This is a genomic window from Aminobacter sp. NyZ550 (assembly GCF_025628925.2).
Lineage (GTDB): Bacteria > Pseudomonadota > Alphaproteobacteria > Rhizobiales > Rhizobiaceae > Aminobacter > Aminobacter ciceronei.
On the sequence record NZ_CP114191.1, the window covers coordinates 57,672 to 113,889 of the forward strand.

A 56,218-nucleotide genomic window follows, 5' to 3' on the forward strand; every position below is an offset into this window, starting at 1 on the left:
GACCGAAGGCGACCGCAATCGCCGTCCACCAGATGAGCGACGGAATGCCGAGCAGCGATCCGGAACCGAAGAAGCCGGTGAAGGCCTCATTAGTGACGGGAATGCTGCGCAGGTCTGTCATCGATCGCGACACACCGGCAAACAGTCCCAGCGTCGCAAGCGTGACAAGGAAGGACGGCAGCCTGACATAGGCGACGAGCACACCATTGACGAGGCCGATCAACAGGCCGCACCCGAGCCCCGCCAAGACGCCGGGGACTAGGCCGTAACCCTGCATGGTGACCGCGGCAGCAAGCGCTGCCACGGCAACCGTCGAGCCGATGGAGAGGTCGATCTCTCCCGCCGACATGACGAAGACGAGGCCGATGGCCATGATCGTCACCGGCGCGGTCTGCAGCACGATGTTCGAGAGGTTGCGGACGGTCAGGAACCCGCTGTCCTTCAGCACGATGGCGAAGAACAGGAAGATCGCCAGGAAGCCGACGTAGACGACATATTGCTGCAGGTTGACGCGGCCGGCCAGCCCCGCCGCGCGGACCGCGGCACCCTGATTGGTACTGGACATGATTTATCTCCGTGAATGAGAGCCGACCGGACGTGGCTTATTTCAGGGCATCGGCAATGGATTGCGGGACGTCCTTGTTCAGCGACGTCTTCCAGCCCTCCTTCACCGTGTCCTTGGTGACGGCTAGGGAATCGACGACGAGAAAGGGCGCAGCCTCCTTGCCGAGCATCGCGCCGGCCGCCGAGCGGGCTGCGGTTACGCCGATATTGTAGGCCTCGTCGGCGATCAGCGCCGCGACGCTGCCGCCCTTGACCATGTCGAGCGCCGCCGGCTCATTGAGGTCGAGGGTGACGATCCTGGTGTGGCTGTTGCCCGCCGAGCGCAGCGCGGACAGTACGCTCAGGGCCGGCTCGGCCCAGGTGACGTAGATGCCGTCGAGGTCGGGGTGCTGCGTCACCATCGCCTGGGCGATCTCCTCGCTGCGGGCGGGATCGGCCATGCCCTGCTCGGCGACGATCTTCATGTCAGGATAGTCCTGCTCGATGGTCTTCTTGAAGGCCTGGTCGCGCTGGTTGGTCACGTAGAAATCGGCGTCATGGAAGATGTAGCCGACCTTGCCCTTCTTGCCCAAGGCGTCGGCCATCGCGACGGCGGCCTTGCTGCCCATCTGGAACAGGTCGTCGGAAACGATCGTCACATAGTCCTTGCCATGTTCGTAGCCGGCCGGCGAATTGTCGACGAAGGCGAGCTTGACCCCGGCGGCGCGGGCTGGATCGTAGACGGCGGCGGCGCTGGCCGGATCGACCGGAAGCGACACGATGATCGATGGCTTCTTGGCCAGCACCGTCTCGACATCGGCCTTCTGGCGCGCGCCGTCAAAGCCGGCATCGGTCTGCGCAACGACCTCGATGCCGAGGCGCTTGAATTCGTCCTGGGCACCGGCATTCACCGCATTGGTGTATTCGCTCATCTCGTGCCAGACGAGGGCAGCGGTAAACCTGCCATCCTTGATGTTCTGTTCTTCCTCGGCTGTCAGTGTGACGGTGCTTGCGGCCGTCGGCCCTTCGCCATGCGGTCCTGTCGTCGCGCCGTCTGCCGCGTAGGCGTGAGCGCCCAGAAGGCCGGTCATCAAGGCCAGTGTCGTTGCAATGCGCATGGTTTCCTCCCGTGAAACTGCGATACTCGGGTTACGGGACTGCGGCGGCCTGGCGCCGCCGCAGTCAGTCGGTCACTTCGCTGCGTCGAGCACCGATTGCGGCGCGTCGCGGTTCAGCGAGTCTTTCCAGCCTTGGGACACATTGTCCTTGGTGACCGTCAGCGCCGGGGCAACGACGAAGGCCGGCGTCTCCTGACCGAGCAGCGACTTCATGCCGGCAGCCGCCATGGCGCGGCCGAGTTCATAGGCCTTGTCGGCGACCAGCGCCGTCACATTGCCGCCCTTGACCATGTCGAGGGCGACCGGCTCGGCGAGATCGAGCGTGACGATCTTCGTCTTGGTGTTACCCGCGCCGCGCAGCGCCGCCAACACGCCGTCCGCCGGCTCGGCCCAGGTGACGTAGATACCGTCGAGATCCGGATTTTTCAGCAGCATCGCATTGGCCAGCTCCTCGGCGCGCGCCGGATCGGAAATGCCCTGGTCCGCGACGATCTTGATGTCAGGATAGTCCTTCTCGATGGTCGACTTGAATGCCTGGTCACGCTGGTTGGTGACGTAGTAGGTGGCGTCGTGGAAGATGTAGCCGACCGTACCCTTGCCGCCGATGGACTTGGCCAACGCATCGGCCGCCTGCTTGCCCATCTGATAGAGATCGTCGGTGACGATCGCGGCATAGTCTGCGCCATGCTTGTAGTCTTTCGGCACGTTCGACAGGAACACCAGCTTGGCGCCATCGGTGACGGCCTGGCGGAACGCTTCGGCCGACGTCACCGGATCGAGCGGCAATGCCAGGATGACGTTCGGCTTGGCGGCAAGTGCTGTCTCGATGTCGCTGCGCTGGCGCGCGGCGTCGAACTGGGCATCCGTCGTCACGGCAATGTCGATGCCGGCGCGCTTGAACTCATCGGTCGCGCCCTGGCCGACCGCATTGGTGAAGTCGGACGAGGTGTGCCAGAGCAGTGCTGCCTTGTAGCCCTTGTCCTTCAGCGCCGCGATGTCAGCGTCACTGAGCGTGACTTCGGAACTCGGCGTTGCTGCCTCACCGGCCGGGCCGACGGTCTGGGCAATGGCAGTTCCGGCGCTCATGATAAGACCGGCGGTCAAGGCTCCGGTCAGCCATTTTGTCATCTGCATGGTCTCACTCCCTTTGGTTCGGATGGTTCAGTCAACTGTTCCGCAAAAACGCGCCATGAAGGCCGCAAAGCCGATGACGCCCGCGAGAAATTCTTCGATCTCGACGTGTTCGTTGTAGGTGTGGCAATTCCGGATATCGCCGGGCGCGCAATAGACCGCGGGGATACCGAGCCGGTTCACGAAGAAGGGCGATTCCGACCAGAACGGCGCCCCTTGAATGGTGCCGCGCCCGGACAGCGCGCTACCGATCGCCTGCGACAGCATCGCGACCTCAGGGGAGCCCGCATCAATCTCGGCTGCCGTACCGCCGAGTGCATGGTCTCGGCCGGCAGGGTAGGAAAAGTCCACCGCGATATCCGGGTCGTCGATGGCGCCACGCACGGCGGCTTCGATCTCTGCGGCTGCCTGGTCGAGCGACTCGCCCGGCAGAAGCTTGCGGATCAGCGACAATTCGCATTTTTCCGGGACGGCGATGTAACCGCCACCGCTGAGCCCGGTGATCAGCAGGAAGGAACGGCCGACAAGCGCGTGCTCGGCGCGAGCGGAAATTACCTCGGAGTGTTTCCACAGTGCGCTCATCGCCGCGTGGCTGGCGCGCAGCGCATCCTTGCCGAGTTCCGGCACACCGAAATAGGCCGAGCGCCCAGTGATGGTAATGTCGGTGATGAAGAAGCCGATCTGCGCCGGGTAAACGGCAAGCTGCGTCGGCTCGACATAGATGACGAAATCAGGCCGCTCGACCTCGCCGGCCTCCATGCGTGCCACGTAGTCCTTGATGCCGGCCGAGACGCCGGTGCCCGGCTGGCCGCTCTCCTCGTCGCCGATAAAGGCGAAAGAAACGTCACCGGCAAGCTGGATCCCTGCCGCATCGAGAAGCGCCATGGCAGCAAGCGACGAAGTGATGCCGGCCTTGAGGTCGCCTGCCCCACGGCCCCAGATCGCGCCGTCGACGATGGCCGCGCCAAAGGGATCCTCACGCTCGGTACCGGCCCAGTTTTCGCGCCAGCCATCGACATGGACGACGTCGGTATGGCCGATGAAGAGCAGGCGTTTGCCGCCGCCGGCACCTTTGCGCTCACCCCAGACATTCGGCCGCCCGGGCAGGAAATCTGCCGTCGTCACGTCGGAGAGACCGAGCTTGCGCATCGCGTCGGCTAGATAGGCGACGACATTGGCCTCGTTGCCGGTGATGCTGTCGCGATGGATCGCGCCGCGGAACAGGTCGATGGCTGCATCGCCATCGAGTGCCGCGCGAAGACGGCCGAAAAGGTCGCTTTCTACCGTCATTCTGCGGCCTCCTGGGGGGATTCCGCGCCGGTAGGCGGAAGGGAAAGGCCGGCATTCGGCGTTGCGACGCCGAAGAGCGTGTTGTGCAGCTGGCTGAGGCCAACCGCCGTCGCCCCGACAAGTGCCGCCCGCGCCCCAAGTTCGCCGGAGACGACGTCGACCGGGTAGGGAAAGCACTGCGGCAGGAAGTGGCGTGCGCGCTCCAGGATTTCTGGTCGAAGGCCGATGGAGCCGCCGAGGATCACGAGTTGCGGGTTGGCGATGGCGCAGATAGCGGCAATGCCGCAGGCGACCTGACGCGATGTTTCGTCGATGGCGGCAACGGCCGCTGCGTCTCCGGCTGCGGCGCGTTCAAATATGACGGGAACGCTGATGTTCTCGCCGGTGGCAGCTTCGTAGCGCTCGATGATACCGTGCGTGGCGACCGCGCGTTCATAGGCACCGACCCGAAGCGACTCCGGATCGAATGGATTGGCGCCAATCGGCAGGAAGCCCATTTCGCCGGCCGCGTTGGCCGCGCCGCGCACGAGATTGCCTCCAAGGATGAGCCCGCTGCCGATACCCGTGCCGAGCGCCACATAGGCAAGATTGTCGATACCCTGCCCCTGGCCTTGCCAACTTTCGCCGAGTGCCGCGAGGTTGACGTCGTTTTCAAGAACGACGTCGAAGCCAAGCGCTTGCCTGAAGGCCTCCAGCACATCCATGGTGTCGAAATCGCGGATATTCGGCGCAAGCAGCACCCGGCCGGTGCGGTTGTCGGGCGCACCGGGAACGCCCACGACTGCAAGCCGCAGTTTGTCACGCGCCACCTTGGCCCTTTCAGCGGCCGAAAGCGCCATACCGGCGATCTGCGTGACGAGCGGCCTGCCTCCGCGCAGATCAGTCGGAGCTGTATCTTCGATGACGATCTGTCCGGCAAGATCGGTCACCGCCACACGAACCTTGGTGCCACCCAGGTCGACGGCGACGATGAAAGCGGCATCGACGACCAGCTCATAGGTAACTGCCGTACGCCCGACATGACCACTCGTGCGCCCGGTCTCGCGCACCCAACCGCCATCCTCCAGGTCCCGGACGATTTCGGATATCGTTTGCTTCGAGAGCCCCGTCAGCTTGGCGATGGAGGCGCGCGAAATCGGCCCACCCTGAACGATCGCTTCCATGACGGAGCGCTGCGAGAATTGCCGGGAGATACGAGGTGCATCGGTCATATCGGCTCTATTAGTTCGTTCTGTCACCGAACTAAATATCAATATACGTGCTTCGTCAAGATGATTTCAAACTGTGTCGCCAGGCGAAGGCTTGCCTCCTCCTTCGGCGCCAGTCCGCAGTGTGGCGCGAGCGCAGACCGACCTGGCTGCAGCTCCGCCAACACGGGTCTTCCAGTACGACCGGCCCGAAAGGCTCTTCAGGATGGGCGATGATGTCGCGTTCGAGATCGGCGATCTCAGTGTCCGATTACGCCGTCCGCATCGGGTAACAACGACGAGCGGATGGAAGAGTTGTCGAAATCGTTGACGGCGTTGGCGCAGTAGTCGTCAGATGCGTGCCAGCACGGTGCACGCCCATGCTACGGCGCTCAGGCTGAAGGCGACGAAACCGGCTGCTGGCGCGCTGCGTCCGGCCGACGCCGGGCGCGATCCCGATGGCGGCGTTCGATGCGGCGAGCAGGAGGTTGCCGCGCACGATGTCGTCGGCGTCCGGCTCGGTCGGGAAGACCGAACTGTCGATCACCTGAGGCCCTCGATGCCCCTCACCTTCAGCTGGCCGTCGACGACGGCCATCGCATCCTCGCCCATGCGGCACGAGCCGCAAGGGTGGTAGGTGCTTTCCATCGTCTCGCGCACCCAGGCGTAGATATCGCCATTGTCGCGCACATGTTGGGGCCACGGCGCACCTATGTGACCGAGACTCCGATTTGCGGCGTCGATTTCGCCTGGGCTGCGGCGACCCCGCACATGGAAGGCACGCTGCTGCTGTTGCTTTCCGGCGCCTACATCGGCTTTCTCCCCGACCATTATGCCGAGGAGTCGGTGGCAAAGGCGATCTGCAGCTCCTGCTGCCCGAGCGCATGACCTTCGAGGATCCGTTTTACATCGCCTACCCCCGCTCGCGCCTCACGCGCGGCAGAGACCCTGGCCCAGGCGATCATCGGCCGCATTCGATGATCGCTTTACAACATCATCGAGCACCTGCGGCCTCTGGCGATGGTCCAAGTAGGCGGCGCCGCTCGACCGAGACAGCGCCTTGAATGCCAATTCGCGGGTGAGGACTCCGGCGGGCACCCCACCGTCCATGACCACGACGGCATCTTCGCCCGCCAGGAACGGAAAGCTCTGGCGAAGGGTCGCCGCAGCGTCGATGGATGCAACCCTCTTCGCATTTTCCGGCTCGCTCGAGGTAACAACACGCATATCCGTGCCATGCGCAACGATCACCGCCGGATGTTGGCGCAACAGCACGGCGGCCTGGTCACCCGTGGCTTCCGCCTGCGTCAGGACGGGAACCTTGGCAAAGGCGTCGTTGGCACAGAGCGCACGCGACAGGTCGACCTTGCGGACGAAACGCTCGACATAGTCGTCCGCCGGGCGGAACAGGATCTCTTCGCCGGTGCCGACCTGGCGCAACTCGCCATCCTTCAGAATGGCGATGCGATCACCGAGATGCAGGGCTTCGTCGAGATCATGGGTGATGAAGATGATGGTCTTCTTCAGCCGTGCCTGGATCTGCTTCAGCTGTTCCTGCATGTCGCTTTTGATCAGCGGGTCGAGCGCGCTGAAGGCTTCGTCCATCAACAGCACGTCTGCCTGCGTCGCAAGCGCCCGGGCGAGGCCGACCCGTTGCTGCATGCCGCCAGAGAGCTGGCGGGGAAAGCGGTGCTCGAACCCCTTGAGGCCGACGAGTTCGAGCTGCTCCATGCCGCGTGTCAGCGCCTCGCGCCGGTCCACGCCCTGCAGGATCGGCCCGCAGATCGTGTTCTCCAGCACCGTCTGATGCGGCAGCAGACCGAAGCGCTGGAACACCATGGAAATGCCGCTGCGGCGAAACGCCAACAATTCCCTGGCGTTCATGTCCATGATGTTGCGGCCGTCGACCAGGATGCGGCCGGCTGTCGGCTCGATCAGCCGGTTGAAATGACGGATCAGCGTCGACTTCCCGGAGCCCGAAAGCCCCATGATGACAAAGGTCTCGCCGCGGCGGATCGAGAAATCGATCCCCCTGAGGCCAACGATGCAGCCGGTCTTCTTCAGGACCTCGGCCTTCCCGGCGCCAGCGTGGAGTGCAGCCATTGCATCGTCCGGCCGGCTGCCGAAGATCTTGTAGACCTCATCGACCTGAATTTTCACGTCCGAAACGGTCACGATCCTACTCCCCGTGCTCGAGGTGTTTCTGGGCACGCCTGCCGTAGGACTGTGCGATGCGGTCGAAAATCACGGCGAGGAAGACGATGGCGATGCCGGCGACAAGGCCACGGCTTACCTCCAGCCGCTGGATCCCCTGCAACACCTGGTAGCCGAGCCCGCCGGCGCCGATCATCGATGCGATGACCACCATCGACAGCGCCATCATCGTCGTCTGGTTGATGCCGGCCATGATGGTCGGCAGGGCGAGCGGGATCTGGACCCTCACCAGCTTCTGGCTTGGTGTCGCACCAAAGGCGACAATCGCCTCGACCACCTCGCCGTCGACCTGGCGGATGCCGAGATCGGTCAACCTGATGACAGGTGGAATGGCGAAGAAGACGGTGGCGAGGACGGCCGGGATCTTGCCCGGCCCGAACAGCATGACGAAGGGGATCAGATAAACGAAGATCGGCAGCGTTTGCATGATGTTGAGCAACGGCAAGGCAATCGAGCGCAGCCTGTCGGACCGCGCCATGACGATGCCAAGCGGAATGCCAACCACAACGGCGACAACGGTCGCGGCGAGCATCAGCGCTACAGTCGCCATGGCGTCGTTCCACAGGCCGACAGCGCCGATGAAGAACAGCATGACGATCGCGCTGCCCGTCATTCGCAGGTTACGCGAGGCCGAGTAGGTCAAAAGGGCGATGCCGGCGATCGTGACATACCAGGGCAGCCATTGCAGGAAGGCCTCCATGGCACCGAGCAGCTTGAGCAGCGGTGCAAGCAACCGCTCGAGCGTGTCGCCGTAATTGGCAACGACCCAGCTGAAACCGTCATCGATCGCGAAGCGGAGCCCGCGCGTGTCCAGAAGCTCGGGAAAATTGTCTGCCACGGCATGACCCTTTCAAGGTTGGCAACCCGCGGCTCTCGCGGAGGCGGCCAGTTGCCGACGTTCCGCGGACAAGCGCCATGGGCATCGTATGCGAAGGGGCGGCCGCGCCCGGGGGAAGATACGCGGCCGCCAGGCTGCGATCAGAGCGCAGCCTTCACCTTCTCGGCGACATCGGCCGGGACCCATTTCGTCCAGATCGTTTCGTAGTTCTTGAAGAAATAGGCGGCGACTTCCTCGGGCGAAGCCTTGTTGTCGTCGCCCCAGGCCAGCACGTCGCTGATCTCGACGTTGGGCACCTGCATCTTCGACAGGAACTCGGCCACGGCAGGCGCCTTGTCCTTGAGGCTGGTGGTGGCCGCGACCGCAACTTCACCGACCGCCCAGCCCGTCAGTTCCGGCTTTTCGCATTTGGCATCGGTGAGGCAGGTGAATTTTGCCTGGTCGTAGGCCGGCATCTCGAGAACCTTGAGCTTGTACTTGCCGATCACTTCGGTCGGGCCCCAGTACCAGCCGATGAACGGCTTCTTGCGCGAGACCTGCCTGGCGATCATCGCCTTGAGGTTCGCACCCGAGCCGGTCGGATAGACCTCGTAGGTCGCTTCCAGGTCGAGCGCCTTGACCAGATTGTTGGTGATGATCTCGCAACCCCAGCCGGGCGGACAGGCATAGAAGCGGCCTTTGCCCGGGCTCGACGCGTCCTCGAACACCTGCCAGTTGTTCTTGAGATCGCTGACGGAGCGGATTTCCGGATGAGCCTCGGCGATGTAGTCAGGAATCCACCAGCCTTCCTGGCCGCCGCTGGCGAAGATGTCTCCCGCCTTGTAGACGGTTCCCTTGGCCAACATCTGGTCCCATGTCGACTTGACGGTGGAGACCCAGAGCTCGGGTGCGATGTCAGGCTCTCCCTTGGCCAGCATGGAAGATGCGGTCGGCACGGTATCGCCGGGCACGATCTGGACGTTGCAGCCATAGCCTTCGGCCAGGATCTCCTTGGTGACATAGGCGAGCGTACCGGCAGACAGCCAGGTCATTTCGGCGATCGTGATCGGGTCCTTCGTCCCGCATTCCGTGGCCTCGGCAGCATTGCTGCCGAGCACCATGCAGGCAAGGCAAACTCCCGCAAGAATGGATTTCTTGAGCTTCATCGCAGTTCCCTTTGTTGTCGTTGTGATGGCCTCGAGGGATACGATGTCGAAAGCAGTCACTTTTATCAAACCGAAATAACTGATCCGGATTTCAGAAAAACTTTAGCGGCAGAGTGTTTCGATCCGATCCACGAGGCCGGCATCGACCCGCACGCCCTCCCGTTCATTGCGGCGCCGCGCAGCTTGGCGGCCGCTACCCGGGAGGCGGACATCGCCCTGATTGGCGATGGCTGCCACGAGACTTGCGACCTGATGTGAAAAGCCCGTCGAAAACGCCCTGGGGTCAAAAGCGATGAAACACTGTCCGGTTCTCGGCGGCCCGCCCGCCGTTCCGGAAAACGGACTGGCATCCTTGCTGAGAACGGCACCGGCAAGACAGGACGCCAGGATTTCGACGAGAAGTCCGACACCAAAACCCTTGTGGCCGCCGGCCGGCAGCATCGAGCCCTTCAGAGCGGCAGCCGGATCGAGCGTGTCAGCGCCATGTTCGTCGATGGCCCACCCGGGTTCGATCGGCCGGCCCTCCCGCGAGCGCAGAAGAATCTCCGATTTCGCCACCACACTCGCCGACTGGTCGAGCACCAGCGCGGCACCGCCTGCGCCATCCGGAGCGCCAAGCGCAAACGGATTGGTGCCGATCACCGGCAGGCGCCCGCCCGGCGGCGCTATCGACGCCGGTGCATGGGTGGTGCACAACCCGAGCAGTCCCGCCTCGGCGATACGCTCGGCATGGTGGCCAACTACGCCGCAATTGTAGGAATTGAACACCGTCATTGCAGCGACGCCGTTGCGCCGTGCGGCGGCAATGAAACGATCCCACCCGGCGTCGATGGCGGGATGGGCGAAACCGGTCGCCGCATCAACGACCACGGCGCCTGGGCGCGGCTGCGACACGGCAGGCCGTGCCTTTCCGTCGACCTTGCCGCAGCGGACATGATCGGCATAGATCGGCACATAGAGCAGGCCGTGGCTGCGGATGCCGTCGCGCTCCGCCAGCATCGTCGATCGGGCAACGGCCGCCGCATTGTCCTCGCTGGCTCCCGCTGCGGTCAGCGCACGCAGGCACAGCTGCTCGACCGCGGCGAGCGTCATTGTCCGCTCCGTCATGAAATCCCTCAATCGTTGTCGGTGGTGCCCGCGCCAGCGCCCTGGGCCCGCGACAGTTCCGAGGCCGGCACATAGGTCCTCGCCGCAAGGCCGAGCGCTGCCGCGTAGGCCGCAGCGTCCGTCGCAGCCGGTCGCGGCGATCGACGCGGCATAGGCATCCCGCCGTCGGGTGGGGAATGCAGCCGCAGGCTCAACGCCGACGCGGCCAGTTCCGCAGGATTCGCCGCCAGCGCCAGCGGCTCCACACCGCCATCATAACGCAGGGTGAGGTTCATCGCCGTATTGGCAGCCACCGCTCCGGCGAGGCCGATCAGCATCAAGCTGCAGCTTCGTCCCTCGAACGCAATCTCGGCAGTTTCACCACAGCAGAGGGCATCGATGGCCGACTGGTCGCCGAGAACCTCCGCTTGGCGGCCAAGCGCGTCGATCACGACCCCGACAGCGTCGATGCCGCGCGCCGAGAGCCAGACGGCTGCCTGGCCGACATCCTCCGCCACGCCATGAGGCAATCCGGCGCCGCAGGCTGCCTTGCGGGCGAGCGTCTGCACTTCGTTGTAGGAGAGCAGGATCGTCGTCATCTGAGCACCGGAAGCCAGCAATCGTCGGTTTCGCCGGCAGCGATTTCGTCCCGCGTCGGCGCCCCCTGAAAAAGTGTGATGCGTGTCCAGCGATCCGAACGCGGGTCGAATTTCGATGCGCCGAAAAAGGCAAGCTTGCAGCGCAGCATGTTGATCGGCAGGCAGCGGTCCGAGAGCAGGTTGTCGCGGATTTCCGAATAGGGTGCGGTCGCCGCCATCTGTATGCGGCGTACCGCATGGCGATGCTGAGGGAAGCGGGCAAGGAACGCGGCGACGGTTTGTGTTTCCGCCTCGTCCTCAAGGTCGGCGGCAAGGCGCTGCACCTGCCGGGCGATGTCGAGCGGAAGCTCGAGATCGGCGCCAGCTTCGGCGGCACGGCGGCCAAGCCGGGGCTCCAGCTTCTCCTCCGAAACATACCAGAACTGGGCGGTTTCCGCCGGCCTGTCGAACGCGATCGTCAGTGCCCAGCCATAGTGATCACGCAGCAGCCTGCGAAGCGCCGCAAGCCTCATGCCTGGCTGCAGCGCCGCTTCCTGTGCAGCTGCCATGCCGTCGGCGAGATCGTCGTTTTCTGCTCCCGCCAATTCGATGACGAGCGCTGCAAGCAATTCCTGGAAGTCCACCGACATGAATTGCGAACGCTCGAGCAGTGACGCCACCGGCGACGACATGACCCGCAGCCTTGCGGGGTCGATCCAGGCCTGGGCCTCGGCCCACTCGCCGCGCAGGCCCAGGATGCGCGCCATCAAGGCATCGTCTTCGACCGACCATTGATCGAGATGCCTGCCCGCCTGCCGCCAGAGGTCGCCGAGCCGATCCAGCGCGGCAGCATCCAGGTATCGTTTCGCCCGCACCCGCGCCAGCGCGCTCTCGCGCGCAAATACCCAGTTGTTCAGCAGCTGCGGATGATTGGCCAGGAACGGCGCCATGCCGAGACCGGTGGAGTTGCCGACTCCGATGTGGCGGCGCAGCTCCGGCGCAAGCGGCACGAAGGTTTCCGGCGAGCGGCGCCTTGCAACGTGCTCGACGAGATCGTGGGAGAATTCGCGGATCAGCCAGACCGTCAGCATCTCGGCCTGGAAGGGACCGGTGAGCCCCTCGCGTTCCGCCAGCACGCAACGGTCGGCGATGCCGAACTTGCCGTTGCCGTAGACGGCGGTGGTGCGCAGAAGATAGCCGACTTCCCCAAGCCGGTCGCGTTCCGGCTGTCGCCCACGCGCCAGGCTGTCGACGACATGCTCGAAGAAACGCACGGACTTGTTGGCGCGGCTCAGCACCAGGTCGCGCGGTCCAAAACGCCCCGCCTCCTGGCGCGGCGCATTTTCCCGCAGCCGTTCGATCTCGGCCTTGTCGGGAATGCCGTCATAAAGCACGAAGCTGGTGTCCCAGGCCTCGGCGATGACGCGGTCGGAGCGCTGCTCGTCGGGAAGCGGACAGGAAAAGGCAACAAGGCTGTAGTCGTGCCCACCCAGCCTGAACGTGTAGACCGCATCGCCGAACCCGTTGTCGTCCATGCTCCAGTCCGGGCGGCGCACCGTCGCACCGCTTGAAACAAGACGCCGGATCAGCGTGCGCAGGAAGCTGAGCCGTGTCGGAAAGGAAGCTCCCATCCGCCGCAGGCGCATGACGACGTCGGGCGAGCGCATGGCTAGCTGCGGCGCGGTCGCAGTGGCTGTTGCCCTGTTGGCCATCACATCGGTCCAAACGATTGGGTGTAGAACCGAAGCCAGTTGCCACCCATGATGTCGCTGACTTCCTCATTGGAGAAGCCTACCTTGCACAGCCCGTCACGGAGATTGCCAAGGTCGGCATTGCTGGTGAACCAGCTCGGCTGCCGCGGAAAGCCGGCCGCCGAAGCCGAGCCTTCACCATAGTCCGTGACCTTCGACCAACGGCCATTGCGCATCCAGGCGACCACCGAGTCCGGTTGGTCCTGGCAGAGATCGCTGCCGATGCCGAGATGCGCGACGCCGTAACGCGAAGCGGTCTCCGCGACCATGGCGCAGAAGCTCTGGAGCGTACAGTTCGAGCCGCCCTTCATGTGGTGGGGGTAGAGCGACAGGCCGAGCATGCCACCCGATCGCGTCAGCGCCTTCAGCACCGTATCGGACTTGTTGCGTAAGGCCGGATGCCACCAATGCGGATTGGCATGGGTGATGGCGATCGGCCTCGCCGAGAGCTCGATAGCCTCAAGCGTCGAGCGCTCGGCGGAATGGCTCATGTCGACGACCATGCCGACACGATTCATCTCGGCGATCGCCTGGCGCCCGAAGCGGGTGATGCCGGGGTCTTCGCCCTCGTAGCAGCCGGTGGCAAGCAGTGACTGGTTGTTGTAACTCAGCTGCATGAAGCGCACGCCAAGCGCATGGCAGACCTCGATCAGGCCGATGTCGTCTTCGATCGGCGACGGGTTCTGCAGGCCGAAGAAGATGGCCGTGCGCCCCTCCCGCATCGCCCTTTCGATGTCGCTGCCGGCGCGACCTGGAAAGATGAGATCAGAATGGCGCTCGAAATGGCGGTTCCAGGCAATGATGTTCGCCACCGTCTCGCGGAAATTCTCATGATAGGCGATGGTGGCATGTACCCCATGCACGCCGCCGGCGCGCATCTGGGCGAAGACGTCCGCACTCCAGTTGGCATATTGCAGGCAGTCAACGACAGGGCTGGCGATCTTCGCGTCCATGACCTTACTCCGGCTCCCCTGCTCGAATATACGCTGTCTTGACCTGGGTGTAGAACTCGGCCGCCGAACGGCCCTGCTCGCGCGAGCCGAAGCTCGAGCCCTTCCGGCCGCCAAACGGCACATGATAGTCGGTTCCCGCCGTCGGCAGGTTGACGGTGACACAGCCCGTCTCAGCATGTCGCCGGAAATGGCTGGCACGAGCGAGCGAGCGGGTAAAGATGCCGGCAACCAACCCGAAACGCGTGTCGTTGACGGCGGCGAGCCCTTCGTCATAGCAGCCGACCTTCTGCACGGCAGCGATGGGCGCAAACATTTCCTCGCGATTGAAGTCCATCGCATTGGTCGTCCCGGTCAAAAGCGCCGGCGCCATGTAGAAGCCGTCATGGGCAAGTTGCAGCCGCTCGCCACCGACCGCCACTTCGGCGCCAGCGATCCGGGCACGATCCATCCAGGCAAGGTTCGCCGCAAGCTGGCGCGCGCTGACGACGGGACCGACCTGCGTGCCATCCGCCAGGGCGTGACCGACCTTCAAGCCACCGACGGCAGCGGCCAATTTCTCGACGAAGGCATCGTGGATGTTCTCATGTATGACGAAGCGCGAGGAGGCGGTGCATTTCTGGCCTGTGCCCGAGTAACCGCCGCCAACGGCGGCCGCCACAGCCAGGTCGATGTCGGCATCATCCATCACCAGCAGCGCGTTCTTGGAGCCGAGCTCGAGCTGGAACTTCGTCAGTCTCGCGGCTGCAGCCACGGCCACCTGGCAGCCAACCTCGTAGGAGCCGGTGAAGGTGATGGCATCTACGCCTGGGTGGCCGGCAAGCCCGTTGCCGACAACCGCGCCTGGCCCCATCAGCAACTGGAACGTCCCATCCGGCAGGCCGGCGCGATGGATGATCTCTGCAAGAGCCCAGGCCGAGGCCGGTGTCTCGTTGGCGGGCTTCCAGATGACGGCATTGCCATAGGCAAGCGCCGGCGCGATCTTCCAGCTGGCGGTGGCGGTCGGAAAGTTCCAGGGCGAGACGACGGCCACCAGTCCCATCGGTTCGCGGCGCATGTCGATCTCGATGCCGGGACGCACCGATTCCGCGTTTTCGCCAAGCTGCCGCAGCACCTCGGCCGCGTAATAGGTGAAGAACTGGCCGGCGCGGAACACCTCGCCGCGACCTTCCGCCAGCGGCTTGCCCTCCTCGCGCGACAGCAGCCCACCCAGTTCGGCTGACCGCTCCATAAGTTCATTGCCGATCCTGTTGAGGATGGCCTGACGCTGTTCGAGCCCGGTCGCCCGCCAGGCCGGCATCGCCGCCCGGCCAGCTGCGACCGCCTCGTCGACATCGCTCGCATCGGCCTGGGCATATAGACCGATCAGGTCGGTGACATCGGACGGGCTGCGATTTTCGTGGAAGCGATCGCCCTGCCGCCACCGGCCGCCGATCAGATTGGCGTAGCGTTCTGCCATGTCGATCTCCATTGCTCGCCTGAAAATCCGCCACCGCCCCACTTCAATCAAGCAGATATTTCTGTTATCAATTTCAGAAGAATTGAAGTTGGTGTGATGATCAAACTGGAAGCATTGCGGGTCTTCGTCACGGTTGCCGAGAGCGGCAACATCAAGGACGCAGCCGATACGGTTGGCCGCACGGCCTCAGCCGTTTCGATGACCCTCAAGCAGTTGGAAGACGAGATCGGCGGACCGCTGTTCCAGACCGATCGCAAGAACAGCCTGACGGCGCTTGGCAATCTGATGCTCGATCTCGGCCGCGAGCAGATCCGCAGCTTCGACAAGTCGATCGGCATCATGCGGGCTTTCGCGCATAGCCGCATCGGCAGCCTGTCGATTGCCTCGGTACCCTCGGTCGCCACCAACGTGTTGCCGCCCATCCTGCAGCGGTTCCTGGAAACCCGACCACAGGTCGAGGTCGAACTGTTTGACATCGACAGTGCCCAGGTACGGCGCATGGTGGAAAGCGGCGTCGCCGACATAGGCATTGCCGGCGAGAGCCGTGCCGGCGGCGGCGTCGAATTCACGCCGTTGTTCAGCGACCGGTTCAAGCTGCTCTGCAAGGACGATCACGAACTCTGCCAGCTCGAACGTCCTGTCGAATGGAGCGATCTGCACGGCGCGACGCTGATCCGCAACGGCGCATCCGACAGGATCGATGCAGAGGCGTACAAGCAGCTCTCCGCACGGTCGCTGATGACCGTCTACAACGTCACCTCGCTGGTTGCTTTGGTGAAGGCCGGGCTCGGCCTGACCATCCTGCCGTCATTGACCATGCATGGCGCCCATGATGGCGTGGCGGTGCTCGAACTGGCCGATGCGGCGGCAAGCAGGCAAGTCGGACTGGTCGAACGGCGAGACGTCTCGCCCTCACCCGTGGCCGCTGCTTTCCGTGCCTTCGCCCTGAAAGAAATCCCGGCACTGGTTGCAAGTCGCCTCGAAGACTAGGTGATCGCCCTGACCGTTATGCCTCGCCGATCGGCTGTCGCTCTGTCATCGAGAGCGATCAAGCCTGCCAGCGCCACCGGGTCGATGAAGACGACCTCGGCTCCTGCCTTGCCTGTTGGCTATGCTGCGAAAGGCAGCCCTCATCAGCTCGGCCTGGCCATCGCCCAGGCGGTGACCAGATACCCGATCGTTGCGGCAGTGCCGGTGAGAGCGACGCCCCAGGCCATGTCGACGACGCTGACCGTCACCGACCAGTTCTTCAGCGTGGCCAGGTTTGTCATGTCGTAGGTGCCGTAGGCGACGAGGCCGAGAAGAGCGCCATTGATCAGCGCTGTCGTCCAGCTCGCGCCGTTCAGCGCCGGCATTGTCGCGAAGTGCACGATGCCTGCGACATAGACGAGGTAGAACAGGCCGGCGACGCCGAAATGGGGCTGGTCGAGAAGCAGGGCGCCGATGCGGCTGCGGTAGAAGTTCGTCGAGATGGTCGACAGCCACAGGAAATCGAGGCCGAAGAAGACGACGGCAGTGGCGACGTAGGCAGTGGCGTAGCTGGCAATCATAGGCTGCTTTCGAACAACGGACCGGTCAAATCCCAAGCAGAGGCTGGATCGCCCGCATGATCCAGCTGCGGAACTGCAGCGGCGCGTCGGTCACCGCAAGGCAGATACAGTCGGCTTCAGGCGTGGCTACCGGTTGGTGCGTCAGGCTGGCGTCGGCGTCCTCGAGGTCGCCACGCGCAAACAGACCCGTGCCATCGTGAAAGCTGCCGGCCAGCACCAGCGTCAGCTCGCGGCCGCCATGGCTGTGCTCCGGCACCGGCTTGCCGGCGGGAATGCGCAGCAGCCTGACCATGGTTTCGCGATCGCCCGTCTTGATAGGGATCTGGTACGCGCCGCGTCCGAGCGGCCGCCATTTAAGCGTGTCGAAATCGCCACCGACATAGGAGCGCAACGGCTCCGGCAAGCCGCCGCTGTGCCCAACAGAGCTTTGGCGGGCGGCCGCGGTCTCGGGTTGCTGCAAACGGCTGCGCACGCTGGCCCAGGACTGGTCGACCGAGGCCTCGTCTTCCATCGTATCGAGCAACTCGCCGCCGACGGCCTCGGCCACTGTCAGGCGACGCCGGCAGGCTGGGCACAGCGCGAGATGCGTAGCCACCGCAATGCTCCAGCCCTCAGCCAGGCTGCCGGCGGCATAGCTGATGAGCAGGTCGTCGCTGATATGGTGACGAATGGTCACGACACGTCTCCGGAGCGGGCGAGCGCGGCCCGCAATTTGTCGAAGGCCAAGCGCATGCGCGACTTGACCGTCCCGAGGGGCAGGTTCAGGCGCTGCGCGATCGCGCTGTGCGACTGGTCTTCGAAAAACGACAGTTTGAGCAGCGACGCCTGTTCCGCAGGCAGGGCTGCAATTGCATGGTGAAGCTGTTCCGATGTCTCGCGCATGTCGAGCTCGGCATCGGCGGGAGCGACATCGTCGGGCGCGAAGGCGGGATCTTCCGGGTCGAATTCCGGTCGCCTTTCACGCCGGAAAGCGTCGATGCGCAGGTTACGCGCAATGGCGAAGATCCAGGTTGACGCCGCCCCCTTCGCCGGATCGTAACGCTCCGCCTTGTTCCACACGGCGATCATGGTTTCCTGCATCAGTTCCTCGGCCTGCTGGCCGTTGCCACCCGTCCTCGCCATGTAGGCCTTCACGCGTGGTGCGAAGTGGCGAAACAGCTGTTCATAAGCTTCGATGTCCCGCCCGGCACCCACAGCGCACAGCAGTTCTCGCATGTCGGAACCATCGTCGACGCCAGTCGGGCGGTTCATGTCGGCTGTTCCCAAATCACCATGCCATGGCGCGGAGCGCCAATGCCCCGCCTTGAAGCGTTTCTGCCACGCCGGAACGCCGATGGAAACGACCGTGTTCATGCTGTTGGTACGCCGGCGAGCCACCGCCGGATCACTCGCTTCGGAAAAATTTCGCGTCCCAGCGATCCGCCGGGGCCTGCGCTCCGTATCCAGCAGCATAAGGCGCAGCGGAAAGGCGAGACGTGAGCATCGACACCAGCAAGGAATTGCCCGATCACGCGCGCCGCGTCGCCGTCATCGGATCCGGCATATCAGGTCTTTCGGCAGCCTGGCTGCTCGGCCGCAAGCTTGATGTCACGCTCTACGAAAGCGAGCCTCGCCTTGGCGGCCATTCCAACACGGTCATGGTTCCGACCAACAACGGCGCCCTGCCCGTCGACACCGGCTTCATCGTCTACAACGAGCGCAACTATCCCAACCTCGTCGCCCTGTTCCGTGAAATCGACGTGCCGACGGCAGCTTCCAACATGTCGTTCGCCGCCTCGCTCGAAGGCGGCAGGCTCGAATATTCGGGCTCCGGCCTCAACGGCCTGATCGGCCAGCGCGGCAATGTCATCCGGCCGCGCTTCTGGCGAATGATGCGTGACATCCTGCGCTTCTACCGCGAGGCGCCGGCGCTGCTCATTCGCGCCGACCTGCACGGCGTCAGCCTCGGCGAATATCTCGATCGCAACGATTATGCTCCGGCTTTCGTCGAGGACCATTTGCTGCCGATGGGAGCAGCGATCTGGTCAACAACGGCACGCGACATGCGCGCTTACCCACTGCTCGCCTTCGTCAGGTTCTTCGCCAGCCATGGCCTGCTCAGCCTGGCCGACCGGCCGAAGTGGCGAACCGTGCTTGGCGGCAGCCGGGAATATGTTCGCCGGCTGAGCGCCAACTTCGCCGACAACATCAGGCTGAGCACGGCGGTCGGCAATATTGCGCGCAAGAACGGCCGGGTCGTCGTCACCGACACCAAGGGACATGCCGACACCTTCACCGATGTCGTCATAGCCACTCATGCCAACCAGGCGCTCGACCTGCTCTCCGACGCCGACCAGCAGGAGCGGGCTTTGCTTGGCGCCTTCCGCTACACCGACAATCTGGCGGTGCTGCATTCAGACGAGAACCTCATGCCGCGACGCAAGCGGGTCTGGTCAAGCTGGAACTATATCGGCGAGGACCGCGACGACAACAGCCAGCCGCTATGCGTGACCTACTGGATGAACCGGCTGCAGAACCTCGACATGCGCCATCCCCTGTTCGTGACGCTCAACCCGACGCGCCAGATCGATCCTGCAAAGATCATCGGGCGCTACGACTACACCCATCCGCTGTTCGACCAGCGCGCGCTCGACGCCCAGCAGCAGCTCTGGCGCCTGCAGGGCCGACGCCAAACCTGGTTCTGCGGTGCCTATTTCGGCTTCGGTTTCCACGAGGACGGCCTGCAATCCGGCCTCGCTGTTGCCGAAAGTCTCGCGGACATCAGGCGACCATGGAAGGTGCGCGACGAATCCGGGCGAATTGCGCTGATGCCCCGGCTGGAGGCAGCCGAATGAGCCTGCGCTCCGCGCTGTTTTCTGGCACGGTCACGCATACGCGGCTCAGGCCGCGTCGCCACAGGCTACACTACCGCGTCTTCTCGCTGCTGCTCGATCTCGACGAAATGCCCGGTGTCAGCGTGACTTCCCGGCTGTTCGGCTACAACCGCTGCGCAATCCTCAGCTTCTGGGATGCCGACCACGGCGACGGCAGCGCCAGCGGCCTGCGCGGCTGGGTAGAGGCGCAACTGGCCAAGGCCGATAGGCTGGAGAGCGGCATGCGCATCCGGGTGCTCTGCTATCCCCGAATCCTCGGCTACGTCTTCAATCCGCTGACGGTTTATTTCTGCCACGCGCCCGATGGCCCGCTCAGGGCAATCCTCTACGAGGTCTGCAACACCTTCGGCGAACGCCACACCTACGTCATTCCGGTCGACGCCGGAGCGAGCGGCCCGATACGTCAAGGCTGCGCAAAGGAACTCTACGTCTCGCCCTTCATGCCGATGTCCTGCTTCTACCGCTTCCACATCGAGCCGCCCGGTGACAGGGTCCTGGTGCGCATCGATGAATCGGACGCCGAAGGCCCACTTCTTGCCGCCTCCTTTGCCGGCAGGCGTCAAGAGCTCACCGACCGCGCCTTGCTCGGCGCCCTCTTCCGCTACCCGCTGATGACGCTGAAGGTGACGCTTGGCATTCACTGGGAGGCGCTGCGCATCTGGTGGAAGGGCATCCCCGTCCACCGGCACAACGCCGCAGTTCAAAAGATCAGCACCACCGTCGTGACGACAAGGGTTCCGGAACACGCGCAATAGAGCCGGGTCCACCGACCTTCGCCGTGCCGTCAGTCGCGGACCATGCGCCGCGTGATCACAAAGCGCAGCCGCTCTGGCATCGCCGCCAGGAGCTTCATCGACAGCACCATCTTCCATGGAAAAGCGGTCATGAAACGCCGCGATTTCAGGCCAGCCATGATGTGGTCGACCGCAGCGTCTGCCGAGATCATGAACGGCATCGGAAAATCGTTCTTCCGTGTCAGGGGCGTGTCGACGAAACCCGGACAGACAAGGCTGAGCCGCACGTTCCGAGCCGCGAGTTCAGGGTGGAGCGCTTCACACATGTTGATCAGCGCTGCCTTGGTCGCGCCATAAGCTGCAGCGCCCGGCAGGCCGACGAAGCCTGAAACCGAAGACACCACGGCAACGTGCCCGCCCTGGCGCGCCAGCATGCGCGGCATCAGCGCGGCCAGGCAATGCACGCAGCCCATCAGATTGACGTCAACGGTGGCGCGAAAGGCGCCGGCGTCGAACTCAGTGGCGGAGTCGCGCGCATAGGTGCCGGCGTTCAGCACGGCGAGATCGATCGGCCCGATTTCGCCCTCTATGCGGGCAACCGTCTCGAGTACGGTCGCCTCGGCGGTCACGTCGAGCGGAAATGCACGGATACGACCCGGCGCCTCGGCGGCCAGTTCGGCGAGATCGCTCGCCGTCCGCGCGCTTGCCACGACCTGCCAGCCTTCGCTGGCAAGCCGCAACGCCAAGGCGCGGCCGATGCCGGAGCCGGCGCCAGTGACCCACGCCAGCCGCCTGTTGCTCACGACCCGCCCAGCATCGTTGTTCCGGCGCATGGCTGCTCCTCGGAATGCCCGTTCTCCCTCTCTTACGAGCAAAGCCGGCGATTGGTTCATGGCTCCCAGCATCTCGACGGCCGGCATAGCCGCGAGGGCACTATTGCTCATAGTTTATGCAAAAATCAGATCTGGGCAAAAAACTGGCAATATCTGCTGTGCAATGCACAAATCCTGGGACACCGGCTGGCGGCATGAGCAGCCATGCCTTCGGGGGCATTAGGCCAACCTTATGAAAATGCGCGACTTTCCCTGCCTCCAAACTGGCCCTGAGCGATTGGCATGACGGTTGCATGACATTGTTCAGTGCAACAAAGCCAAATGGGAGACTGGTAATGAGGGGACATTTCGCACGTTGGACCGCCGCAGCCATGGCCGGGATAATCGGCGCCGGGCTCAGCCTGGCGTCGCCCTCCGCGGCGGCGGACGACACCATCAAGGTCGGCGTGCTGCATTCGCTGTCCGGAACGATGGCGATTTCAGAAACGACGCTGAAAGACACGATGCTGTTTCTCATCGAAGAACAGAACAAGAAGGGCGGGTTGCTCGGCAAGAAGCTCGAGGCCGTCGTCGTCGATCCGGCCTCGGACTGGCCGCTGTTTGCCGAAAAGGCACGCCAGTTGATCGAGCAGGACAAGGTCGCCGCCGTCTTCGGCTGCTGGACCTCGTCGTCACGCAAGTCGGTGCTGCCGGTCTTCGAGGAGCTCAACAGCCTGCTGTTCTATCCCGTCCAGTATGAAGGGGAGGAAAGCCAGCGCAACGTGTTCTACACCGGCGCCGCGCCCAACCAGCAGGCCATTCCTGCCGTCGACTATCTGATGAACGAAGAAGGCGTGCAGCGCTGGGTGCTCGCCGGCACCGACTATGTCTATCCGCAGACGACGAACAAGATCCTGCAGGCCTATCTGCAGTCGAAGGGCGTCGCCGCCGAGGACATCATGGTCAACTACACGCCGTTCGGGCATTCCGACTGGCAGACCATCGTCTCCGACATCAAGAAGTTCGGCTCGACCGGCAAGAAGACCGCCGTCGTCTCGACCATCAATGGCGACGCCAACGTGCCGTTCTACAAGGAGCTCGGCAACCAGGGCATCAAGGCCGAGGACATTCCGGTGGTCGCTTTCTCGGTCGGCGAGGAAGAACTCGCCGGCCTCGACACCGCGCCGCTGGTCGGCCATCTCGCCGCCTGGAACTATTTCCAGTCAGTCGATAGCCCCGCCAACGCCGAGTTCATCTCGGCCTGGAAGGGCTACACCAAGAACGACAAGCGGGTGACCAACGACCCGATGGAAGCCCATGTCATCGGATTCAACATGTGGCTGAAGGCGGTCGAGAAGGCCGGTACCACCGATCCGGACGCCGTCATCGACGCCATCGTCGGTGTCTCGGTGCCGAACCTCTCGGGCGGCTTCTCGACAATGATGCCCAACCACCACATCACCAAGCCGGTGCTGATCGGCGAGATCCAGGCCGACGGCCAGTTCGAGACGGTGTGGCAGACCGCGGGCCTCGTGGTCGGCGACGAATGGTCCGACTACCTGCCCGATTCCAAGGACCTGATCGCCGACTGGCGCGCGCCGATGTCGTGCGGAAACTTTAACGTTGCCACCGGCAAGTGCGGCGGCAAGGGCACGACCAACTAGCCCCATCAAGGTGCCGGGCAGGCCATCTCGCCCGGCACCCCAATCCTAATCGCACACAGGTGCCATCCCAGATGCAGTTCGTCCGCAGTCTAGTCCTGGCCATTGCCGTCATTTGCGCGAGCCTGCCGTCGCTTGCCCATGCCGACGAGGCGGGCTTGCGGGCATTGCTCACCCGGCTCGCCACGACGACAAACTTCCAGGAGACGGAATCCGTCGTCCGCGATCTTGCCGCCACCGGGGAGCCGGCCGTCGAGCGCATCCTGTCGGCCCTGGCCGACGGCAACCTCTATGTCAGAAAGTCCGACCAGGGCATCTTCACAGGCAAGGAAGATGGCCAGACGCTTTCGCTGTCCGATCCGCTCGACGGAACGGCAGCCGGCACAGCTGCGAAGGCCGATATTGCCAAGGTCAAGGTCAACAACGCGCTCCGCCGCACCATCCGTGACGTCATGGGTGGGCTTACCCTCGGATCGGCCGATCCAACTGTGAGGCTGTCGGCGGCAAGCACCATGCTCAAGCGCCCCGACAAGACGGCGTTGCCAGCTCTCGACGCAGCGATTGCCGGCGAGACCGACGCCACGGTCAAAGCAGCGCTTGCCCAGGCCCGCGCCGCCGCAGTCCTGGTTTCCGACCTCGGCGAGGCCGAAAAACGCGCTGCCATCGCCGTTCTTGCAAACCGCGGCGACAGCGACGCGCTGGCCCAGCTGACAGCCTTCCAGGCCGCAAGCACCGGCGCATTGGCCGAGACGGCCGCCCGCTCGGTCGCGCAGATCGAGACCAGCATGGCCGCCTGGCAGGTGGCGCAAAACGTCTGGTACGGCATCTCGCTCGGCTCGGTGCTGCTGCTCGCAGCCATCGGCCTCGCCATCACCTTCGGCGTCATGGGCGTCATCAACATGGCCCATGGCGAGATGGTCATGCTCGGCGCCTACACCACCTTCGTCGTGCAGCAGGCGATCCGCGCCTTCGCGCCCGACCTGTTCGACTGGTCGTTGGCCATCGCTTTGCCTGCCGCCTTCCTCGTCGCCGGCGGCGTCGGCCTCGCCATCGAACGCGGCATGATCCGTTTCCTCTATGGCCGTCCGCTCGAAACGCTTCTGGCGACCTGGGGTGTCTCGCTGATCCTGCAGCAGGCTGTCCGCACCATCTTCGGCCCGACCAATCAGGAGGTCGGCGCACCGAGCTGGATGGCCGGCGCGTTCCAGCTCGGCCAGCTGACAATCACCTGGAGCCGGCTCTGGATCGTGCTGTTCTGCCTCGCCGTCTTCCTTCTGCTGGTCTTCATCATGAAGCGGACGAGCTGGGGCCTGCGCATGCGCGCGGTGACCCAGAACCGGCGCATGGCCGCCTCGATGGGCATCCGCACGCCATGGGTCGATGCCTTCACCTTCGCACTCGGCTCGGGCATCGCAGGGATCGCGGGGGTGGCGCTGAGCCAGATCGACAATGTCTCGCCCAATTTCGGCCAGGGCTACATCATCGACAGCTTCATGGTCGTGGTCTTCGGCGGTGTCGGCAATCTCTGGGGCACCTTCATCGGCGCGATGACGCTTGGCGTTCTGAACAAGTTCCTCGAGCCTTACGCCGGTGCGGTGCTCGGCAAGATCCTGGTGCTGGTGCTGATCATCCTGTTCATCCAGAAGCGGCCGCGCGGCCTGTTCGCGCTCAAGGGACGGGCGGTGGAAGCATGATCGCGCGTCGCCTGTTTTCCTCCGACCGGCGCATCGCCGTCACCATCGCCACGCTGCTCGCGGCTGCGGTCATCGTGCCAGTGCTCAATCTCGCGGTGCCGGCCGAGAGTGCCTTCCACGTGCCGAGCTACGTCGTGGCGCTGGCCGGCAAATATCTCTGCTATGCCCTGCTTGCGCTCGCGCTCGACCTCGTCTGGGGCTATTGCGGCATCCTGTCACTCGGCCACGGCGCCTTCTTCGCCCTCGGCGGCTACGCCATGGGCATGTATCTGATGCGCCAGATCGGCGCGCGCGGCGTCTACGGCAACCCTGACCTGCCCGACTTCATGGTGTTCCTCAACTGGAAGGAACTGCCCTGGTACTGGCTCGGCTTCGATCACTTCTGGTTCGCAGCGCTGATGGTCATGGCCGTGCCGGGCCTGCTCGCCTTCGTGTTCGGCTGGTTTGCCTTCCGCAGCCGCGTCACCGGCGTCTATCTGTCGATCATCACCCAGGCCATGACCTATGCCCTGCTGCTTGCCTTTTTCCGCAACGACATGGGCTTCGGCGGCAACAACGGCCTGACCGACTTCAAGGACATCCTTGGCTTCAGCGTCCAGGCAAGCGAAACGCGCTCGGCGCTGTTTGCCGCGAGCGCGGTAGCGCTGGCGCTCGGCGTGCTGGTCACCTGGCTGGTGGTCGGTTCGAAATACGGCAAGCTTCTGATGGCCGTGCGCGATGCGGAGAGCCGCACGCGCTTCCTCGGCTGGCGGGCGGAGAACGTCAAGCTGTTCGCCTTCACGCTGTCGGCCATGATGGCCGGCATAGCGGGCGCGTTCTACGTGCCGCAGGTCGGCATCATCAACCCCGGTGAATTCGATCCTGCCAATTCGATCGAGGTCGTGATCTGGACCGCAGTCGGCGGCCGCGGAACCATCGTCGGGCCGATTGTCGGTGCCATCGCCGTCAATGCCGCCAAGAGCTGGTTCACCGGCGCCTTGCCCGAACTCTGGCTGTTCGCACTTGGCGGCCTGTTCATCGCCTCCACCCTGTTTTTGCCGCGCGGCATCGTCGGCCTGTGGGACCGGTGGCAGCAGATGCGGGCCACGGGCACGGTGCCGGCCGAAGGCAAGGCCGCCGCGCGGACCGAGCCCCAGCCGGCGGAGTGACGGGATGAGCATGAGCGGAACCATCCTCTATCTCGACGGCGTGTCGGTTGCCTTTGACGGCTTCCGCGCCATCAACGACCTGTCGCTGGTGCTCGACAGGGGCGAGATGCGGGCCATCATCGGCCCCAACGGCGCCGGCAAGACGACGATGATGGACATCGTCACCGGCAAGACCCGTCCCGACAGCGGCGAGGTCTTTTTCGACGGCCAGATCGACCTGACGCGTCATGACGAGGCAGAGATCGCCATGATGGGCATCGGCCGAAAGTTCCAGAAACCGACGGTGTTCGAGAACCATACTGTCGAGGACAACCTGCTGCTGTCGCTCAAGGGGCAGCGCTCGATCTTCCCGGCACTCTTCTATCGCTCTTCGGCAGCCGACCGCCGGCGCATTGACGACATCCTCGGCGTCATCCGGCTCGGAGCCCGGCGCAACGAGCCGGCTGCCGGCCTGTCGCACGGCCAGAAGCAATGGCTCGAAATCGGCATGCTTCTCGCGCAGGACCCGAAGCTGCTGCTCGTCGACGAGCCGGTAGCCGGCATGACGGACGCCGAAACCTTCGAGACCGCCCGCCTGCTCAAGGACATCGCAGAGACGCATTCGGTCATCGTCGTCGAGCATGACATGCATTTCGTCCGCGAGCTCGGCGTCAAGGTGACCTGCCTGCACGAAGGCTCCGTGCTGTCGGAAGGCACGCTCGACTTCGTCTCGTCAGACGAACGTGTCGTCGAAGTCTATCTGGGGCGCTGACGATGTGGTGGCGCGGTACTTATCTAGCGACGGTCCCAAAGCGGGAAACTCCGGCATCGCCGCAGGCCATGTCGCAAACGAAATCCACCAACCTCCCCTGGCGCTCCGGAAGGGCCGCCACCCCCGTCCTGGCGACGGGGGCGCGGGGGGCCCAGTCGATGGAGCCGGGCGATGCTTGAGGTCAACGACGCCGTTCTCCACTACGGCGCGGCCGAGGCGCTGCGCGGCGTCTCGCTGCGTGCCGACGCCGGCAAGATCACCTGCGTGCTTGGCCGCAACGGTGTGGGCAAGACAAGTCTGATGAGATCGATCGTCGGCCAGCACAGGCTGACATCGGGTACGGTTGCCTTCGAGGGGAAGGCGCTCGACCGGAGCGCGGCATACGATCGCGCCCGGTCGGGCATCTCTTTCGTGCCGCAGGGGCGCGAGATTTTTCCGCTGCTGACGGTACAGGAGAACCTGGAGACCGGCTTCGCGCCGCTGAAGCGGGGCGAACGCACGGTGCCCGAACACGTCTTCGAGCTGTTTCCTGTTCTGAAGCAGATGCTGGCACGGCGCGGCGGCGACCTCTCGGGCGGTCAGCAACAGCAGCTGGCGATCGGCCGGGCGCTGGTCATGCGGCCGAAACTCCTGGTGCTCGACGAGCCGACAGAAGGCATCCAGCCGTCGATCATCAAGGACATCGGCCGTGCCATCCGCTACCTGCGCGACACCGCCGGCATCGCCGTGCTCCTGGTAGAGCAATATCTCGATTTCTGCCGCGAGCTCGCCGACGTCGTCTACATCATGGACCGTGGCAGGATCGTCCATACAGGCGCCGCCGGAGACCTCGATACGCCCGAAATCCGCAAGCTGCTGACGGTGTGAGCCGCAAAGAGGCTGGAAAACGACCCGACAAGGACAATACCAGTTTAACACCTGAAAAAAATTCTGCATAAAGGAGCGACTTTCCACAGGTGGCTCCGATGGGCGATCAGGCAATCCTCGACTTCCTCGCAAGACAGCTTTCCGGCGAGAGCGGCGAACCGCTATACCGGCGGCTGGAGGACGCCATCAAGGAGGCGATCGGTGCCTCCCACCTCAAGCGTAGCGCCGTCATCCCCAGCGAACGCACGCTGTGCGATGCGCTCGGCATTTCGCGCGTCACCGTGCGCAAGGCGATCGACGGCCTCGTCTCCGACGGGCTGCTCGACCGCCGCCAGGGCGCAAAGACCGTCGTGTCGTCGCGCCTGGAGAAGTCGCTGGCAACCATGACCAGCTTTTCCGAAGACATGCGCTCGCGCGGGCTTGAACCCGGCTGCGTCTGGATTTCGCGAGAGATTTCACGGCCTTCGCCAGCCGAAATGATGGCTTTGGGCATCTCCGCCAGCGAAAAGGTCGTGCGCCTGCGCCGCCTGCGCACCGCCGACGACACACCCATCGCCATCGAGATCGCCACGCTGCCGGCACGTTTCGTGCCGGATCCCCAGGCGGTCGGGGAATCGCTCTACGAATATCTCGAGGCCACCGGCGCCCTGCCGGTCCGGGCACTGCAGCGCATGCAGGCCAAGCCCGCCACCGACGAGGAGCGCCAGCTTCTCGCCACGCCCGAGGACACCTCTTTGCTGGTCATGGAACGTCGCTGCTTCCTCGCCGACGGCCAAATCGTCGAGTTCACCCAGACCAAGTACCGCGGCGACGTCTACGACTTCGTCATCGAGCTGATGCGATAATACCAGTATAAAGCCTGTTGCAATCTGGTATTGGACTGCTACCGTCTGGGCATCACAGGAGATGCCCGCGTGCCGCTTGACTTCAAAGCCCTCGACAATGGCCTGATCGTGTCCTGCCAGCCGGTGAAGGGTGGCGCCATGGACAAGGCCGAGATCGTCGTGGGCTTCGCGCTGGCGGCCATCGACGGCGGCGCCGCTGCTCTGCGCATCGAATCCGCCGAATATGTCGCTGCCGTCCGCGCCGCAACCAACAAGCCGATCATAGGCCTGGTCAAGCGCGACCTTGAGGACACGCCCGTCCGCATCACGCCCTGGCTCGAAGACATCGACGCGCTGGCCGCCGCAGGTGCCGACGTCATCGCCTACGATGCCACCCAGCGCATCCGCCCGGTTGCGACCAACGCGCTGATCGAGCGTATCCATTCCCACGGCCGTGCCGCCATGGCCGACTGCTCCGTCATCTCCGACGCCGAGCAGGCGCTGGCCGAAGGCGCCGACGTCGTCGGCTCGACGCTCGCCGGCTACACCGGCCCGGTCGAACCGACCGAGCCCGACTTTGCGCTGATGGCGGCGATGCGGAAGCTGACGCCTCACGTCGTCGCCGAGGGCAATGTCCGCACCCCCGCCCAGGCGCAGCAGGCGCTGGCATCCGGAGCCTCGATGGTCGTCGTCGGCTCTGCCATCACCCGGCCGGAATATGTGACCTCGTGGTTTCGCTCGGCACTCGACGAAACCATCGCCAAGGCCGGAGCCTGATCACCATGGCTGAGGCCGTTCTTGCGCTCGACATCGGCGGCACCAAGATGCTCGCAGCCCTGGTGCGCGAGGACACGGTGGTCGAAACGCACAAGATGCCGACGCCGCGCAGCGGTGATCCGGAGCAATGGCTGACGGCTCTGTTCAACGCCATTTCAAGCTGGAAGGGCCGCTACGACACGGTAGGCGTCGCTGTTTCCGGCATAATCGACGACGGCTGCTGGTCGCCGCTCAACCGCAAGACGCTCGATATCCCCGACGGCTTCCCACTGGTCGCAACCGTCAAAAGGCTCGCCGGCACCGACGCGGTGCTCGCCGCCAATGACGCACAGGCCGCTGCCTGGGGCGAGTTCTCCTGCGGCGCCGGCCAGGGCGAGGACCTCGTCTTCCTCACCATCTCCACCGGCATTGGTGGCGGCATCGTCGTCAACGGCCGCCTGCTCGGCGGTCTATCAGGCCATTTCGGCCTGCTGCGCAGCCTCGACGAGAACGCCGGCGTCCTCGAGGACCACGTCTCCGGCAACTGGATGGCGGCACAAGCGGCACCGCGCCAGGCCGGTGCCACCGCGCGCGAGGTCTTCGAGGCAGCAGCTGCAGGCCAAGCCTGGGCGCAGGACATCATCAAGGCATCGGTGCGTCAGACCGCCCTTCTGTGCCGCAACATCCAGCTCATGCTCGACCCGGCCCGCATCGTCATCGGCGGCGGCATCGGTCTGGCACCCGGATATCTCGAATCCGTCCGGCAGGCACTGGGAAGCCTGCCGCCACGGCTCACCCCGCAGCTTCACGCGGCAGCACTCGGAGAGAGCGCCGGCGTCGTGGGCATCGCGGATCTAGCAAAACGTCAGAACTGAACTAGAGGGAGAACACGACATGACATTTTCGACGCTCAGAAAGGGCGGCCTGATCGCGGCTGCGATCGCCAGCCTGATGGCGAGCCCCGCCTTCGCCAAGGTGACCGTGCTCGGCTGGCCGGGCGGCCCAGAGGAGACCGCGCTGCGCGCCGCCGCCGACGCCTACAACGCCAAATCCGACACGTCCGACGCCAACAAGGTCGAGTTGCTGTTCTTCAACCGCGACGGCTTCTGGGACAAGCTGCAGGCCGACCTCGCCGCCGGCTCGAAGGCCTTCGACGTCAACCTGCTCGCCACATACTCCATCGGCCGCTATGCGCCGTTCATGGAGCCGGTCGAGCTTTCGGACGAGGCCAAGGCTGTCTATGGCGACTCCGTGCTCTCCACCATGCAGTATGAAGGCAAGCAGTTCGGCGTGCCGACCGATCTTTCGCTGCACTTCATGTACTACCGCAAGGACCTGGTCGAGGCGCTGCTCAAGGATGACGCAGCAAAGGCCAGATTCGCCGAGATTTCCGAGAAGCACCTCGGCAAGAAGCTCGAGCCGAAAAACCCGGACGAGTGGACCTGGGACGACTACGCGGCGACGGCGCTCTACTTCACCCAGGCCGTCAACCCGGACAGTCCGACCCGCTACGGCACCGTACTGCAGCTCAAGAACTTGCTGTTCAACATGATGGTGTTCCAGTCGCTGCCGCGTTCCTACGGCGGCAACTGGATGGACGAGAGCGGCAAGGTGACGGTCAATTCCGACGCCTATCGCAAGGGCCTCGAGACTTACAAGCTGCTCTATGACGCCGGCGCCACCCCGCGTGACTCGCTGTCCTACGAGTTCGCCGAAGCCAACGCCGCCTACGCCTCCGGCCAGGTTGCGGCGATGATGCAATGGAACGCGGCTGCCTCCGACCTGACCTCCAAGGAGAAGTCGCCAACGGTTGCCGAGGTCACCGAGACCATCGCCCCGCCGGCCGGACCCGAGGGCCGCTTCACCCACATCCATGGCCTCGGCTTCGGCCTCAACAAGAACGCCGAGAACAAGGATGGCGCCAAGGCCTTCATCAAGTGGCTGTCGTCGAAGGAAGCAGCGCTGATCTACGCCAGGAGCAGCGGCGCGCCGGCACTCACCCCCGACGTCGTCAAGGAAGTCGTGGCCGAGCGCCCCGACCTGGTCAAGCTCGGCGAGTTCGCCAGCAAGTATGGCTACGTCATGAACGGCGGCACCTCGGCCAAGGCGCTCTCGGTCTACGAACTCCAGGCCAAGGAGTTCACCGGCTACTGGTCGGGCCAGCAGTCGCTCGACGACGCCCTTGCCAACACCGAAAAGGGCATGACCGAGCTGCTCAAATAATCGGCTGGCCGGCGGCAGCACCAGGCCGTCGCCGGCCACTCCTACAGGTTCGGGATTTCGGCACTTCTCCGCGCTTCTATGCCCCTGGTATGGCCGGGCGATCCTGGCATCCGTTTTGCTCCCACGGGTCCGAGGTGTCGAATCCTGAGCCCGTCCAGATGCATGCCCCCGACACGACCGCCGCTTCGGGGGTCGGCCAGCCACCATTGCTTCCATTGGAACGCCGGCCTTAAATCCATTGGAACGCCAGCCTTAGATCGATTGATGACAACGCTTTCGCAACGCGCCCCCTCGTCCGAATTCCGTCTGCTGGCAGTGCCACTGGTGCTGTTCCTGCTCGTCTTCCTTGGCTTCCCGGCTGTCGTCAATCTCGTCTACTCGGTCTCCGAGGTCAGTTTCGAGACCCTGCGCAGGCCTGAGATCACGGGTTTCTCCAACTTCGCCGCCGTCTGGAACGACCAGTCGTTCTGGCAGGCGAGCTGGTTCTCCTTCCGCTTCGGCCTGCTGACCGCACTGCTCGAATGTGCGCTCGGCCTGTTCCTCGCGATCTTCCTGTCGCCGCTCATCGAAAAGCGCAGCTGGCTGATGGCGATCCTGATGTTGCCGTTGATGGTGGCGCCGGCGCTCGTCGGCCTGATGTACCGCCTCGTGCTGCACGAGTTCGTCGGCCCGGTGCCCTATTATCTCTGGACCTGGTTCGGCGCGAGCTTCTCGTTCCTCGGACCGGGCTCGGCTTTCTGGACGCTGGTCGTCGTCGAGACGCTGCAATGGACGCCGTTCGCCTTCCTGTTGTTCTACATGGCCTACCAGGCCATCCCCAAGGAGATCATCGAGGCTTCCGCCATGGACGGCGCGCGCTACCGCCACCGTCTCTGGTACATCGAACTGCCGCTGATGGTGCCGACGATCGTGGTTGCCCTGCTCATCCGCTTCATCGATGGCTTCCGCGTCTTCGACAATGTCTATGTGCTGACAGGCAGCGGCCCGGGCGGCTCCACCGCTTCACTGTCGATCTACATCTACGAAGCCTTCTTCAAACAGGGAGCTATCGGCAAGGCGGTCGCGGCTTCGGTCATTCTGTTCGTGGTGTCGTTTGCCGTGCTCTACGGCCTCAACGCGCTTGCCGCCCGTCGCAAGGGAGCCCGCTGATGATCAACGCCCTCCGCTGGATCGTCTTCGCCATCGCCGCACTGGCGATGAATTTCCCGATCCTCGTCACGCTCTCGACCTCGTTCAAGAGCGCGCGCGAGCTGTCGACCAATCCGGGCCTCTGGGTCTACGCACCGACGCTCGAAAACTACGCCACCGTGTTTACGGTGTCCGACCGGTTGAACATTTTTCTTTATCTGGTGAACAGTGTGGCTGTCGCGGCCCTCGGCACGCTGCTTGCGGTGGCGCTGGCTTTGCCCGCTGCCTATGCGATCGCCCGCGGCAAGCTCGGCGAACGCACGCTGTTGCCGCTCATCGTCAATTTGCGCGCCGTGCCGCTGATCATCTTCGCCATTCCTCTCTACATGATGTTCCAGTGGCTCTCGCTGCTCGACACGCGCCTCGGCCTCGGCCTGATCCTTGCCATCGTCAATCTGCCGCTGGCGCTGGTCATCCTGGTCAACGCCATCCGCGACCTGCCCGGCGAACTCGACGAGGCGGCACTGATGGACGGCGCCACGCGTTTCCAGATCCTGACCAGGGTGATTGCGCCGCTCTGTCGCCCGGCCATCGTCACCAGCCTGATCTTCGGCTTCATCACCGCCTGGAACGAGTTCCTGTTCGGCCTGATGCTGACCACGTCCAAGGCCGTGCCCATCACCGTCGGCGCTTCGTTCTTCTTCGCCGCCAGCGGCGGCGGCGTGCAGTGGGGCGTCGCCTCGGCCGTCATGATCGTCGGCGCCCTGCCGCCGATGCTGCTCGGCCTCATCATGTATCGCCAGATCAGCGGCTCGATGACGGCAGGCGCGGTCAAGGGCTGAACGCATATCAGCCCGAAAATCCCGTGATTTTCGGCATGCGCGATGTGCAGAAGAGAGTTTCCAGGAGGATTCTATGGGTACGATTTCGCTCCAAAAAGCAGGCAAGCGTTACGGCGGCACCGAGATCATCAGGGATCTCGACCTCGACATTTCAGATGGCGAGTTCGTCGTCATTGTCGGCCCATCCGGCTGCGGCAAGTCCACGCTGCTGCGCATGATCGCCGGCCTCGAGGAAACCACCTCCGGCCACCTTTTGATCGACGGCCGCGACGTCACCAGGGCGCCGCCGGTCGAGCGCCAGCTTGCCATGGTGTTCCAGTCCTACGCGCTTTATCCGCATATGACCGTACGCCAGAATATGGGCTTTGGGCTCAAGCTGGCGAAACTCTCACCGGATGCGATCAAGGCCAAGGTCGACCAGGCCGCCGACACGCTGAAGCTCACCCATCTGCTCGAACGTTACCCGCGCCAGCTCTCGGGCGGCCAGCGCCAGCGCGTCGCCATCGGCCGCGCCATCGTGCGCCAGCCGGTCGCCTTTCTGTTCGACGAGCCGCTGTCCAACCTGGACGCAGCGCTCCGCGTCGACATGCGGCTGGAGATCGCCAAGCTGCACCGCTCGCTCGGCGCCACCATGGTCTATGTCACCCACGACCAGGTCGAGGCAATGACGCTGGCCGACCGCATCGTCGTGCTCAAGGAAGGCCGCGTCATGCAGCACGGCAGTCCGCACGAGCTCTACGAGCGGCCCGCCAATCTGTTCGTCGCCCAGTTCATCGGCAGCCCCAAAATGAACGTGCTCGCCTGCGCCCCTTCAGGTGACGGCAAGCTCGACCTGTCCGGACAGGGCGCGCTGGCCCTCACCTTCGCTGGCAGGCCGACCCAGCTCGGCGCCCGCCCCGAGCACCTGTCGCTCGTCGCCCCCGACAACGGCAACTGCCGCGGCACGGTCGAGGTCGCCGAATATCTTGGCGGCAACACCAGCGTCTTCGTCCGAAACGATCAGCTTGGCCTGATCAACGTCAATGCGCCCGCCGACACCTCAGTCCGGATCGGCGAGACTGTCGGCATCGCCATCGACGGCAAAAGGGTATCGCTGTTCGATGCTGACGGTGCGGCCATCGCCCGCGCGGCCTGACCGCCCATTCGGCTTGCGGCAGGCCGGCGTCAGCCGCGAGTCGGTGTGTCCGTCTCGCTCGACATACTCGGCGAGTACCTCAGCCGAAATGCCGCTCAGCCCTCGCGTGGACGCGCCACGTCGTTGGTGCCTTCGGCGTCGGGTGCCAGGCCATAGCTCATGCGGCGCATCTGATCGATCACCCTCCCCATCTCCTCGTCGGAAAGGACCGGCGGCTCACCGAGCATTAGCGCCTGGACATACATGCGCGACAGCGTCTCCACTTCGATCGCCAGCCACAGTGCGTGTTCGAGGTTGGTGCCGAGCGAGATCTGGCCGTGCTGGCCGAGCAGGCAGGCGAGCCGATCCTTCAGCGCAACAAGCGCGTTGTCCGACAGCGCCTGGGTGCCGAAGGTGGCATAGGCGGCACAGCGGATGGTGGTGCCGCCGGCAACGCCGGTCATGTAATGGAACGACGGAATGGTCCTGTGGTGGCAGGCGAGCGTCGTCGCATAGACCGAATGGCAATGCAGAACGACGCTGATGTCCTCGCGCGCCTTGAGTATGTCGCGGTGGAAACGCCATTCCGATGACGGGCGGCGGCCGACATAGGTGCCGTCGAAATCCATCTCGACGATGTCATCAGGGCCCATGATATCGTAAGGCATACCCGACGGGGTGATGAGGAAGCTGCGGCCCGACCGCACCGAAAGGTTGCCTGCCGTGCCCTGGTTGATACCGCTCGAATTCATGCGCCGGCAGATCGACACCATCTCCTCGCGCAGTGCCTTGTCAGTCATTGTCTACTCCAGATGAAAAACCTTGCGCAGCGGCACGACCAGCGGCTCGTCGCGGTCGGTGTACTGCATGATGTCGGCCATGAAGTCCCACCAGCGGCGGTTGACCTCGGTTTGCGGCAGCCTGTCCATATCGTGGTCATCGGTGCGGACCAGCGTGGCGAACAGGTGATTGGTCTCGGGATCGAGCCAGATCGTGTAGTCGGACACGCCCGCTTCGCGTAGCGCAGCACTGAGCTCCGGCCAGATCTCGTCGTGGCGTTTCTCGTACTCGGCGGCCTGGCCCGGATTGAGGACCATGCGGAAGGCGATGCGCTCGGGCATGTCCTGACCCCCTCAGACGATGCCGCCGCCACCGCCGACCGACGCCGGCCGCTCGGCCGCGACCTTCTGGCGGTAACCGCTGGCACGGTAGGCTGCGACCGGATCGATGGCGCCGCCCCGGTTCAGCCGCGCCATGGCAAGGATCGGCTCGACATCAGTACGGAAGGCCGCCTTCAGCGTCTGCGTCGCCATCAGTGCGTCATTGTCTTCCTGAGAGCCTTCGAGCGCCTTGCGGTCGACCAGCAGTGCGGCGGCATAGGCCCGCTGAACCTCGACGGCCGACAGCATCAGGCTTTCGATCGGGTCGGTGACGTTGTGGCTCTGGTCGAGCATGTGCGCAGGGTGAAAATCCTTGGCGCCGGAAAGCTCGGCGTCGACCAGTTCGTTGAAGACCAGGAACAGGCGATAGGGGTCGATCGATCCGGCATCGAGATCGTCGTCACCATATTTCGAGTCGTTGAAGTGGAACCCACCCAGCTTGCCGAACTGGATCAGCCGGGAGACGATCATTTCGATGTTGACGTTGGGGGCGTGATGGCCAAGGTCGACGAGGCAATAGGCCTTGTCGCCCAGTTCCTTTGATATGATGTAGTTGGTGCCCCAATCCTGCACGACGGTCGAATAGAAGGCCGGCTCGTACATCTTGTGCTCGGTGAACAGTCGCCAGTCGCCTGGCAGCGCCGCATAGATCTCCTTCATCGCGTCGAGATAACGCTCGAAAGCCCGGGCGAAATTGACCTGGCCGGGGAAGTTCGAGCCATCGCCGATCCACACCGTCAGCGCCTTCGACCCCAGGGTCTTGCCGATTTCAATGCACTCGATGTTGTGCTCGACCGCGTGGCGGCGGACGGCTGGGTCGGCGTGGCTGAGCGAGCCGAACTTGTAGGACTGCCTCTGCCCCGGCGCGTCGGAGAAGGTGTTCGAATTCATCGCATCGAAGCCGAGGCCGAAACGGGCCGCGGCCTGCTTCAACCTGCTGGCGTCGGCCTTGTCCCAAGGGATATGCAGCGAGACGGTCGGCGTCGCCCGCGTCAGCTGGTTGATGACGGCGCAATCCTCGACCTTGTCGAACACGTCGCGCGGTTCGCCCTGGCCGGGAAAGCGGGCAAAACGGGTGCCGCCGGTGCCGACGCCCCAGGACGGGATTGCGACGCCGAAGGCCTCGACCTTGGCAAGAATGGCGTCGATGGCGACGCCGCGCCGGTCGAGCTGTTCTCCAAGGGCGTCATAGTCGGTGCGCAGGGCCCTCTCTCTGACGGCATTGCTGTTTTCGACGGCGCCGCCCGATATCATCGTTTCCATCATATCCTCCTCTTGCGCGGCCTCACCACGCAAATGTCCGCACAAGAAAGTTAGGAATAGCGCCATGCTCAGCGAACAGTTTTTCACGCTCGGTCTGACTGCTCGTCTCGAGAACGCCGGTCATGACAAGGGCGGTCCGCAGCCCAGCCCCTTGCCCACCTGATATGTCGTGCTCGATGCTGTCGCCGACGCAGACGACGCGCACCGGGTCGGGATTGCCGAGCATGTCGAGCGCAGCAGCGTAGATTTCGGGAAACGGCTTGCCGATCCAGGTCACCGCACCGCCAAGCTCGGCGTAGAGTTCGGCTATGCGTCCGGCGCCGAAGCGCGGTCCGACCGAGGTCAGCATGATCTTGTCGGGATTGGTGCACAGGCACCTTGCGCCGCGCGCGGCGGCGGGCTGGAGCAGCCGGCGGTAGTGGTCGAGGTCGAAACGGTCGCCCTCGCTGGCAGAGAGCAGGACGATGTCGGCCTCTTCGCCGGGTTCGACCAAGGTCAGCGGCAGGTTTTCGACGGCGGACCGGTCGCCATCGCGGGCGATGAGCAAGCAGCGCAGGCCTGCTTCGCTGCCGAGCTGCTTGCGCAGGCTCTGCCAGGCGACCTCGCCCGAGGAGAGAAAATGATCCCAGCTGCCGGGCACGAAACCGAGCCTGGCCAGCCGTGCCTCGTTGGGCGCCGAACGTTTGCCCGAATTGGACAGAAGCAGCGTCCGCTTGCCAAGCTCCTGCAGCCGCACCAACGTCTCGACCGCGCCAGAGTAAGGCGCCACGCCGTCGTGCAACACGCCGAACTGATCGAGGATGAAGACGTCGAAGCGCTCGGCCAGATCGCGAATGCCTGCAAGCTGGAGTGCGGACATCACAGGTCTCCCACGGCTTCGAGGCCGATGAGCGCCAGTCGTGCGGTGCCGGCGGCGGCCTCCTGGGAATGCGCCGGCGGGAACGGCACGCCGAGCCTGTTCTGGCGGATCGCGGTCCAGGCTGGGTTGGATGCCCCGCCGCCGAGGCTGCGCATGGACTGCAGAGGCGGCGCACCGAGTTCGGCCAACCTGTCATAACCGAGCTTCTCGATGGTGGAGATGCCCTCGAGCATGGCCTGCAGGAAGCCCGCATCATCGGCAGGGCGCGGCGTGAGCCTTGGCGGCCAGGCGGGATCAAGCACCGGAAAGCGCTCGCCCGGTTCGAGCAACGGGTAGAAATCGAGACCGGTCGAAACATCAGGGTCGACGGCGGCGGACAGCCGTACGATCTCATCTGCGGAAAAGAAGTGGGACAAGACTTTGCCGCCGCTGTTGGAGGCGCCGCCGGCGAGCCACATGCCATTGAGGCGGTGGCTATAGATGCCGAATTCGGGCGCGAAGATCGGCCGGTCACACAGCAGCTTGAGCGTCAGCGTCGAGCCGAGCGCCGTGACGCCGTCGCCCGGCCTGTCGGCGCCGGTCGCCAGGAACGAGGCGCAACCATCGGTGGTGCCGGCGATGATCTCGACCTCTTCGCTCAGGCCGAGGGCCTTGGCCATGGCTGGCTCGATGGTTTCGATCGGCGCGCCCGGCGCCACCACGCGTGGCAGAAGTGCGGTCCTGAGCCCAGCTGCAGCGAGCCAGTCCGGCCAATGCCGGTCGATCGGATCGTAGCCGGTCTTCAGCGCATTGTTTTCGTCGGTGGTACCGAAATGGCCGGCGAGGCGTCCCGCGATCCAGTCGGCCTGGTGCAAGATTTTTGCGACGCCGGGCACGGATTGGAAGACCAGCGCCTTGGCCAGACCCGACGTGGTGCCGTGGGCCGCGCTTTCGGCCGGGATGACGGCGGCGATGCGGGCCAGCAACGCCTCATCACCGACCTTGTCGTCATACATCAGCGGTTCGGCGAGCGGCACACCCTGGCCGTCGACAGGCAGCAGCGTGCCGGAGGTGGCATCGACGGCAATGGCATGGACCCAGGTGCGGTCGACCTGGACAAGCACAGCCTTCAACGCCACCTCGACAGCCTGCCACCAGATTTTCGGGTCGCGCGGGTTGGCGCCGAAGTCCGCGAGTTTGGCCGCGCCCTGCGCCACGATCTCGAAGCCGGGCGTCATCACCACGGCGCGCGCACCTGACGTGCCGAGGTCGATGCCGATGGCGAGCGGGGTACTCATCTCAGGCGATCTTCTTGGCCGCGGCCTTGCGGGCGAGGTCCTGCCGGTACTTCTCGGCATCCCAGTCGGTCAACTGCAGATGCTCTTCCGGTGTCAGCACCCGTACCGGCGCATTGTCCGGGACGCGTGCCAGGACATCGGCGAGGCAGCGGGCCATAGCATCGGCGCCCGGCGTCGCATCCCTGCGCATCAGTATACCCGTTCCGGGAAACAGGATCGAGACCGGCGACGTGCCCAAGCGTGCGACCACTGCAGCGACGTCTTCTCCGTCACGGGCGATGACGGAGCCGGTTCCAAGGAAGATCACGTGGTCCGGGTAAAGGCTGCCCTTGGCCGCCAGGTCCAGGCTCACGGGGTCGGTCGCAGCGGCATGCGCGGCATCGGCCGACGGAAGGCGATAATTCGTACCGTCGGCGAGTTGAGCGAGGCGAGCAGCATCGAGCGCAGGAGCGCTGCGCGGTGCAACACGCAGCCTCGCCTTGACATCCTCAAGCAAGGCCTCCGCCCCCGCCACCGTATCGGCCGCGACGACGAGACCATGATTGCCAAGGATCAGCACGTCGGGCCGCTGGCCGCGATGTTCCGAGATGGCGAGCGCCAGCGGCAAGCCCGGCCGCGCATAAGGCACACAAGCCCAGTTCAACCCCGCGAGGCGCGGGCCAACCTGTTGGACGCAGTCATCGCGCACGGCCTGCGCAATGGTGTCGACGCAATGAACGTGCAGAACCACGCGCTGCGGCATCAGCGCATGCACCGTCGTCTCGATGGACGGCCGCAGGCCCGAGCTGTTGAGAGCAGCGATGGTGAACTGATGCGCCTGTTCGGCAGCGGGATCGATTGCCTCGACGGCCGCGATCAATGGTGCCATTTCCACCGGCACCATGATGTCGCGCTCCAGCGCATGCGCCAGCCAGGTGCCGGAGGCCTTGATCCAGAGCGTACCACCGACCTTGAGCGAGGTGTTGCCGCCGGCGCCCTGCGTCAGCAGCGGGTCGCCGCCGATGCGGGCAGAGACGGCTTTCAGCTGTTCGAGTTCGGCTTGCCAGCCGGCCGCTTCTGGCATGGCGACGGTCCTTTCAAATGCGGGGTGAAGTTGGCCGGCAGCGCACTGCCGGCCAACCCCGAAATCAGAAGACGACCGGGGGGATGGCCGACTCCCGTTTCGATCTCAGAAGTCGAAGTTGCCGATGTTGTCCTTGTTGAAGACGGTCGGTGCGCCGAGCAGAATCTCCGAGCCGTTGATGACCGAGAGATCGCCCAGCTTGCCGGCTTTCACCGAGGTCGCACCGGGAGCCAGCGTGCCGTCGGCGACCGCACGCAGCACGTAGGCTGCGGCATAACCGAGGTCGACCGGGTTCCACAGCACCACCGACTTGACGCAACCGGCGCCGACATAGGGCTTCATCGCGTTCGGGGTGGCGAGGCCGACGACGGCGACGCTGCCGCACTTCTTGGCCTGGGTCACGGCGTCGGCGGCGGCCGGCGTCGCCACGCTGGTCATGCCGAAGATGCCCTTCAGTTCGTCGCCATACTTGTTGATGAGCGTATTCGACTGATTGAAGGACAGGATATTGTCTTCCTGTGCCTCGACCGTCTCGAGCCACTTCATCTTGGGATGGCACTTGGTCTGGTAGGCTGCCATCTCGGCGATCCAGCGCGCCTGGTTGGGCGTGGTGAAGGTCGAGGTGACGATCGCGAAGGCACCTTCATCGCCGATCTCGGCGGCCATCGAGTCGACCATCGCCTTGGCAATGCCGTTGAACTCGGCCTGGTTGACGAACCACTGGCGAGCGTCAGGCGACGAGTTGGCGTCGTAGCCGACGACGTTGATGCCGGCGCCGAGCGCCTTCTTCAGCACGGGGGCGATGGCGACCGGATCGTTGGCGGCGAACAGGATGCCGTCGACGCCCGAGGTGATGTAGTTGTCGATCAGCGTGATCTGGTCGTCGATATTGGCCTTGGACGGACCGTCGGTCTTGGCGTCCATCGAGCCCATTTCCTTGGCGGCGTCGGCAATGCCCTTGGACGTGGCGTTGAAGTAGCCGATGCCGACCAGTTTCGGCACGTCGACGACCTTGATCGTCTTGCCTTTGCGGTCGGGCGCGTTGGTCGGCTGGCCGCCGTCATAAGGCTTGGCGGCTGCGGTCGCGGGCGTGGCGTCGCAGGCCAGCGGGTTGGTCGGCAGGTCGTCGCCGCCCGTCCAGACAGACTGGGCATTGCTGAGGCTTGTCGAGAACGACAAGGCCAAGAGCGCGGAAAGTACTACGTTACGCATTCCATCCTCCATTGATCGTCCGGACACTGTAGAGCGGCAGTGAAGGACGTTGCTCTCCCTAGGTTCGAGTGCCGCTCCTCTCGAAGAGGTTGCTGGCGAGGATCGCCAGTATAAGTACCGCGCCGATCAGCATGATCGTGCCGTCACCCTTGATGCCGGCAAGCGACAGGCCGTTCTTCAGCGCCTGGATCAGGCAAAGTCCGATGATGGTGCCGATAACCGTGCCGCGCCCACCGAAGATCGAAGTACCGCCAAGCACCACCGCGGTGATGGCGTCGAGCTCGATGCCGGTGCCCATGTCGGAGCGCGTCGTGGAGACGCGGGAGACGAAGATGACGGCGGCAACGGCTGCGGCGAAGCCCGACGCGGTGTAGAGCGCCAACTTGGTCTTCTCGACCGACAGGCCGGAGAAACGGCTGGCGACCTCGTTGGAACCGACCGCGTAGACCGTGCGGCCCCATGTCGTATAGGCAAGGATGACCGAGGCAACGACGGCCGCGAACAGCAGGACCCACAGTTGCGTCGGGACGCCGAGCACGTCCTTCTGACCCAGCACGTAGAACCATTCGGGATAGCCGCGTACCGAGCGTGCCTGGCTGATACCCTCGGCGAGGCCGCGATAAAGTGCGAGCGTCGCCAGCGTGGCGATCAGCGGTGGCACGCGGAAGCGCGTGATGATGACCCCGTTGACGAAGCCGGCAAAGGTTCCCGCTGCAATGGCGGCGGTTGCCGCCACCGGCAGCGGCAGGCCAACATTCTGCCAGAACACGCCAGTCAGGATCGCCGTCAGGCCAAGGATCGAGCCAACCGACAGGTCGATACCGCCGGTAGCGATGACGAAGGTCATGGCGATCGCGATCAGCCCGATCTCGGTCATCAGCCGCCCCTGGTTGAGCAGGTTGTCGACGGTGAAGAAGCGGTCCGACTGGAACGACAGGACGATCAGGACGACGACCAGCAGCACGGCCAGGAAGGTTTCGTGACGGATGAGGGATTTCAGCTTCATCTCATGCCCCTCTGCCGCGACGGCGCAGCATGTCGGCCAAAACGGTTGCCAGGATCAGCAGGCCGATGACGGCGCGCAGCCAGTAGGCCGAGACGTTGACGAAGATCAGCGCCGATCCGATGGTGGCGAACAGGATGGTCGCCAGCGTCGAGCCGATCACCGTGCCCGAACCACCGAGGATCGACACGCCGCCGATGACGGCAGCTGTGATGACGGTCAGCTCGAGATTCGGTGGTACGGTCGACTGGATGACCTGCAACTGGGTGGCGAACAGGATTGTTGCAAGACCGGCAAAGGCGCCGTGGATGACGAAGACGGCGACGGTTCGGCGCGCAATCGGAATGCCGGTCGCAAGGGCCGCTTCGGCGTTGCCGCCGATGGCATAGAGCGAGCGACCGAAGGCGGTGTAGCGCATCCAGAACGCAGCAAGCAGCGTCAACACCACCATGAAGACCAGCGGCACCGGCAGCCCGAAGATCTGCTTCTGGGCGATCAGGTAGTCGGGCGGCAGGTCGGTGATCCAGGTGCCGCCGGTGACGCTGATCAGGCCGCCGCGCAGAATGGACAGCGCGCCAAGCGTCACGACGATGGATGGTATCCTCGCATAAGCGACGAGGATGCCGATGATGGCATTGACCGCCATGCCGACAACCACCGGCGCCAGCCAGGCGAACCAGATCGGATAGCCCGCGACCGCAAGCGACCCCGAGATTGTCGCGAGCACGCCGATCAGCGCGCCGACCGAAACGTCGATGTTGCCGGTGACGATGACCATCGCCATGCCGATGGCGGCAACCGCGATATAGGCATTGCCGGAGAAGATGGTGGTCAGATTGTTAGCGCTGATGAAGCGCGGATTGACAATCATGACCACGGCAAACAGGACGACGATGGCGGCAAGCACCACAATCTCCTGGCCGTACTCGGCGAAAAGCCGCTTGAAGAAGCCGGGGCGCTGAGGGGCCGTGCGTGAGCGGGCGGTCGCTTCGACTGTCGTCGTCATCATGCCGCCTCCCCGCTGCGATGCGCGGTCATGGCGGCGCCGACGCGCTCGGGCGTGGCGTCGGCGCGGTCGATCTCGCCGGTGATCTGGCCGCCGCTGATCACCAGCACGCGGTCGCTCATGCCGAGCACCTCAGGCAGCTCGCTCGAAATCATGATGATGGCCACGCCCTGTTTCACGAGCTCTCCCATGATGGTGTGGATTTCGGCCTTGGCCCCGACATCGACGCCGCGCGTCGGTTCGTCGAGGATCAGCACCTTGGGCATGGTCTCCAGCCATTTGGCGATGACCACCTTCTGCTGGTTGCCGCCAGAGAGTTCGCCGACCGGCTGACCGATGTTGCGGCAGCGGATGCTGAGCCGCTTGACCGCGTCCAGCGCGCGCTGTGCCTCCTCGCCGGCCTTGATGAAAATGCCCGACGACAGCCGCTCGATGGTTGCCATCGAGACGTTCTTGCGGATGGCCATGGCCTTAACGAGACCCTGCAGGCCCCGGTCCTCCGGCACATAGGCGATGCCCAGATCGCGCGCCTGGCGTGGCGATCCGATGCGCACCGCCTTGCCTTCCATCTCGATCTCACCCGACGTTGCCGGCGTCATGCCGAACAGGGTCAGTGCAAGTTCGGTTCGACCGCTGCCGACCAGACCTGCAATGCCGAGGATTTCGCCGCGCCTCAAAGCAAACGAGATGTCGCGCACATGACGGCCGTGATTGAGCTTCGTCACCCGAAGCACCGTGCCGCCGATGCTGGCTTGCGCTTTCGGGAACAGGCTTTCGATCGAGCGGCCGACCATCATCGACACGAGCTGGTTCTCGTCGACCTCGCCGATGTCCCTGGTGGCGACATGGGCGCCGTCGCGCAGCACGGTCACGCGATCGGCGAGCGCGAAGATCTCGGGCATGCGATGGCTGACATAAACGATGCCGACTCCACGTTCGCGCAACTGCCTGACGACCGCCATAAGCCGCTGGACATCGGACTCGACCAGCGACGCGGTCGGCTCGTCCATGATCATGATGCGGGCATTCTTGCTCAGGGCCTTGGCGATCTCGACGCGCTGGCGCTGGGCGACCGACAGGCTCAGAACCTTGGTGTCGACGTCGAGGTCGAATGTGTCGAGCTGGTCGAGCAGATCGCGGGTACGGCGGCGCACCTCGGCCCAGTCGATGATGCCCGTAGCCGTGCGCGGATAGTTGCCGAGGAAGACGTTTTCCGCCACCGACAGCTCGGGAAACAAAAGCAGCTCCTGGTAGACGGTGGCAATGCCCGCCGCGCCGGCGTCGCGCGTCGTGGAGAATTTCAACTCCCTGCCGTCGACGGTGATGGTGCCGGCGTCTGGCGTATAGAGGCCGGACATCATCTTGATCAAAGTCGACTTGCCGGCGCCGTTTTCGCCCAGCAGCGCATGCACCTCGCCGGGGCGGACGTCGAAGCTGACGTCCTTCAGCACCTTCACGCCGCCGAAGGACTTGGACATGCCGGTGAGGCTGACATAGGCGGTCGAATTGCTCATCGGCTCGCCTCCTTCGCATCAGGCCTTGCCGCCCTGGCAGCGGCGCGCGCGCCGTCGGCCAGTTCGCGCCAGCGAGCGCGGTAAGTGTCGAGACCGGGAATCTGGCTCGCCGACACCGGCACGGTCTCGTCTCCGAACGGCTTCAGGCCAAGCGCCTTGAAGGCCAGTGCCGCGGCGCCCGTTGCCGACCCTTCGCTCATCATCGAACGCACGACCGTCTGCGTCGGGCGCAATTGCGCCAGCATGGCGGTGAACAGGTCGATCTTCGCCAGGCCACCGTCGATGACCAGGAGATTTTCCGACTTGATCAGGTCGAGCGACAGGTCGGTCATCATGGCGACATAGAGTGCGGCGACCGCCGCCCTCTCCTCGCCGCTGACGTCGCCGCCGACGATATGTCCCTTCGTCTCGGGGAAAGGTCCGCCGGCCGCCCATGACGGTATGGCGAAGATGCCACGCTCCATCACGTGCTCGACTGCGGCCTGTGAGATCGACTTGTTCCAGTTGTCGCTGATGAGGTCGTATTCGCGCCCACCCATGAAGCGCAGCGACGGCGCCGGTTCACCATTGACCGTCACATTGGCGATCATGTCGCGCTCCTGGTCGAGCGCGCCGAGCGGACAGTCGAGATTGATGATGATGACCCAGGTGCCGGTCGAAACCAGCGTGAAGTCGTGCAGCCCGGTCATGCGGTAATAGGCCAGCGCCGCGTTGGAATCATGCACGCCGTTATGCACGGCGATCGCCCGGGTGCTGCCATCCGCCATGGTGACGCTGGCCTCTCCGACGATCGCACCTGCCGGCGCTATCGCGGGGAAGCGATCACGCCAGCCGAGCCGCTCGACCAGCGAGCTGTAGTCTCGCTCGAGCGGTGCCCAAAGCTGGCTGTGCGCACCGAGATAGGACCATTCGGAAAGCTTGTGCCCGCTGAAGCGCCAGACCCAATATTGCGGATAGCACAGGATCGCCTCCGTGGAGGCGAACGCTTCGGGTTCTTCGACCTCAAGCCAGTAGATATGACGGGCGATGGAGAAGCCCAGCGGCAGCCAGGGCGTGTAGGTCTCGGAGAAGTCTGGCAGGATCGGGTCGATCTTGCCGGCAATCGCCTCCGGCAGTTCCTGCTCATAGTTGTCGATTTACGTTTCAATTGAGATCCGCGTATTGTGCAATTTCAATTGTTTGCGCGAGACTGGAGTGTAACGCTTTGCAGTTCAAATGGGACCTGAGCAGAAATTTGTTACACCCAAAATGGGATTGATCGACCAGTCGATCGACCATGGTCAGCGTTTGAATTCTGCCCTTCAAGCCGCCTTTGCACAAGCCGTGAACCTAACACTTCAATCGAGACTCTGGGCGCAAAAGTCTCAATTGAACTATCCAACTTTCTCTAAATCCGCGCCAGTCCCTGTTTGAAGTGTAAATCGACAGATCTGATCCTCGTTTCTGAGTGATGGCAAGTCGGGGCATGTGTCTAGCCTCACGCTGTTCTTCCGGCATCTTATGCAAGGTCCACGGCCAGCCGGATTGCTGCAAGTGCGCCAGCACAGGCCGTCGTGAATGCCGCGCGCGTATTGAGCATCTGTGACCGGTTTAACGCGACGACCAACCGATTGATGTCCGCGGCGCTCAGTTCCTCGCGCCGCGTGATCCGCCTGACCCGGTGACGGCCGGATGCCCACCAGAGCCAGGCGGATGCCATCGCAAAGCCGACGATGGAAAGATCGAGTATGGTGGAGAGGTTATGCATGTGTCGGCTGCTCGTTTTATGAACGTCCCTAGCGTCATCGCGGCCGCAAGCCAGTGAACGAACTGCGGCCCTCCCGTTGTCGCTCTGCGCTTACCCACTGGCGCCTTCTAGTGGCTCAAGAAACGGCCGGGCGGCGTCGATGGCTGCCACGCATTCCGGTGCAGCCTCGGTAAGCAGCGTGACCGGGTCGGCAAAACCGATCCAGACGCCGAATGCGCTTGATGACGCCCACCACAGATCGTCCAAAGCACGGTTGACGATCTGCGCTCCTTGCTCGGTTACACAGGCGACGAGCGAGGCCACTACCTCCTGCGGGGCGCTGGTGTCGGCAAGCGACCTTGCGATGTCCTGCTGCAGCGGCTCGAGAAGAAGAAAGGTGATCAGGGCGACCAGCATGTCGTGCATTGTTTCAACTCCTTGCGTCCGAACATGTCGAGCTCAATTCCAAGTGCGCCATCTGGCAGCCCTGGCGATGGACTTGCTGTCCAGCGCCAGGGCCGAGCCTTAGGGGCGCGGCAATTCTTCCGGCCCGATATGCGGCGGCTGAGACCGCGTCTTTACCAGGCTCCAGACCACGCCCGACGCGATGATAGCGAAGGTGATGCCAAGCGAGAGCGCGGCGGGGAACTTCTCGAGACCGAGCAGGTCAGCGACGAAGATCTTCGACCCGATGAAGATCAGCACGATCGCGAGCGCCGGCTTTAGGTATTGGAACCGGTGGATCATCGCAGCGAGCGCGAAGTAGAGCGCGCGCAGGCCGAGAATGGCGAAGATGTTCGACGTGTAGACGATGAATGGGTCCGTCGTGATAGCGAAGATCGCCGGTACCGAATCCACGGCGAAGATCACGTCGGCGATCTCGACCATCACCAGCGCCATGAAAAGCGGCGTCATGAACCAGACGAGCTTGCCAGTTTTCGGATCGGGCTTCTTGACGAAGAAATCCTGGCCGTGGTGTTCGTCGGTCACGTTGAAGCGGCGCCGCAGGAAGCCGACGATGGGGTTATTGCCGATCTCGGGCTCCTTGTCGCCGATCCACAGCATCTTGATGCCGGTGATCACCAGGAACGCGGCGAAGATGTAGAGCACCCAGGAGAACTGCGAGACGAGCGTCGCGCCGAGGCCGATCATGATGGCGCGCAGGACGATGACGCCGAGGATGCCCCAGAAAAGCACGCGGTGCTGGTATTTGCGCGGAACCGCGAAAAAGGAGAAAATCAGCGCGATGACGAAAACGTTGTCGAGCGCCAGCGTCTTTTCGACCACGAAACCCGTCACATAGTTCATACCGGATTCCGCGCCGAGCTGCCACCAGACAAAGCCGCCGAAGGCCAGACCGAGGGTGATGTACATCGACGACAGGATCAGGCTTTCGCGCACCTCGATCTCGTGATTGTCACGGTGAAGGACGCCGAGGTCGAAGACCAGAAGCGCGATAACAATCGAGATGAAGCCGAGCCACATCCAGACCGGCTTGCCGAGCCAGTCGGCGAACAGAAATGCAAATTCCACGTGAACTCTCCAGCCGGTCGTCCACGGTGAAAAAATGTCCGACATCGCGAGAGGACCGGCATCTCTCGCCAGAGGGGCCCGGACTGGGGCAATCAACATGTCCGCCGCCGATCCCGCAGGATCGGCGGCGGTAGACCAGCTAGGTTGCGGCCGAAGTCAAACGGCGGATCAGGACGGTCACAACGCCCAGGATCGCGACGCCGACAAGCCACACGATCGCGATCAGCGGTCCGTCAAGCGGCGCGGCGATCTGTGCGAACCAGGCGATCAGGCCATCGGCAGCGCCCATGCCGGCCATCCAGCCGACCGCCGCCTCGACGGCGGCATAGGCAGCAAGCGCGAGCAGCGACCATGCGACGATCAGGGCAACGCCGCCGTAGCCGACGACACGGTTGAGCTTTGCCGCTTGGCGCGGTTGAAGGTGCATGGATGCGCCCTCACGCCCGCGGCCGCGCCATCGTTGGCGTGAAGGACCTGCGGCGGATCACTGGGATGACTGTCGCCTGCCCTTCCCGGTTGAGCCGCTCCAGATATTCGATCTGCTCGCGAAACCGCAGCTTGAGCTTCTTTAACCCGTAGAGCCTCAGGCTGTCGGGCGCGGGACGCGCCTGTTCATGCTCGATACGGGCCTGGATTTGTGCGCGACGATTGCGCAGCGAGTTCAGGAACGGGTCCATGTTCATACCTCCGTGTTGACCACGAGGCTGATTTGGGTATGCCTTTGCGATTGCGCCAATTGATTGTTGAAATCGTCATGATAGTCGTCAACTATCAGCCATGCCGTTCCGACCAACCCTGCGCCAGCTCGAATATGTCGTCGCCCTTGCCGAATGCGGTCATTTCGGCAAGGCCGCCAAGCGCTGCCATGTCTCGCAACCCACGCTGTCCGTTCAAATTGGGATCGTCGAAGAAAATCTCGGCATCCAGCTCTTCGAGCGGACCTCGGCAGCGGTCCTGATCACGCCAGCCGGAGAACGCTTTCTCCATGGAGCACGCGTTACGCTTGCCGCGATGACCGATCTGATGGATGCCGTCGCGCAGGACAGCGCTGCCTTGGGCGGTGTCGTCAGGCTGGGTACGCCTCCCAGCTTCGGGCCGTACTTCCTGCCGACCTTCCTGCCGCCCCTCCACCGGACATATCCCGACCTCAGAATCTATATCGTCGAGGATCGCCCTGCCGCGATCGAAACCTCTGTCGCCGAAGGCACGCTCGATTGCGGTGTCGGCCCCTCATGCGGCGAGCCCTCCTTGACCTTCATCCCGATTGGCAGCGAGCGGCTTTATCTCGGCGTGCCGGCCGATCACCGCTTTGCGCAAAGGCGATCCGTTGCCATGAAGGAGCTGGCAAACGAACGCCTTCTGGCACTGGGGAGCGGCAACCGTCTTTTGGAAAATGTCCAGCACCTGGCGAAGGCGTCGGGTGCGACGGTCGTCGACGACTATGTCGGCACCAGCCTCGACGCGATCCGCCAAATGGTCTCGATAGGTATGGGCTGTTCCCTGTTCCCAGAACTTTACGCACGGGCGGAGTTCCGCAACGCGGAAGACGTGCATCTCCTTGAGGTGAGCGACTGGCGCGAGACCCGCGAAGTCGGGGTCTACTTCAGGACAACGGCCGGCCGCGCGGCGCATTTTGAGGAACTGGCCAAAAGGGCCAAGGATGCGGCACAGGCGCTCGGCGTCGGGTAGCTAAACGACTCCGATCTGCGCCGAGCCCTGCTGCAGGAGCATTCGCAAGGCCGGGTTCGGAAAACGCCGTTCCATCGTCACGGCAAAGAAGGTCTCCGTGATCCCCAGCGGCTCATCGCCCTCGACGAGGAGGCCGGCCGCCAGCTCGTCCTTGACGACGATGGGCGGCAGGACGGCAAGGCCGACATCTTCGCGGGCCAGAAGCCGCATCATCGCCATGTCCTCGACCTCCGCGACGATCTGCGGGCGCACCATCAGGCGATCGGCAAGAGCGTCGAAGCCGGCGCGCACGCTGCTCTCCAGCGTCGGTACGATGACGGGATGGTCGCGCAAAAGATCGACGAGGCCCGCTCTGCCAAAAAACCGATGCGGCGTGCCGACGAGGCCGACTGGCTGTTCAGCGATCCGATGCGCCACGAAGGGCGTCAGTACATCACGCGCGGGCGCGTGGTTGATGAGCACGACGTCGAGGTTCAGTGCTTCCAGCGCGCGCAAAAGCTCGGCGGCCCCGCCGGAGCGCAAGACGAGCTCAATATCGGTCCGGCCGAGAACGGGCCGCAGAAACTCCATCTGGAAGTTGCGCGACAAGGTGGCGAGCGCCCCGACCCGCAGCGCCTGGCGCGCCGTACCGGTTTCGCGAAGCGTGCCTAGCAGTTCCTCCCCGGTCGCGAAGATCGCATCGGCATGGTCGAGCGCGATGCGGCCGGCTTCGGTCAGATGAAGCTGTCGTCCGCGCCGGTCGAAGAGCGCATGGCCGAGCTGCTCTTCAAGTTTGCGGATCTGCACCGAGAGCGCTGACTGGGTCAGGTTCAAGCGCGCGGCCGTGCGCGTGAGGTTGCCGTCGTGGGCGACGGCCCGGAAATACCGCAGATGGTGATAATTGAGCGCTGCCATGCCGTTCGATAATAGCGAACGGAATTGAGCAAACAATGCATTTTCTTTCGGAACGCGGCTCGGCTAGCAGCAGGGTGTCGCCACCGCACCCAAGGAAACCACCTTGTCGCTCAATCTGCTGCCGCTCGCCGCACCGCTGTTCCTGCTTCTCGCCGCACTGTTCGCGTCTTCGCGTCCGGGTCGAAGGGCCCCGCACGTAGCGGCCGTCGCCGAGCGAGCCGCCATGTCGGCCCTCGCTATCGCGGCCGGTTCGCTGGTTCTCCTACTGCTGCAGGGTCCGGGCGACAGCGCCCTCATAGGCTCGGCTGGTATAGGTCTCTCCGCGCGGCTCGACGTGATCAGCGTGACGATGCTGCTTCTGGTCTCCTTCGTCGGCTGGATCGTGCTGCGCTATTCGCGTACCTTGCTCGATGGCGAAGCACGGCAGGGCGCGTTCACAGGCTGGCTGTGCGCGGCGCTAGCCGCGGTCCTTCTCCTCGTTCAGGCCGGCAATCTCGTGCAACTGCTCGGCGCGTGGATCGCGACGAGCTTTGCGCTCCATCGCTTGCTGCTCTTCTATCCCGAGCGCATCGGGGCGCAGCGCGCGGCGCGCAAGAAGCGGCTCTTCGCGGTCCTTGGCGCCCTGTCGCTGGCAGGCTCGGTGCTGTTGATGAGCGTGGCCTTCGGCACGACCGATATCGCCGCGATCAATACCATGGCGCGGACCGGCGACGTTTCCTGGCACGCGCCGGCAGCGGCGGGGTTACTGGCGCTCGCGGCGTTGTTGAAATCGGCCCAACTCCCGACCCATGGCTGGCTGACCGAGGTGATGGAGGCGCCGACGCCGGTCTCGGCGCTGCTCCATGCAGGCGTCATCAATGCCGGCGGCTTTCTCCTCATCCGCTTCGCTGACGTGATGCTGCTCGCGCCCGGCGTGCTGGCGGTGCTGGCGATGGTCGGCGGCTTCACCGCCCTCTTCGGCGCACTCGTCATGCTGACCCAGCCAGCAGTCAAGACCTCGCTCGCCTGGTCGACCGTGGCGCAGATGGGCTTCATGATCCTGCAATGCGGGCTGGCGCTGTTCCCGTTGGCACTGCTCCACATCGTCGCCCATTCGCTCTACAAGGCCCATGCTTTCCTGGCCTCGGGCGGTGCCGTCGAGCAGGTCGCCTCGATCCGCCGGCCGGGACCGGTGGCCATACCAGATGGCGGCGCGGTCGCCCGCGCCTTCTTCATCGCGTTGGCGATCTATGGCGCGATCGGTGCAGCCTTCGGTCTTGGCTTCGGGTTTGAGCACAAATCACCCCAATCGCTCGCACTCGGCGCCATCCTCATCTTCGGCGTCGCCTATCTGCTGGCCCAGGGGCTAGCGGATGCCGCACCGCGCGCCCTGACGACAAGGACAGCAATTTACGCGACCGCAGCTGCCCTCGGCTACTTCGCGCTCCAGACGGTGGCCGAATGGCTGACGGCGGGCGTGCTGCCGGCGACGCCCGCGCCGGGGAGGCTCGAATGGACCCTGATGGCGCTCGCCGTCCTGACCTTCGGCCTGGTCGCAGTCGCGCAGGCGCTGTTCCCGCTCTGGGCGGGCCATCCGGCGGCTGCCGGCCTGCGGGTTCATCTCTCCAACGGGCTTTATGTCAACGCCATGCTCGATCGCATGCTGGGCGGCTGGTCCGTCCGCAAGCCCTCGTGACGCTCAAGGATCAGGAAAACCTCATGCTGATGACTGTACACAAGACCCCACTTCCCGGCTCCGAAGCAGTCATGGCTGCGGCGCACGGCGCAGCGCGCGCCATCCCGCCGCTCTGGCCGCTGGCGTCCAGCGTCGCTGTCAATCCGTTCCTTGGCCAGACGGGCGAACCGCTGGCTGTCGCCGCTGCGCGGTTGCGGCGGGTCGCCGGCATCCGGCTCAACATGCCGCGCGACTGGTATCGGGAGCGCCACCAAAGCGGCGAACTCACCGACGAAGATCTGGCCGAAGCGCTTGGAGCGGCGCCAGCATCAATGCGCCCAAAAACGGTTCCCGCGCTAAAGCAGGCATTGAATGTCGAGACGTCGGCGGCGCGGGCTTTGCCGACCGTCGCCGAGTTGGCGCGCGAGGCCAGCGGCATCGACTGGCAGGCCGTGGTCGATGAGCGCATCAGCCATTGGGCGGCAGGCTATTTCGATCAGGGCCAAGCGCTCTGGGCCGCAGCGCAAGGCCGCAGCGCCTATGCCTCCTGGCGCACCGTCGCCATGCATGACCTGACCCCGGAGATCGTCGGCCTTGCCCGCTTCGCCGGCACCGTCGCGGACGCTCCCGAAAGCGCCGAGGCCGCCCTGATCGACGCCGTCGAGACGCTCGGCCTGTCCGAGTCGGCGCTGGAAAGCTGCTTCCACCGCCTGCTGGCAAGCCTGGGCGGCTGGGCGCAGCTCGCACGCTATCGCCTCTGGAAGGCCGCACTGGCAGGCGGGACCGACAAGACGGTGATCGATCTCCTTGCCATTCGTCTCGTTTGGGAAGCTGCACTTCTGCGGCAATACGAGCACGAGATCGGCACGCAATGGCGCGAGACCGTGACCGCCCATGCCGAACCGGTCGCCGCAAGCGCGGAGGATCATGTCGATGCGATCCTCCAGGAGGCCGCTGAGCGCGCCGCCCAGAGGCAGCTGCGGGCCCTCTTCGCCGAACCGCGGCCCGCCGTGCCGGCTTCGTCGCGTCCCGCGATGCAGATGGCCTTCTGCATCGACGTCCGCTCGGAGGTCTTTCGCAGGGCGCTGGAAACGCTCGATCCCGGGATCAGCACGCTCGGCTTCGCCGGTTTCTTCGGCATGGGGATCGCGCACCGCCGCTTCGGCTCGGACGTGGTGGAAGCCCGCCTGCCCGTTCTGCTCCGGCCCGGTCTCTTCACCTGCTCGGGAGAGCAGACGCCTGAGACCGAGCGCGCGGATCGCACGGCACGGATCGCGGCCCGTGCCAAGCGTGCCTGGGGTCGCTTCAAGCTCGCCGCCGTCTCCTCCTTCGCCTTCGTCGAGGCGACGGGGCCAGTCTATGTCGGCAAGCTTCTTCGCGACGCGCTGGGGCTCACCCGCAATGCCGCACCGAACGACCCGGCGCCACGGCCGGCCGACACGATCGGCCTCGACCAGCGGATCGAGATGGCCGAAACCGTCCTCAGGGCCATGTCGCTCACCGATCGTTTCGCGAGGTTGGTGCTGATCGCCGGCCACGGCGCCAGTGTCGTCAACAACCCGCATGCCAGTGCACTCCATTGCGGGGCCTGCGGCGGCTATTCGGGCGAGGTCAATGCCCGGCTGCTCGCCTCGCTGCTCAACGCGCCCGACGTGCGCACCAGCCTTCTCGCACGCGGCATCGTGGTTCCCGAAGACACCTTGTTCCTGGCGGCCCTCCACGACACGACGACCGACGACGTTACCATCTATGACGCCGATCATTCCTCGGTGGAGCACGCCGCGGACCTGACGGCGGCCAGGGGTTGGCTCCAGACCGCAGGCGGGCTCGCGCGGGCCGAACGGGCAAGGCGCCTGCCCCGCGCCGAGACACAGGCCGATATTGCCCGCCGCGCCCGCGACTGGGCCGAGTTGCGACCCGAATGGGCGCTCGCCGGCTGCCAGGCTTTCGTCGCCGCGCCTCGGTGGCGCACGACGGGTTGCGACCTGGGGGGCCGGGCGTTCCTGCATGATTATGACTGGCGGCGCGACGAAGGCTTCGGCGTGCTGGAACTAATCCTGACCGCACCGGTCGTCGTCGCGAGCTGGATCAGCCTGCAATATTACGGCTCAACCGTCGCGCCGGAAGTCTTCGGCGCCGGCAACAAGCTCCTGCACAACGTCACAGGGGGAATCGGCGTCGTCGAAGGCAATGGCGGCCTCCTGCGCGCCGGCCTGCCCTGGCAGTCCGTCCATGACGGTAATGAGCTGGCGCATGAACCGCTGCGGCTCTCCGTCGTCATCGAGGCCCCGCAGAAGGCGATCACCGGCATCCTCGAGCGCCACGCGGACGTCCGGGCACTGCTCGACAATCGCTGGCTCCATCTCTTCGCCCTCGGCGAGGACGGCCGCATGGCCTGGCGTTACGCCGGCAACCTCTCCTGGGACGAAGCGGAGGTGGAAACCTTGCGACTTCAGGCGCACGCATGAAGACCTTCGTTCCGCAAGCTGTCCCCCTTGCAGACGCCGGCCACCGGTATTCACCCTATGCCTGCCGGCATGCCGTGCTCGCCACGATGCACGGAAAGGAGGAAGCAATCGCGCCCGTCCTGCGCGACCGGCTCGGACTGATCGTCTCGTCCGCGCCGGATATCGACACCGACGCACTCGGCACCTTCACCGGCGAGATCCCGCGCGCCGGCACCATCCGCGAGGCGGCAATCGCCAAGGCGCGGCTGGGCATGAAGGCAACCGGCTTGCCGATCGGCCTTGCCAGCGAAGGCAGCTACGGCCCGCACCCGCAGATCCCATTCGTTCCCGGTGGGGTCGAGCTCATGGTGCTCGTCGACGATATGCGCGGCATCGTCGTCAGCGAGCATCTGATCGAGGACGCGCCGGTCTTCGGCCACGGTTATGTAGTTGCTGGCGACGATGTGACGCCCATCCTGGATCGTCTCGGCTTTCCCGCGCACGCCTTGATCGTGAAGCCGGCCGAGAGCGAAGGTGGAGCAGGCAACATCCACAAGGGCCTGCGCGACAGAACCGCGCTCGAGCTGGCCGTCATGTCGGCTAAGGCGCAATCGGACGACGGCCGGGCGCTGATCCAGACCGATATGCGCGCCCACATGAACCCGACCCGGATGGCGACGCTCGGCCGCCTTGCCTCTGCTCTCGCCGAACGGCTTTCCGCGCTGTGCCCGGCCTGCCGCACGCCCGGCTACGGACAGGTCGATGTCGAGATCGGCTTGCCTTGCGAATGGTGCGGGACGCCGAGCCTCATGGTCCGCCACCGCGTCTTCGGCTGCGTCGCCTGCCCGCATCGTGAGAACCGGCCGCGCGGCGACGGGCTGACCAAGGCCGATCCGGGACACTGTCCCTTGTGCAACCCATGACCGGACGATGGAGAAAGGCCGATGACGAAAGCTGATGACGCGCCGCAGACCAATGACGAGCGGATCGCCTGGGTTCTGGCGCATCCTCGGATGAGCCCATGGCTGAAGGCGGCCCTCGAAGGCGCCAGGAAATGCCATCCGGTGGAAGTGCAAAACGATCTTGAGATTCTCAATCTGCTCCTGCGTGCGTATGTCGCCGAAGGCCTCGGCGCCAACGTGCGGAATTCGAACATGACGTGAAGTGTGTGGTGATAGGGTCAGTGGCGTCGCATCTGATGCTGGGGCCGGTCGGCTACGACCGTTTACGGCTTCCGTCCACCAGATTCTGATGGCCGCAATGGGCCTACGCTGACCAAGCAAACTTTGCCCAACAGGGCAGTGCGGGAAAGGCAGCTAACCGCCAAGCGCTTCCAACAGCGGACCGTCCGGACTTGATGCGGTGGACGGCTCTCCTCCCTCCCTGCGGTATGATCGCGGGATTGAAGATGGAGGAGCACCACGATGAGCAACATTGTGACGATCGGTTTGGATATTGCAAAGTCCGTTTTTCAGGTCCACGCGGTGGATTCGTCCGGCGAGGTTGTTGTTCGCCGAAAGCTGACGCGAGGGCGTGTCCTCGCCTTCTTCGAAAGTCTGCCACGATGCGTGATCGGGATCGAGGCCTGCAGTTCCTCGCACTATTGGGCTCGCGAGCTGATCGCACTCGGCCATGATGTGCGGCTGCTGCC

The 56,218-nt window shown here is 64.4% G+C and carries 57 protein-coding genes and 1 pseudogene (2 of these 58 only partly in view); 22 read left to right on the top strand and 36 right to left on the bottom strand.

Annotated features, from left to right (window positions below):
- The 7 genes from N7E70_RS27620 to N7E70_RS30960 all read right to left on the bottom strand — a co-directional run.
- Positions 1-565, bottom strand: partial view of an ABC transporter permease gene (locus N7E70_RS27620; protein ID WP_067967298.1) — the 5' portion only. The gene continues 413 nt to the left of window position 1, outside the view; 565 of the gene's 978 nt are visible here — the first part of the coding sequence; its start codon is at positions 563-565; its stop codon lies beyond the left edge, outside the window.
- 37 nt (positions 566-602) lie between these two features.
- A complete protein-coding gene (locus N7E70_RS27625; RefSeq protein ID WP_263008195.1) occupies positions 603-1,661 on the bottom strand; it encodes a substrate-binding domain-containing protein in 1,059 nt (352 codons plus the stop codon).
- Positions 1,662-1,733: 72 nt separating this feature from the next.
- Positions 1,734-2,789, bottom strand: a complete 1,056-nt coding sequence (locus tag N7E70_RS27630; protein WP_269441485.1) for a substrate-binding domain-containing protein — start codon at positions 2,787-2,789, stop codon at positions 1,734-1,736.
- Between the two features lie 33 nt (positions 2,790-2,822).
- Positions 2,823-4,082, bottom strand: a complete 1,260-nt coding sequence (locus N7E70_RS27635; protein ID WP_263008197.1) for a M20 family metallopeptidase — start codon at positions 4,080-4,082, stop codon at positions 2,823-2,825.
- Complete coding sequence (locus N7E70_RS27640; protein ID WP_269441477.1) at positions 4,079-5,335, bottom strand: ROK family transcriptional regulator; 1,257 nt, start codon at positions 5,333-5,335, stop codon at positions 4,079-4,081. The genes N7E70_RS27635 and N7E70_RS27640 overlap by 4 nt, the downstream gene beginning before the upstream one ends.
- A 205-nt stretch (positions 5,336-5,540) precedes the next feature.
- Positions 5,541-5,816: a hypothetical protein gene (locus N7E70_RS30955; RefSeq protein WP_263008199.1), complete on the bottom strand. Its 276-nt coding sequence runs from the start codon at positions 5,814-5,816 to the stop codon at positions 5,541-5,543.
- Positions 5,813-5,959 carry a GMC oxidoreductase gene (locus N7E70_RS30960; protein ID WP_263008200.1) on the bottom strand — a complete coding sequence of 49 codons (147 nt, stop codon included), beginning with the start codon at positions 5,957-5,959 and terminating at the stop codon, positions 5,813-5,815. Before N7E70_RS30960 ends, N7E70_RS30955 begins: the two co-directional genes overlap by 4 nt.
- A gap of 24 nt (positions 5,960-5,983) precedes the next feature.
- On the opposite strand from N7E70_RS30960, the gene N7E70_RS30965 reads away from it, so the two are divergent.
- A complete protein-coding gene (locus N7E70_RS30965; protein ID WP_263008201.1) occupies positions 5,984-6,157 on the top strand; it encodes a hypothetical protein in 174 nt (57 codons plus the stop codon).
- Positions 6,158-6,199: 42 nt separating this feature from the next.
- On the opposite strand, the gene N7E70_RS27655 is transcribed toward N7E70_RS30965, so the two are convergent.
- From N7E70_RS27655 to N7E70_RS27690, 8 genes are all read right to left on the bottom strand, one after another.
- Positions 6,200-7,444, bottom strand: a complete 1,245-nt coding sequence (locus N7E70_RS27655) for a betaine/proline/choline family ABC transporter ATP-binding protein (RefSeq protein WP_263008202.1) — start codon at positions 7,442-7,444, stop codon at positions 6,200-6,202.
- A gap of 4 nt (positions 7,445-7,448) precedes the next feature.
- Positions 7,449-8,321: an ABC transporter permease gene (locus tag N7E70_RS27660; RefSeq protein WP_263008203.1), complete on the bottom strand. Its 873-nt coding sequence runs from the start codon at positions 8,319-8,321 to the stop codon at positions 7,449-7,451.
- Between the two features lie 140 nt (positions 8,322-8,461).
- Entirely contained in the window at positions 8,462-9,466 is a 1,005-nt protein-coding gene (locus N7E70_RS27665) for a glycine betaine ABC transporter substrate-binding protein (protein ID WP_263008204.1), read from the bottom strand.
- A 102-nt stretch (positions 9,467-9,568) separates the two neighbouring features.
- Positions 9,569-10,573 carry an Ldh family oxidoreductase gene (locus N7E70_RS27670; RefSeq protein ID WP_067967277.1) on the bottom strand — a complete coding sequence of 335 codons (1,005 nt, stop codon included), beginning with the start codon at positions 10,571-10,573 and terminating at the stop codon, positions 9,569-9,571.
- An 8-nt stretch (positions 10,574-10,581) separates the two neighbouring features.
- Positions 10,582-11,151 (bottom strand): DUF3726 domain-containing protein, encoded by a 570-nt coding sequence (locus N7E70_RS27675; RefSeq protein WP_263008205.1) that lies wholly within the window; start codon positions 11,149-11,151, stop codon positions 10,582-10,584.
- Complete coding sequence (locus N7E70_RS27680; protein ID WP_263008206.1) at positions 11,148-12,842, bottom strand: hypothetical protein; 1,695 nt, start codon at positions 12,840-12,842, stop codon at positions 11,148-11,150. Before N7E70_RS27680 ends, N7E70_RS27675 begins: the two co-directional genes overlap by 4 nt.
- Positions 12,842-13,834, bottom strand: a complete 993-nt coding sequence (locus tag N7E70_RS27685; RefSeq protein ID WP_067967262.1) for a membrane dipeptidase — start codon at positions 13,832-13,834, stop codon at positions 12,842-12,844. Before N7E70_RS27685 ends, N7E70_RS27680 begins: the two co-directional genes overlap by 1 nt.
- 4 nt (positions 13,835-13,838) lie before the next feature.
- A complete protein-coding gene (locus N7E70_RS27690) occupies positions 13,839-15,290 on the bottom strand; it encodes an aldehyde dehydrogenase family protein (protein ID WP_263008207.1) in 1,452 nt (483 codons plus the stop codon).
- A 96-nt stretch (positions 15,291-15,386) separates the two neighbouring features.
- Here N7E70_RS27690 and N7E70_RS27695 point away from each other — a divergent pair, with 96 nt between their 5' ends.
- Positions 15,387-16,280: a LysR family transcriptional regulator gene (locus N7E70_RS27695; protein WP_154384445.1), complete on the top strand. Its 894-nt coding sequence runs from the start codon at positions 15,387-15,389 to the stop codon at positions 16,278-16,280.
- 143 nt (positions 16,281-16,423) lie between these two features.
- On the opposite strand, the gene N7E70_RS27700 is transcribed toward N7E70_RS27695, so the two are convergent.
- Genes N7E70_RS27700 through N7E70_RS27710 form a run of 3 tightly spaced genes read right to left on the bottom strand, consistent with a single transcriptional unit; the run spans position 16,424 to position 18,091 of the window.
- Positions 16,424-16,840, bottom strand: a complete 417-nt coding sequence (locus tag N7E70_RS27700; RefSeq protein WP_263008208.1) for a DUF2177 family protein — start codon at positions 16,838-16,840, stop codon at positions 16,424-16,426.
- A 25-nt stretch (positions 16,841-16,865) separates the two neighbouring features.
- Positions 16,866-17,516 carry a ChrR family anti-sigma-E factor gene (locus N7E70_RS27705; protein WP_182574697.1) on the bottom strand — a complete coding sequence of 217 codons (651 nt, stop codon included), beginning with the start codon at positions 17,514-17,516 and terminating at the stop codon, positions 16,866-16,868.
- Entirely contained in the window at positions 17,513-18,091 is a 579-nt protein-coding gene (locus N7E70_RS27710) for a sigma-70 family RNA polymerase sigma factor (RefSeq protein ID WP_263008218.1), read from the bottom strand. Before N7E70_RS27710 ends, N7E70_RS27705 begins: the two co-directional genes overlap by 4 nt.
- 224 nt (positions 18,092-18,315) lie before the next feature.
- On the opposite strand from N7E70_RS27710, the gene N7E70_RS27715 reads away from it, so the two are divergent.
- Entirely contained in the window at positions 18,316-19,674 is a 1,359-nt protein-coding gene (locus tag N7E70_RS27715; RefSeq protein WP_263008209.1) for an NAD(P)/FAD-dependent oxidoreductase, read from the top strand.
- A complete protein-coding gene (locus tag N7E70_RS27720) occupies positions 19,671-20,468 on the top strand; it encodes a DUF1365 domain-containing protein (protein ID WP_067967248.1) in 798 nt (265 codons plus the stop codon). The genes N7E70_RS27715 and N7E70_RS27720 overlap by 4 nt, the downstream gene beginning before the upstream one ends.
- 29 nt (positions 20,469-20,497) lie before the next feature.
- Here the strand turns inward: N7E70_RS27720 and N7E70_RS27725 are convergent, their stop codons facing one another.
- Positions 20,498-21,280 carry an SDR family NAD(P)-dependent oxidoreductase gene (locus tag N7E70_RS27725; protein ID WP_263008210.1) on the bottom strand — a complete coding sequence of 261 codons (783 nt, stop codon included), beginning with the start codon at positions 21,278-21,280 and terminating at the stop codon, positions 20,498-20,500.
- 335 nt (positions 21,281-21,615) lie between these two features.
- On the opposite strand from N7E70_RS27725, the gene urtA reads away from it, so the two are divergent.
- From urtA to N7E70_RS27785, 12 genes are all read left to right on the top strand, one after another.
- A complete protein-coding gene (gene urtA / locus N7E70_RS27730) occupies positions 21,616-22,923 on the top strand; it encodes an urea ABC transporter substrate-binding protein (RefSeq protein ID WP_442866535.1) in 1,308 nt (435 codons plus the stop codon).
- Positions 22,924-22,994: 71 nt separating this feature from the next.
- The gene (gene urtB, locus N7E70_RS27735) at positions 22,995-24,614 is read left to right on the top strand and encodes an urea ABC transporter permease subunit UrtB (protein ID WP_263008211.1); all 1,620 of its coding nucleotides are present in this window, start codon (positions 22,995-22,997) and stop codon (positions 24,612-24,614) included.
- The gene (gene urtC / locus N7E70_RS27740; RefSeq protein ID WP_269441478.1) at positions 24,611-25,762 is read left to right on the top strand and encodes an urea ABC transporter permease subunit UrtC; all 1,152 of its coding nucleotides are present in this window, start codon (positions 24,611-24,613) and stop codon (positions 25,760-25,762) included. Before urtB ends, urtC begins: the two co-directional genes overlap by 4 nt.
- 4 nt (positions 25,763-25,766) lie before the next feature.
- On the top strand, positions 25,767-26,513 hold the full coding sequence (gene urtD / locus N7E70_RS27745) for an urea ABC transporter ATP-binding protein UrtD (protein WP_067967237.1): 747 nt from the start codon (positions 25,767-25,769) through the stop codon (positions 26,511-26,513).
- A 171-nt stretch (positions 26,514-26,684) separates the two neighbouring features.
- Positions 26,685-27,380: an urea ABC transporter ATP-binding subunit UrtE gene (gene urtE / locus N7E70_RS27750; protein WP_067967235.1), complete on the top strand. Its 696-nt coding sequence runs from the start codon at positions 26,685-26,687 to the stop codon at positions 27,378-27,380.
- Positions 27,381-27,478: 98 nt separating this feature from the next.
- Positions 27,479-28,225, top strand: coding sequence for a GntR family transcriptional regulator (locus tag N7E70_RS27755; protein ID WP_154384439.1), 747 nt, complete (start codon positions 27,479-27,481; stop codon positions 28,223-28,225).
- A 69-nt stretch (positions 28,226-28,294) separates the two neighbouring features.
- Positions 28,295-28,981: an N-acetylmannosamine-6-phosphate 2-epimerase gene (locus N7E70_RS27760; RefSeq protein WP_246787054.1), complete on the top strand. Its 687-nt coding sequence runs from the start codon at positions 28,295-28,297 to the stop codon at positions 28,979-28,981.
- Positions 28,982-28,986: 5 nt separating this feature from the next.
- Entirely contained in the window at positions 28,987-29,835 is an 849-nt protein-coding gene (locus N7E70_RS27765; protein ID WP_263008212.1) for an ROK family protein, read from the top strand.
- 19 nt (positions 29,836-29,854) lie between these two features.
- The gene (locus tag N7E70_RS27770) at positions 29,855-31,183 is read left to right on the top strand and encodes an extracellular solute-binding protein (protein WP_263008213.1); all 1,329 of its coding nucleotides are present in this window, start codon (positions 29,855-29,857) and stop codon (positions 31,181-31,183) included.
- 264 nt (positions 31,184-31,447) lie between these two features.
- Positions 31,448-32,332 (top strand): carbohydrate ABC transporter permease, encoded by an 885-nt coding sequence (locus tag N7E70_RS27775; protein WP_263008214.1) that lies wholly within the window; start codon positions 31,448-31,450, stop codon positions 32,330-32,332.
- Complete coding sequence (locus tag N7E70_RS27780; protein WP_067967215.1) at positions 32,332-33,153, top strand: carbohydrate ABC transporter permease; 822 nt, start codon at positions 32,332-32,334, stop codon at positions 33,151-33,153. The genes N7E70_RS27775 and N7E70_RS27780 overlap by 1 nt, the downstream gene beginning before the upstream one ends.
- A gap of 73 nt (positions 33,154-33,226) precedes the next feature.
- Positions 33,227-34,288, top strand: a complete 1,062-nt coding sequence (locus N7E70_RS27785; RefSeq protein WP_263008215.1) for an ABC transporter ATP-binding protein — start codon at positions 33,227-33,229, stop codon at positions 34,286-34,288.
- A gap of 95 nt (positions 34,289-34,383) precedes the next feature.
- Here the strand turns inward: N7E70_RS27785 and N7E70_RS27790 are convergent, their stop codons facing one another.
- From N7E70_RS27790 to N7E70_RS27865, 16 genes are all read right to left on the bottom strand, one after another.
- Positions 34,384-35,067 (bottom strand): class II aldolase/adducin family protein, encoded by a 684-nt coding sequence (locus N7E70_RS27790; protein ID WP_067967210.1) that lies wholly within the window; start codon positions 35,065-35,067, stop codon positions 34,384-34,386.
- 3 nt (positions 35,068-35,070) lie between these two features.
- A complete protein-coding gene (gene rhaM, locus N7E70_RS27795) occupies positions 35,071-35,388 on the bottom strand; it encodes an L-rhamnose mutarotase (RefSeq protein WP_192320604.1) in 318 nt (105 codons plus the stop codon).
- Between the two features lie 12 nt (positions 35,389-35,400).
- On the bottom strand, positions 35,401-36,690 hold the full coding sequence (gene rhaI / locus N7E70_RS27800; RefSeq protein WP_269441479.1) for an L-rhamnose catabolism isomerase: 1,290 nt from the start codon (positions 36,688-36,690) through the stop codon (positions 35,401-35,403).
- A 22-nt stretch (positions 36,691-36,712) separates the two neighbouring features.
- Positions 36,713-37,549 (bottom strand): TIGR01459 family HAD-type hydrolase, encoded by an 837-nt coding sequence (locus tag N7E70_RS27805; RefSeq protein ID WP_263008220.1) that lies wholly within the window; start codon positions 37,547-37,549, stop codon positions 36,713-36,715.
- Positions 37,549-38,826, bottom strand: coding sequence for an FGGY-family carbohydrate kinase (locus N7E70_RS27810; protein WP_263008221.1), 1,278 nt, complete (start codon positions 38,824-38,826; stop codon positions 37,549-37,551). The genes N7E70_RS27805 and N7E70_RS27810 overlap by 1 nt, the downstream gene beginning before the upstream one ends.
- A 1-nt stretch (position 38,827) precedes the next feature.
- Entirely contained in the window at positions 38,828-39,889 is a 1,062-nt protein-coding gene (locus tag N7E70_RS27815) for a class II aldolase/adducin family protein (protein ID WP_067967192.1), read from the bottom strand.
- A gap of 105 nt (positions 39,890-39,994) precedes the next feature.
- Positions 39,995-41,101 carry an autoinducer 2 ABC transporter substrate-binding protein gene (locus N7E70_RS27820; protein WP_154384429.1) on the bottom strand — a complete coding sequence of 369 codons (1,107 nt, stop codon included), beginning with the start codon at positions 41,099-41,101 and terminating at the stop codon, positions 39,995-39,997.
- A gap of 58 nt (positions 41,102-41,159) precedes the next feature.
- On the bottom strand, positions 41,160-42,107 hold the full coding sequence (locus tag N7E70_RS27825) for an ABC transporter permease (protein ID WP_263008222.1): 948 nt from the start codon (positions 42,105-42,107) through the stop codon (positions 41,160-41,162).
- A 1-nt stretch (position 42,108) separates the two neighbouring features.
- Positions 42,109-43,113: an ABC transporter permease gene (locus N7E70_RS27830; RefSeq protein ID WP_263008223.1), complete on the bottom strand. Its 1,005-nt coding sequence runs from the start codon at positions 43,111-43,113 to the stop codon at positions 42,109-42,111.
- Positions 43,110-44,624, bottom strand: coding sequence for a sugar ABC transporter ATP-binding protein (locus N7E70_RS27835; protein WP_263008224.1), 1,515 nt, complete (start codon positions 44,622-44,624; stop codon positions 43,110-43,112). Before N7E70_RS27835 ends, N7E70_RS27830 begins: the two co-directional genes overlap by 4 nt.
- Positions 44,621-45,391, bottom strand: a complete 771-nt coding sequence (locus N7E70_RS27840) for a hypothetical protein (protein ID WP_263008225.1) — start codon at positions 45,389-45,391, stop codon at positions 44,621-44,623. The genes N7E70_RS27835 and N7E70_RS27840 overlap by 4 nt, the downstream gene beginning before the upstream one ends.
- Positions 45,392-46,122: 731 nt before the next feature.
- A complete protein-coding gene (locus tag N7E70_RS27845; protein WP_148912737.1) occupies positions 46,123-46,371 on the bottom strand; it encodes a hypothetical protein in 249 nt (82 codons plus the stop codon).
- 90 nt (positions 46,372-46,461) lie between these two features.
- Positions 46,462-46,776, bottom strand: coding sequence for a hypothetical protein (locus tag N7E70_RS27850; RefSeq protein ID WP_090597687.1), 315 nt, complete (start codon positions 46,774-46,776; stop codon positions 46,462-46,464).
- Positions 46,777-46,875: 99 nt separating this feature from the next.
- Entirely contained in the window at positions 46,876-47,883 is a 1,008-nt protein-coding gene (locus N7E70_RS27855) for a TerC family protein (RefSeq protein WP_090597686.1), read from the bottom strand.
- A gap of 139 nt (positions 47,884-48,022) precedes the next feature.
- Entirely contained in the window at positions 48,023-48,310 is a 288-nt protein-coding gene (locus tag N7E70_RS27860) for a hypothetical protein (RefSeq protein ID WP_090597685.1), read from the bottom strand.
- A 10-nt stretch (positions 48,311-48,320) separates the two neighbouring features.
- Positions 48,321-48,560: a YdcH family protein gene (locus N7E70_RS27865; protein WP_161601057.1), complete on the bottom strand. Its 240-nt coding sequence runs from the start codon at positions 48,558-48,560 to the stop codon at positions 48,321-48,323.
- Positions 48,561-48,660: 100 nt separating this feature from the next.
- Between N7E70_RS27865 and N7E70_RS27870 the strand changes: the two genes are divergently transcribed.
- Positions 48,661-49,572, top strand: a complete 912-nt coding sequence (locus N7E70_RS27870) for a LysR substrate-binding domain-containing protein (protein WP_090597683.1) — start codon at positions 48,661-48,663, stop codon at positions 49,570-49,572.
- Here N7E70_RS27870 and N7E70_RS27875 read toward each other — a convergent pair whose 3' ends face one another.
- A complete protein-coding gene (locus N7E70_RS27875; protein WP_090597682.1) occupies positions 49,573-50,466 on the bottom strand; it encodes a LysR family transcriptional regulator in 894 nt (297 codons plus the stop codon).
- 103 nt (positions 50,467-50,569) lie between these two features.
- On the opposite strand from N7E70_RS27875, the gene N7E70_RS27880 reads away from it, so the two are divergent.
- From N7E70_RS27880 to N7E70_RS27900, 5 genes and pseudogenes are all read left to right on the top strand, one after another.
- Positions 50,570-52,141, top strand: a complete 1,572-nt coding sequence (locus N7E70_RS27880; protein WP_148912736.1) for a proton-conducting transporter transmembrane domain-containing protein — start codon at positions 50,570-50,572, stop codon at positions 52,139-52,141.
- Between the two features lie 23 nt (positions 52,142-52,164).
- The gene (locus tag N7E70_RS27885; RefSeq protein ID WP_090597703.1) at positions 52,165-54,588 is read left to right on the top strand and encodes a YbcC family protein; all 2,424 of its coding nucleotides are present in this window, start codon (positions 52,165-52,167) and stop codon (positions 54,586-54,588) included.
- A complete protein-coding gene (locus N7E70_RS27890; protein WP_090597680.1) occupies positions 54,585-55,490 on the top strand; it encodes a DUF6671 family protein in 906 nt (301 codons plus the stop codon). Before N7E70_RS27885 ends, N7E70_RS27890 begins: the two co-directional genes overlap by 4 nt.
- A 21-nt stretch (positions 55,491-55,511) precedes the next feature.
- Positions 55,512-55,730 carry a hypothetical protein gene (locus N7E70_RS27895; protein ID WP_090597679.1) on the top strand — a complete coding sequence of 73 codons (219 nt, stop codon included), beginning with the start codon at positions 55,512-55,514 and terminating at the stop codon, positions 55,728-55,730.
- A gap of 261 nt (positions 55,731-55,991) precedes the next feature.
- A pseudogene (locus N7E70_RS27900) lies at positions 55,992-56,218 on the top strand (IS110 family transposase) (its annotated part continues 196 nt past the right edge of the window); the annotation flags it as partial.

Excerpts from the sequence above, each read along its gene's own strand:
- N7E70_RS27625 (WP_263008195.1), bottom strand. The coding sequence starts at position 1,661 with ATGCGCATTGCAACGACACTGGCCTTGATGACCGGCCTTCTGGGCGCT.
- N7E70_RS27630 (WP_269441485.1), bottom strand. The coding sequence starts at position 2,789 with ATGACAAAATGGCTGACCGGAGCCTTGACCGCCGGTCTTATCATGAGC.
- N7E70_RS27635 (WP_263008197.1), bottom strand. The coding sequence starts at position 4,082 with ATGACGGTAGAAAGCGACCTTTTCGGCCGTCTTCGCGCGGCACTCGAT.
- N7E70_RS27665 (WP_263008204.1), bottom strand. The coding sequence starts at position 9,466 with ATGAAGCTCAAGAAATCCATTCTTGCGGGAGTTTGCCTTGCCTGCATG.
- N7E70_RS27670 (WP_067967277.1), bottom strand. The coding sequence starts at position 10,573 with ATGACGGAGCGGACAATGACGCTCGCCGCGGTCGAGCAGCTGTGCCTG.
- N7E70_RS27675 (WP_263008205.1), bottom strand. The coding sequence starts at position 11,151 with ATGACGACGATCCTGCTCTCCTACAACGAAGTGCAGACGCTCGCCCGC.
- N7E70_RS27680 (WP_263008206.1), bottom strand. The coding sequence starts at position 12,842 with ATGGCCAACAGGGCAACAGCCACTGCGACCGCGCCGCAGCTAGCCATG.
- N7E70_RS27685 (WP_067967262.1), bottom strand. The coding sequence starts at position 13,834 with ATGGACGCGAAGATCGCCAGCCCTGTCGTTGACTGCCTGCAATATGCC.
- N7E70_RS27690 (WP_263008207.1), bottom strand. The coding sequence starts at position 15,290 with ATGGCAGAACGCTACGCCAATCTGATCGGCGGCCGGTGGCGGCAGGGC.
- N7E70_RS27695 (WP_154384445.1), top strand. The coding sequence starts at position 15,387 with ATGATCAAACTGGAAGCATTGCGGGTCTTCGTCACGGTTGCCGAGAGC.
- N7E70_RS27700 (WP_263008208.1), bottom strand. The coding sequence starts at position 16,840 with ATGATTGCCAGCTACGCCACTGCCTACGTCGCCACTGCCGTCGTCTTC.
- N7E70_RS27710 (WP_263008218.1), bottom strand. The coding sequence starts at position 18,091 with ATGAACCGCCCGACTGGCGTCGACGATGGTTCCGACATGCGAGAACTG.
- N7E70_RS27720 (WP_067967248.1), top strand. The coding sequence starts at position 19,671 with ATGAGCCTGCGCTCCGCGCTGTTTTCTGGCACGGTCACGCATACGCGG.
- N7E70_RS27725 (WP_263008210.1), bottom strand. The coding sequence starts at position 21,280 with ATGCGCCGGAACAACGATGCTGGGCGGGTCGTGAGCAACAGGCGGCTG.
- urtA (WP_442866535.1), top strand. The coding sequence starts at position 21,616 with ATGAGGGGACATTTCGCACGTTGGACCGCCGCAGCCATGGCCGGGATA.
- urtB (WP_263008211.1), top strand. The coding sequence starts at position 22,995 with ATGCAGTTCGTCCGCAGTCTAGTCCTGGCCATTGCCGTCATTTGCGCG.
- urtC (WP_269441478.1), top strand. The coding sequence starts at position 24,611 with ATGATCGCGCGTCGCCTGTTTTCCTCCGACCGGCGCATCGCCGTCACC.
- urtD (WP_067967237.1), top strand. The coding sequence starts at position 25,767 with ATGAGCATGAGCGGAACCATCCTCTATCTCGACGGCGTGTCGGTTGCC.
- urtE (WP_067967235.1), top strand. The coding sequence starts at position 26,685 with ATGCTTGAGGTCAACGACGCCGTTCTCCACTACGGCGCGGCCGAGGCG.
- N7E70_RS27755 (WP_154384439.1), top strand. The coding sequence starts at position 27,479 with ATGGGCGATCAGGCAATCCTCGACTTCCTCGCAAGACAGCTTTCCGGC.
- N7E70_RS27765 (WP_263008212.1), top strand. The coding sequence starts at position 28,987 with ATGGCTGAGGCCGTTCTTGCGCTCGACATCGGCGGCACCAAGATGCTC.
- N7E70_RS27770 (WP_263008213.1), top strand. The coding sequence starts at position 29,855 with ATGACATTTTCGACGCTCAGAAAGGGCGGCCTGATCGCGGCTGCGATC.
- N7E70_RS27775 (WP_263008214.1), top strand. The coding sequence starts at position 31,448 with ATGACAACGCTTTCGCAACGCGCCCCCTCGTCCGAATTCCGTCTGCTG.
- N7E70_RS27780 (WP_067967215.1), top strand. The coding sequence starts at position 32,332 with ATGATCAACGCCCTCCGCTGGATCGTCTTCGCCATCGCCGCACTGGCG.
- N7E70_RS27785 (WP_263008215.1), top strand. The coding sequence starts at position 33,227 with ATGGGTACGATTTCGCTCCAAAAAGCAGGCAAGCGTTACGGCGGCACC.
- N7E70_RS27790 (WP_067967210.1), bottom strand. The coding sequence starts at position 35,067 with ATGACTGACAAGGCACTGCGCGAGGAGATGGTGTCGATCTGCCGGCGC.
- rhaM (WP_192320604.1), bottom strand. The coding sequence starts at position 35,388 with ATGCCCGAGCGCATCGCCTTCCGCATGGTCCTCAATCCGGGCCAGGCC.
- rhaI (WP_269441479.1), bottom strand. The coding sequence starts at position 36,690 with ATGGAAACGATGATATCGGGCGGCGCCGTCGAAAACAGCAATGCCGTC.
- N7E70_RS27805 (WP_263008220.1), bottom strand. The coding sequence starts at position 37,549 with ATGTCCGCACTCCAGCTTGCAGGCATTCGCGATCTGGCCGAGCGCTTC.
- N7E70_RS27810 (WP_263008221.1), bottom strand. The coding sequence starts at position 38,826 with ATGAGTACCCCGCTCGCCATCGGCATCGACCTCGGCACGTCAGGTGCG.
- N7E70_RS27815 (WP_067967192.1), bottom strand. The coding sequence starts at position 39,889 with ATGCCAGAAGCGGCCGGCTGGCAAGCCGAACTCGAACAGCTGAAAGCC.
- N7E70_RS27820 (WP_154384429.1), bottom strand. The coding sequence starts at position 41,101 with ATGCGTAACGTAGTACTTTCCGCGCTCTTGGCCTTGTCGTTCTCGACA.
- N7E70_RS27825 (WP_263008222.1), bottom strand. The coding sequence starts at position 42,107 with ATGAAGCTGAAATCCCTCATCCGTCACGAAACCTTCCTGGCCGTGCTG.
- N7E70_RS27830 (WP_263008223.1), bottom strand. The coding sequence starts at position 43,113 with ATGATGACGACGACAGTCGAAGCGACCGCCCGCTCACGCACGGCCCCT.
- N7E70_RS27835 (WP_263008224.1), bottom strand. The coding sequence starts at position 44,624 with ATGAGCAATTCGACCGCCTATGTCAGCCTCACCGGCATGTCCAAGTCC.
- N7E70_RS27840 (WP_263008225.1), bottom strand. The coding sequence starts at position 45,391 with ATGGCGGATGGCAGCACCCGGGCGATCGCCGTGCATAACGGCGTGCAT.
- N7E70_RS27845 (WP_148912737.1), bottom strand. The coding sequence starts at position 46,371 with ATGCATAACCTCTCCACCATACTCGATCTTTCCATCGTCGGCTTTGCG.
- N7E70_RS27850 (WP_090597687.1), bottom strand. The coding sequence starts at position 46,776 with ATGCACGACATGCTGGTCGCCCTGATCACCTTTCTTCTTCTCGAGCCG.
- N7E70_RS27860 (WP_090597685.1), bottom strand. The coding sequence starts at position 48,310 with ATGCACCTTCAACCGCGCCAAGCGGCAAAGCTCAACCGTGTCGTCGGC.
- N7E70_RS27865 (WP_161601057.1), bottom strand. The coding sequence starts at position 48,560 with ATGGACCCGTTCCTGAACTCGCTGCGCAATCGTCGCGCACAAATCCAG.
- N7E70_RS27870 (WP_090597683.1), top strand. The coding sequence starts at position 48,661 with ATGCCGTTCCGACCAACCCTGCGCCAGCTCGAATATGTCGTCGCCCTT.
- N7E70_RS27875 (WP_090597682.1), bottom strand. The coding sequence starts at position 50,466 with ATGGCAGCGCTCAATTATCACCATCTGCGGTATTTCCGGGCCGTCGCC.
- N7E70_RS27885 (WP_090597703.1), top strand. The coding sequence starts at position 52,165 with ATGCTGATGACTGTACACAAGACCCCACTTCCCGGCTCCGAAGCAGTC.
- N7E70_RS27890 (WP_090597680.1), top strand. The coding sequence starts at position 54,585 with ATGAAGACCTTCGTTCCGCAAGCTGTCCCCCTTGCAGACGCCGGCCAC.
- N7E70_RS27895 (WP_090597679.1), top strand. The coding sequence starts at position 55,512 with ATGACGAAAGCTGATGACGCGCCGCAGACCAATGACGAGCGGATCGCC.